Below are 56,822 nucleotides of genomic sequence, written 5' to 3' on the forward strand. Positions count from 1 at the left end.
CAGCTACAACAACTACCAGACACCGGTACAGCGCGAAGCGCTGGCTGGATAAACCTAAACCGGTGTCCAGTTTTACTTGACCACTTCAGAGCAGCCTGCGCTGAGGTTCGAATCCGGCGCTCTTCCTGTGGGGGCGAATTCATTCGCCAAGCAGGACGCAGTCCTGCCGTAGGTTGGTCCGAGGAACGAGGCCCAACGCCTGCGGACGCTCCTTCCGTTGGGCTTCGCTTCGCTCTGCACCAACCTACGGGAAGTTCGTGCTGAACTCGGCCGCCCTCACCCCAGCCCTCTCCCAGAGGGAGAGGGAGCAGCCTGCGCGGAGGTTCGAATCCAGCGCTCTTCCTGTGGGGGCGAATTCATTCGCCATGCAGGACGCAGTCCTGCCGTAGGTTGGTCCGAGGAACGAGGCCCAACGCTTGGGGGCACTCGGCGATACCCACGGCAAGGTTGTTCTGGCGGAAAGACCTTGCAGATATTCCGTATTATGGTATACCAATATCCAGCAAGCCACCGAGCAGGTCAGAAGGCCTCTGGCGGCGTCACCCCACCGCAGCGGCCGCTCCGTGGCCACGCAGAAAAAGGTTCGAGGTAAGCGACATGAAATTCTCTTTGTTCGTGCACATGGAGCGCTACGACGAGCAGATCAGCCACCGCCAGCTGTTCGATGATCTGACCGAGCTGACGCTGATGGCCGAGGCCGGCGGATTCAGCACCGTGTGGATCGGCGAGCACCATGCGATGGAGTACACCATCTCGCCGAGCCCCATGCCGCTGCTCTCCTACCTCGCCGCCCGCACCAGCACCATTCGCCTCGGCGCCGGTACCATCATCGCGCCCTTCTGGCACCCCATCCGCGTCGCCGGTGAATGCGCGCTGCTGGACGTGATCAGCAACGGCCGCATGGAAGTGGGCCTGGCCCGTGGCGCCTACCAGTACGAGTTCGACCGCATGGCCGGCGGCATGCCCGCCACCAGCGGCGGCCAGGCGCTGCGCGAGATGGTTCCGGTGGTGAAGGCGCTGTGGCAGGGCGATGTCGCCCACGACGGTGAAATCTGGAAATTCCCCACGTCCACCTCCTCGCCGCGTCCGATCCAGAAGCCGACCCCGCCGATCTGGATCGCTGCCCGCGACCCGGACTCCCACAACTTCGCCGTGGCCAACGGCTGCAACGTGATGGTCACCCCGCTGATGAAGGGTGACGAGGAAGTGGTGGACCTGAAGAACAAGTTCGAGGCCGCGCTGGCCAACAACCCGGACGTGCCGCGCCCGCAACTCATGGTGCTGCGTCACACCCATGTGCACAGCGCAGACGACCCGGAAGGCTGGAAAGTCGGCGCCAAGGCCATCTCGCGCTTCTATCGCACCTTCGATGCCTGGTTCGGCAACAAGGAAACCCCGGTCAACGGTATCCTCCAGCCCAGCCCGGAAGAGAAGTTCAAGGACCGCCCGGAATTCGAGTTGGAGAACATCCACAAGAACACCATGATCGGTACCCCGGAAGAAGTGATCGCACGTATTCGCCACTACCAGGAACTGGGCGTTGACGAGTTCAGCTTCTGGGCAGATAACAGCCTGTCCCACGCCGAGAAGAAGAAGTCCCTGGAGCTCTTCATCAAGCACGTGGTGCCGGCGTTCCGCTGACAGATGCCGCAAGCGGCCGGATCGGGCGATCCGGCCGCCTTTCACCAACCCACAGGTGGTCGAACGCCATGTACAAGACTGGCATCACCCTCTGCTCCCGCAACCCACTGCCCGGGGCCGCCATGGCCTACCTGCGCGGCAAGTGGACGCCCGCCCATCTCTTCCTCAAACGCCTGCGCTCCTCCGTCACTGCCAAGCAGAACGGCTTCTGGCAGATAGTCCGCTAAGCAACTCTCAACGCTGAAATTCGCCCGCGTCCGACGCTTCGCCGCTCGACCGAGGTGCCCGTGCACCTGGCCGATGCTGCCTGTCGCCGCGCATTCATGGCCGAACAACAACAAGAGTTGCGCATGAACACAGACAGAGCTTTCCTCGTCATCGACATGCAGCAGGAGGATGGTTTCCCCCTGCATGGCTTCGATCGGGTTATCCACAACAGCGCCCGCCTGCTGGACGCGTCCCGACATGCCGGCATCCCCATCCTCTACACCCGCCACATCAACGCGGCGGACGGCAGCGACCTGCCGCCCGGCGAGCCGCTGGACGCCGTCGGACGCCCGCTCAGCTACTGCGCCGGCACGCCCCAGGTGGAGATCATCGAGCACCTGGCGCCCCGCCCCGGTGATTGGGTGATCGACAAGCCGCGCTACAGCGCCTTCCACCGCACCGACCTCGACCGGAAGTTGCGCCAGTTGGGCGTAAGCCGACTGGTGGTGAGCGGCGTGCTCACCGACGCCTGTGTGCTGGCCACGGTGCTGGACGCCTTCGCCCTGGGCTACGGCGTCGACCTCATCGCCGACGCCTGCACCAGCACCACGGAAGCCGCCCACAACGCCGCCCTGCTGATCCTCGCCAACTGGGTCTACGCGATCGAGCTCTTCTCCACCGCGCAGTACCTCAAGGCCCTGGAAGGTGCGCCCTGCCAGTCCTGCCGCCCGACCGAGCCGGACCAGTTCGCCCATAGTCCCGAGCAGTTCATCGCCACCATCGCCCGTCTTCAATCCGCTCTGGGCCTGTCCCAGCGCGAGCAGGAGTGATCGCCATGCACGTCGAGAAAAGAAGCATCGATTTCATCCCCGAAAGCGAGCGCCATGGCAAGCCAGGCTCACTGTTCTACATCTGGTTCGGCGCCAACATGAACATCACCACCATCGCCTCCGGCGTGCTGCCGGTAGTGATAGGCCTGAACCTGTTCTGGAGCGCCGTGGCAATCATCCTCGGCTCGCTGATCGGTGCCATCTTCATGGCCTCGCACTCGGCCCAGGGACCGAAGCTGGGCATCCCGCAGATGATCCAGAGCCGCGCCCAGTTCGGCGTGATCGGCGCCGTGTTGCCGCTGCTGTTCGTGATGCTCATCTACCTGGGCTTCTTCGTCAGCAATACCTTGCTGGCGGCCCAGGCCATCGAGTCGGTGAGCCCGCTGGGCGGCGACGCCAACATCTATCTGATCGGGGCACTGTGCTTCGTGGTGGCACTCTATGGTTATCGCCTGATCCATCGGTTGCAGAAGTTGCTGTCGCTGCTCTCGGTGCTGGTGTTCCTGGTCGCCACCGCGCTGGCCCTGGGCCTGCCGGTGCCTGAAGGGCAGTGGTCACCGGTGGGGTTCTCGCTGGCCAAGTTCATGGTGGCGGTAAGCATCGCGGTCACCTGGCAGCTCTCCTATGCCCCCTACGTCGCCGACTACTCGCGCTACCTGCCGAGCAACACGCCGATGTCGCGGGTGTTCTGGTTCAGCTATGCCGGCACCGTGGCCGGCGGCGCCTGGATGATGATCCTTGGAGCGATGCTCAGCGTGGCCATCGGCGGATTCTCCGACAATGTCGGCAGCCATCTGGCCCTCATGTTCAGTAGTGCCGCCTTGCCGCTGTTCGCCTTCATTCTCTACGGCCAGGTGGCGATCAACGTGTTCAACCTCTATGGCGCCTTCATGTCCACGGTCACGGTGATCGAACCCTTCGCCCGCCTGCGGGTGACGCCACGGGTGCGGGGTCTGTTCATGCTGGCCATCAGCATGATCGCCACCGCGCTGTGCACTATCAGCCAGGAAAACTTCATCAGCTATTTCCTGAACTTCATCTTCTTCATGAGCTACTTCCTCATCCCGTGGACCGCCATCAACCTGGTGGACTACTACTGCCTGAGGAAAGGCGACTACTGCGTGCCGGACATCTTCGACCTGGACGGCCGCTACGGCCGGGTCAACCTGGTGGCCTGCGGCAGCTTCGTGCTGGCGATCCTGCTGGAGATTCCGTTCATGAACACCACCCTTTATGTCGGCCCCATTGCCAACGCGCTGGACGGTGTCGATCTGGCCTGGGTGGTAGGGCTGGTGGTGCCGGCGCTCACCTACTACTGGGCGATGCGGCGCAGCCTCGCGCGCGATCTCCAGCTTTTGTAACCCGATTCATTCGGAGGCAGGCCGTAGGTTGGTCCGAGGAACGAGGCCCAATGCCCGGGGAAACTCCGTCCGTTGGGCTTCGCGTAGCTCAGACGCAACCTACAAAGGCTATCTTCCTTCTGTGGATGAACTCATTCGCCAGTCAGAGCGCAGGGCCAGTCGTAGGTTGGTCCGAGGAACGAGGCCCAACGTCCCATCCGTTGGGCTTCGCGTAGCTGAGCCACAACCTACAAAGCCCACACCGGCACATCCACATGGAATCTCGTATTACGGTATTCCATGTTTTCCCGTATCCTTCGCGCCCCTCTTCTCCCTCGCAACAGGCGGCTTTCCTGGCCCGCAGCCAATCCCGCACGACCTTCCGTCGCCAAGGCCTTCCCTCCCCCGGCGGCTGACTCTTGCATATTCAATATTATGGTATACCATCAGACAGCAAGAGACTTCCCAAACCAGGAGAGCCCAATGAGCTTCGAAATTCGCAAGATCGTCAGCTACGTGGAAGAGACCTTCATCGAAGGCGGCAAGGCCACCGACAAACCGGTGACCATGGTGGGCCTGGCAGTGGTGATGAAGAACCCGTGGCTCGGCCGTGGCTTCGTCGAAGACCTCAAGCCCGAAATCCGGGCCAACTGCTCCGATCTGGGCGCCATGATGGTCGAGCGTCTGACCGCCGCCATCGGCGGTGCCGCGAAGATCGAGGCCTATGGCAAGGCCGCTGTGGTCGGTGCCGACGGCGAGATCGAGCACGCGTCCGCGGTTATCCACACCCTGCGCTTCGGCAACCACTACCGCCAGGCAGTGAACGCCAAGAGCTACCTGAGCTTCACCAACAAGCGCGGCGGCCCGGGCACCTCGATCCAGATCCCGATGATGCACAAGGACGACGAGGGCCTGCGCTCCCACTACATCACCCTTGAAATGCAGATCGAAGATGCACCGCGCGCCGACGAAATCATCGTCGTGCTGGGCGCTGCAGATGGTGGCCGCCTGCACCCGCGCATCGGCAACCGCTACATCGATCTGGAAGAGCTGGCCGCCGAGCAGGCCCAGTAATCCCAAGGCCCGTGCAGGAGCGATCCATGATTCGGCTTACCGCTGAACGCACACCGGCCGGCACCAGTTATCTGGCGACCGGCCAAGGCCACCCCGTGGTACTGATCCACGGGGTCGGCCTGAACAAGGAAATGTGGGGCGGCCAGATCGTCGGCCTGGCCCCGCAGTTCCAGGTCATCGCCTACGACATGCTCGGCCACGGCGCCAGCCCGCGTCCGGAACCGGGCACCGGGCTGGTGGGTTATGCCGAGCAACTGCGGGAACTGCTGGAGCACCTGAAGCTGGAGCGGGCCACGGTCATCGGCTTCTCCATGGGTGGACTGGTGGCGCGGGCATTCGCCCTGCACCACCCGCAGCAGATTGAAGGACTGGTGATCCTCAACAGCGTGTTCAACCGCAGCGCCGAACAGCGCGCCGGGGTGATCGAACGCACTCGCCAGGCCGCCGAACACGGCCCGGATGCCAACGCCGAAGCCGCCCTGTCGCGCTGGTTCAGCCGCGAGTACCAGGCAGCCAACCCGGCGCAGATCGCCGCCATTCGCCAGACCCTTGCCAGCAACGATCCGCAGGGCTATCTGACTACCTATGAGCTGTTCGCCACCCAGGACATGTATCGGGTCGATGACCTCGGCAACATCAAGGTGCCGACCCTGGTCGCCACCGGCGAACTGGACCCGGGCTCGACGCCCGAGATGGCCCGGCAACTGGCTGAGCGCATTCCCGGTGCCCAGGTGGCGGTGCTCGAAGAGCAACGGCACATGATGCCGGTGGAGTCGCCGCGTCTGGTCAACCAGATGCTGCTGGATTTCCTCCAGCAGGCGCAGACCTTACAGAACCAAGCAAAGGGGATCGTCGCATGACGCTCGCACGCTTCCAGATGTGCATCGACGGCCAGTGGGTCGATGCGCTGTCCGGCAAGACCTTCGAAAGCCTCAACCCGGCGCTCGCCGCGCCCTGGGCGGAACTGCCCGATGCCGACGAGGCCGATGTCGAGCGTGCCGTACAGGCGGCCCAGAAGGCTTTCGAAAACCCGGCCTGGCGCGGCCTTTCCGCCACCGCGCGGGGCAAACTGCTGCGCCGCCTGGGTGACCTGATCGCCGAGAACAAGGAACACCTGGCCCAGCTGGAAAGCCGCGACAACGGCAAGCTGATCCGCGAAACCCGCGGCCAGGTCGGCTACCTGCCGGAATTCTTCCACTACACCGCCGGCCTCGCGGACAAGCTGGAAGGCGGCACCCTGCCGCTGGATAAGCCCGAGCTGTTCGCCTACACCGTGCACGAGCCGCTGGGCGTGGTCGCCGGGATCATCCCGTGGAACAGCCCGCTCTACCTGACCGCGATCAAGCTGGCGCCGGCCCTGGCGGCCGGCAACACCATCGTCCTCAAGCCTTCCGAGCATGCCTCGGCGACCATCCTCGAGCTGGCGCGCCTGGCCCTTGAAGCCGGCATCCCGGCGGGCGTGGTCAACGTGGTTACCGGTTTCGGACCGAGCACCGGCGCGGCACTGACCCGTCATCCGCTGGTGCGCAAGATCGCCTTCACCGGCGGCGCCGCCACCGCGCGTCACGTGGTACGCAGTAGCGCGGAGAACTTCGCCAAGCTGTCGCTGGAACTGGGCGGCAAGTCGCCCAACATCATCTTCGCCGATGCCGACCTGGACAGCGCCATCAACGGCGCCGTGGCCGGCATCTACGCCGCCTCCGGGCAGAGCTGCGTGGCCGGCTCGCGCCTGCTGGTGCAGGACGAGATCTACGACGAGTTCGTCAAACGCCTGGTGGCCCGCGCCCAGCGCATCCGCATCGGCAACCCGCAGGACGAGAGCAGCGAGATGGGCCCCATGGCCACCGCGCAGCAACTCGCCGTGGTCGAAGGCCTGGTGGCCGACGCCCTCGCCGAAGGTGCTCGCCTGCGCATGGGCGGCAAGCGTCCGGCAATCGACGAGCAGGGCTGGTACTACGAGCCGACGCTGTTCGAGTGCGACAGCAACTCGATGAAGATCATGCAGGAAGAAGTCTTCGGCCCGGTGGCTTCGGTCATCCGCTTCAAGGACGAAGCAGAAGCCCTGGCCATCGCCAACGACTCCCAGTTCGGCCTCGCCGCCGGCATCTGGACCCGCGACCTGGGCCGTGCCCACCGCATGGCCCGTGACGTTCGCTCCGGGATCATCTGGGTCAATACCTACCGCGCGGTTTCGGCCATGGCGCCCATCGGCGGTTTCCACAACAGCGGCTATGGCCGTGAGAGCGGCATCGATTCGGTGCTGGCCTACACCGAGCTGAAAACGGTGTGGATCAACCTCTCGCAGGCCCCCATGCCCGACCCCTTCGTGATGCGCTGAGAGGGCACCACCATGATCGAACCCGGCATCTACAAAGAAGTGATGGGCTCCTTCCCCTCCGGCGTCACGGTGGTCACCACCCTGGACGCCGAAGGGGACATCGTCGGCATCACCGCCAGCGCCTTCAGTGCCCTGTCCATCGACCCGGCCCTGGTGCTGTTCTGCCCCAACTACGCCTCGGACACTTACCCGATCCTGCGCGACAGCAAGCAGTTCGCCATCCACCTGCTCTGCGCCGACCAGCAGGCCGAAGCCTACGCCTTCGCCAAGAAGGGCAAGGACAAGGCAAAGGGCATCGACTGGCGCCTGAGTGAGCTGGGCAACCCGCTGCTCTCCAAGGCCACCGCGATCATCGAGTGCGAGCTGTGGCGCGAATACGACGGCGGGGACCACGCGATCATCGTCGGGGCGGTGAGGAATCTGATCCTGCCCACTGACGAAGTCACGCCGATGCTCTACCACAAGGGCAAGCTCGGCGCCCTGCCGGAGATTTCCTGAGTCACCTTCAGGGCCGCTGCTCGCCACTCTCGACAGCGGCCCTTTTTTATTGCCGTACCTGTAGGAGCAAGTTTGTTCGCGAACCTGTCCCAGGAGCCTTCGCTGGCCAGCCAGCTCCTACAGAAGAGAAGGAGAACCCCATGAGCAACGAGAAATACGAAAAGGGCCTGGAAATCCGCACCCAGGTGCTGGGCGAGGCCTACGTGAACAAGTCGATCCAGAATGCCGACGACTTCACCCGCCCGCTGCAGGAGCTGGTCACCGAGTACTGCTGGGGCCACGTCTGGGGCCGGGACGGCTTATCGCTGAAAGAACGCAGCATGATAAACTTGGCGATGATTTCGGCGCTCAACCGCCCCCACGAGCTGAAACTGCATGTTCGCGGTGCCCTGCGTAACGGCCTGTCCCGCGAGCAGATCCGCGAAATCCTCCTGCAAGTCGGCATCTACTGCGGTGTGCCGGCGGCAGTCGACAGCTTCCGCATCGCTCGCGAAGCCTTCGCCGAGGCCGACGCAGAGGCACAGGGTTGACCGCCGGCACCACCCGATGATGGAGCACCCTGTGGTGCTCCTTCGTCTTTCCTACGGACAGCCATAACCAGAGCGGACCACATGAAACGCTTGCCCCTCGACGACAGCTTCAAGGTCAACCGCAATCCCGTCACCCTGCGCGAGATCGTCCTCGACAAGCTGCGGGGCGCCATCCTGAACTTCCAGCTGCTGCCCGGCGACCGCCTGGTGGAGCGCGACCTCTGCGACCGCCTGGGCGTCAGCCGCACTTCGGTACGCGAGGCTCTGCGCCACCTGGAGTCGGAAGGCCTGGTGGAGTTCGCCGATGCCAAGGGTCCGCGCGTGGCCATCATCACCCTCGAAGACGCCTGCGATATCTACGAGCTGCGCTGCGTGCTCGAAGGCCTGATCGTCCAGCTCTTCACCCTCAACGCCAAGGCCAAGGACATCCGCGCCCTGGAGAAGGCCCTGGCGGAGAACCGCGAGGCCCTCGAGGAAGGCGAGCTGCAGCAGGTACTGGAATCGGTCCAGGGCTTCTACGACGTGCTGCTGGAAGGTTCCGGCAACCACATCGCCGCCACCCAACTGCGCCAGTTGCAGGCGCGCATCAGCTACCTGCGCGCCACGTCCGTGTCCCAGGAGAACCGCCGCGGCGCCAGCAACAAGGAAATGGAACGCATCGTCGAAGCCATCAAGAGCGGCGACCCGCTGGCCGCCCACCAGGCTTCGGTGGACCACGTCCGCGCCGCCGCCAAGGTGGCCCTGGACTACCTCAAGTCCAAGCAGGACGAACCGGGCAAGGTGCGCGACATCGCCAGCCCGATCGCCCTCAAAGAGCCGCGCATAGGGCGCTGACACCATGCCCGCCCCGCGTTTCTGCCCCCAGTGCGGCTCAGGCGAACTGAGCCGCCGGCAACCCGACGGGGACACCCATTCGCGCCTGATCTGCGGCGGCTGCGGCTACATCCACTACGAAAACCCGAAGGTCATCGCCGGCTGCATCATCGAGCAGGACGGCAAGTACCTGCTCTGCCAGCGCGCCATCCCGCCGCGCCCCGGCACCTGGACGCTCCCCGCGGGCTTCATGGAAAATGGCGAGACCACCGAGGAAGCGGCTCTGCGCGAGGTCTGGGAAGAGAGCGGCGTGCGCGCCGAGATCGTCTCGCCCTACTCCATCTTCAGCGTGCCGAAGATCAGCGAGGTCTACATCATCTTCCGCGCCATCGCCCTGGACGTGACCGGCCAGCACGGCCCGGAAACCATGGACTACCGCTTCTTCGCCCCCGAAGAGATTCCCTGGGACGCCATCTACTACCCCGCCATCCGGCAGATTCTCGAGCGCTACATCGAAGAACGCGCGGCGGGTGTGTATGGCATCTACATGGGTAATGACGATACCGGGAAGATTCACTTCATCCGCTGAAACCACATGTGATACGGCTGTGGGAGCGAATTCATTCGCGATTTCCGTAGCTGGCGGCCCTGCGGGCCGCTTCGCGACTGAAGTCGCTCCCACATCAGGTCGGGCACCAACCTACGGCTCCACCCCCTCCACAATGATCACCTCCGCCTTCGCCACGCCCTGGCGATATCCACAGGCCTCCTGGTATTCCGCCGAGTGGTAGCAGGCCAACGCCTGCTCGTAGGAAGTGAACTCGATCACCACGCTACGCTGGGGAGTAGTGCGGCCTTCCATCGCCTGTGAACGGCCGCCACGGGCCAGCAGCCTGCCCCCGTATCGAGCGAACACCGCAGGGGCGCGACGGGTGTACTCGCTATAGCGTTCCGGGTCCGTCACATCGACGTGGGCGATCCAGTAAGCCTTCATGCTGACCTCTGCTGTTCCGGTTAAATTGGTATTATGGTATACCAGAAACCTTTCCCCTTGATCCAGTCAGGTGTCGCGCCATGCCGTTCAATCGCATCGAAGAAATCATCGAAGACTTCCGCCAGGGCAAGATGGTCCTGCTGGTGGACGACGAGGACCGCGAGAACGAGGGCGACCTGCTGCTGGCAGCGGAAATGTGCACCCCCGCCGCAATCAACTTCATGGCTAGAGAAGCCCGTGGACTGATCTGCCTGACCCTGACCGACGAGCACTGCGAGCGCCTCGGCCTGGAACAAATGGTGCCAGCCAACGGCAGCGCCTTCGCCACCGCGTTCACCGTCTCCATCGAAGCCGCCACGGGCGTGACCACCGGCATCTCCGCCGCCGATCGCGCCCACACCGTACTTACCGCCGTGGCCCCCGAGGTTCAGCCCGACGACCTGGTACAACCCGGTCACATCTTCCCCCTGCGCGCTCGCGAAGGCGGCGTGCTGACCCGCGCCGGACACACCGAAGCCGGCTGCGACCTGGCGCGCCTGGCGGGTTTCACCCCGGCCGCGGTCATAGTCGAGGTGATGAATGACGACGGCAGCATGGCGCGCCGCCCAGACCTGGAAGCCTTCGCCGAGAAGCACGACATCAAGATCGGCACCATCGCCGACCTGATCCACTACCGCCTCAGTACCGAACACACCGTCACCCGCATCGGCGAGCGCGACCTGCCCACCGTGCATGGCACCTTCCGCCTGGTCACCTACGAAGACCGCATCGAAGGCGGCGTGCACATGGCCATGGTGATGGGGGATATCCGTCGCGATGAACCCACCCTGGTGCGGGTCCACGTGATCGACCCTCTGCGCGACTTGGTCGGCGCCGAATACACCGGGCCGAAGAACTGGACGCTCTGGGCCGCCCTGGAGAAAGTGGCCGAAGCCGGCCGTGGCGTTGTGGTGGTACTGGCCAACAACGAATCTTCCCAGGCCCTGCTGGAACGCGTGCCGCAACTCACCCAGCCACGCCGCCAGTTCAGCCGCTCGCAATCGCGTATCTACTCCGAAGTCGGCACCGGCGCGCAGATCCTCCAGGACCTGGGCGTGGGCAAACTGCGCCACCTCGGCGCACCGCTGAAATATGCGGGCCTGACCGGCTACGACCTGGAAGTGGTGGAGACTTTGCCGTTCGAGGGGTGACTCACGGCCCCTTCCATGGCGGAATCCTGTAGGGGCGATTTCAATCGCCAAGCAGGCCGAAGGGCTGCCACTCGTAGCCAGCTCCGCGCCAGCCAAACCACCCTCACCCCCAGCCCCTCTCCCTGAAGAGGAGAGGGGTGACTCAAGCCACTCCCTCGGCGCAATCCTGTGGGGGCGATTTCAATCGCCAAGCAGGCAGAAGGACTGCCACTTGTAGCCAGCTCCGCGCCAGCCAAACCACCCTCACCCCCGGCCCCTCTCCCTGAAGAGGAGAGGGGTGACTCACCCTTCACCCACGGCGCAATCCTGTAGGAGCGACTTCAGTCGCGATGCAGGCCGCAGGCCTGCCACGTAGGATCAGCCCCGTAAAAGCCCCCGCCCCTGCCCCACCACTCGTCACCCACAACCCAACGCTCACCCCCAAATGGCGATAACCGGCAACGCCGAGGACTTGCAGAAAGTTTGGAATACCATAATATGACATTCCGTAGGCCGAGATAATTTTCCGGGAACTGCCTCCCATCCCGGCCGCCCTTGAAGCCCCAGCCACTGGGGTCCCTGCTCCTGATAAGCGGGTAGAAAGCGAAGCCCGCTTGCGTACAAACACAACAATGAGGGCAAGCAAGATGGTGTTCAAAAAACGTGCAACCGCGGTATTCGCCGCAGCATTCCTGGCCGCGACCAGCACCGCTGCCCTCGCCGCCGAAAACCTCAGCTTCGTGAGCTGGGGCGGCACGACCCAGGATGCGCAGAAACAGGCCTGGGCCGAGCCCTTCAGCGAAGCCAGCGGCATTCGCGTCGTGCAGGACGGCCCTACCGACTACGGCAAGCTCAAGGCCATGGTCGAAAGCGGCAACGTGCAGTGGGACGTGGTAGACGTCGAGGCCGACTTCGCCCTGCGTGCCGCCGCCGAAGGCCTGCTCGAACCCCTGGACTTCGGCGTGATCCAGCGCGACAAGATCGACCCGCGCTTCGTTTCCGACCACGGTGTCGGCTCCTTCTTCTTCTCCTTCGTGCTCGGCTACAACCAGGGCAAGGTCGGCGGCAAGACCCCGCAGGACTGGACCTCGCTGTTCGACACCGCCAACTACCCGGGCAAGCGCGCTCTCTACAAATGGCCGAGCCCCGGCGTGCTGGAACTGGCGCTGCTGGCGGACGGCGTCCCGGCCGACAAGCTCTACCCGCTGGACCTGGACCGCGCCTTCAAGAAGCTCGACACCATCAAGAATGACATCGTCTGGTGGGGCGGCGGCGCCCAGTCCCAGCAACTGCTGGCCTCCGGCGAAGCCACCCTCGGCCAGTTCTGGAACGGCCGCATCTATGCCCTGCAGCAGGACGGCGCGCCGGTCGGCGTGAGCTGGAAGCAGAACCTGGTCATGGCCGATTTCCTGGTCATCCCCAAGGGCGCCAAGAACAAGGACGCGGCCATGAAGTTCCTGGCCAACGCCAGCAGCGCCAAGGGCCAGGCCGAGTTCGCCAACCTCACCGCCTATGCCCCGGTGAACGTCGACAGCGTCGGCCAGCTCAAGGAAGACCTCGCCCCCAACCTGCCCACTGCCTACGCTAAGGATCAGATCACCCTCGACTATGCGTACTGGGCCAAGAACGGCCCGGCAATCGCCGCGCGGTGGAACGAATGGCTGGTCAAGTGAAGATGGCTGCCATTCAGCCCGACTCGCCGGCCAAGACCCGTGAAGGCGCAGCCCGCGCCTCCACGGGTACTGACTCCAAGGCTGCGTCGATGAACCAAGTCAACGAGACCACCCTGCGCTGGCGCGGCGCCCGCAACCTGATCCCCGCGCTGCTGTTCCTCGGCCTGTTCTTTCTCGCTCCGCTGATCGGCCTGCTGCTGCGCGGCGTGCTCGAACCCACGCCGGGTCTGGGCAACTACGAGCAGCTGTTCGCCAACTCGGCCTATGCCCGCGTGCTGTTCAACACCTTCGCGGTGGGCGGCCTGGTGACCCTGATCAGCCTGCTGCTGGGCTTCCCGCTGGCCTGGGTGATCACCCTGGTGCCACGTGGCTGGGGCCGCTGGCTGCTGAACATCGTGCTGCTGTCGATGTGGACCAGCCTGCTGGCACGCACTTACTCCTGGCTCGTTCTGCTGCAAGCCTCGGGCGTGATCAACAAGATGCTGATGGCGCTGGGCATCATCGACCAGCCGCTGGAGATGGTGCACAACCTCACCGGCGTGGTGATCGGCATGAGCTACATCATGATCCCGTTCATCGTGCTGCCGCTGCAGGCCACCATGTCGGCCATCGACCCGATGGTGCTGCAGGCCGGCTCGATCTGCGGCGCCAGCCCCTGGACCAACTTCACCAAGGTGTTCCTGCCGCTGTGCCGTCCGGGCCTGTTCTCCGGTGGCCTGATGGTCTTCGTCATGTCCCTCGGTTACTACGTCACCCCAGCCCTGCTGGGCGGCGCGCAGAACATGATGCTGCCGGAATTCATCGTCCAGCAGGTGCAGTCGTTCCTCAACTGGGGCCTGGCCAGTGCCGCCGCCGCGTTGCTGATCGCCATCACCCTGGTCCTGTTCTACCTCTACCTGAAGCTGCAACCGGAATCGCCGGTGGCTTCGAGCACTGCGAGGTAAGCCATGCTGCTGTCACCCAATGCCATGGGCCTGCGCCTGCGCGTCGGCCTGTACCTCACGACGGGCGTGATCGCGGCCTTCCTGCTGCTGCCGATCCTGTTCATCGTGCTGCTGTCCTTCGGCTCCTCCCAGTGGCTGGTGTTCCCGCCGCCGGGCTGGACGCTGAAGTGGTACGGACAGTTCTTCTCCAACGCCGAGTGGATGGAGTCGGCCCTGGCGAGCCTCAAGGTCGCCGTGCTGACCACCCTCTGCTCCGTGGCCCTGGGCCTGCCCACCGCCTTCGCCCTGGTGCGCGGCAAGTTCCCCGGCCGCGAGTTCCTCTACGGCCTGTTCACCCTGCCGATGATCGTGCCGCTGGTGATCATCGCCGTGGCCGTGTACGCGCTGTTCCTCAAGCTGGGCTACACCGGGACGCTGTTTTCCTTCGTGGTCAGCCACGTGATCGTCGCCCTGCCCTTCACCATCATCTCGATCATCAACTCGCTGAAGCTGTTCGATCAGTCCATCGAAGATGCCGCGGTGATCTGCGGTGCCTCGCGGCTGCAGGCGGTGTTCAAGGTGACCTTCCCGGCGATCCGCCCCGGCATGATGGCCGGCGCGCTGTTCGCCTTCCTGGTCTCCTGGGATGAAGTGGTGCTGAGCGTGATGATGGCCAGCCCGACCCTGCAGACCCTGCCCGTGAAAATGTGGACCACCCTGCGCCAGGACCTGACCCCGGTGATCGCCGTCGCCTCGACGCTGCTGATCGGCCTGTCCGTACTGGTAATGGTGATCGCCGCCGTGCTGCGCCGGCGCAACCCTGCAAGCGCCTGAGCGCCGAGGTAAGAAAATGAGTGCCGTGATCCAAGACACCCGCGAAAACAAGACCCTGGTCAGCCTGCGCAATCTGAACAAGCACTACGGCGACTTCGCCGCCGTGGACAACATTTCCCTGGATATCCAGGACGGCGAGTTCCTCACCTTCCTCGGCTCCAGCGGCTCGGGCAAGAGCACCACCCTGTCGATGTTGGCCGGCTTCGAGACGCCCAGCTCCGGCGAAATCCTGGTGGACGGCAAATCCCTGGTGAACGTGCCGCCGCACAAGCGCGACATCGGCATGGTGTTCCAGCGTTACTCGCTGTTCCCGCACCTCAACGTGCGCGACAACATCGGCTTCCCGCTGGACATCCGCAAGCAGGCCGCCGGCGAACGCGAGCGGCGCGTCGAGGCCATGCTCAAGCTGGTGCAACTGGACAAGTTCGCCCAGCGCCGCCCGGCCCAGCTCTCTGGTGGCCAGCAGCAGCGCGTGGCGATCGCCCGTGCCCTGGTGTACGAGCCGCGCATCCTGCTGATGGACGAACCCCTGGGCGCCCTGGACAAGAAACTGCGTGAAGACTTGCAGGACGAGCTGCGCCACCTGCACCGCCGCCTCGGCATCACCATCGTCTACGTGACCCACGACCAGGAAGAAGCCATGCGCCTGTCCCAGCGCATCGCCATCTTCAGCCACGGCAAGATCGTCGGCCTGGGCAGCGGCTACGACCTCTACCAGAGCCCGCCGAACGCGTTCGTGGCGTCCTTCCTCGGCAACTCCAACTTCCTCAAGGTGAAAGCCCAGGGCAATGCAGGTGCCAGCTTCGAGGGCCAGAGCCTGGCCATCCGCCCCACCGCCGGCCTGCATGACGGCCAGGACCTGATCCTGATGGTGCGCCCGGAAAAAGCCCTGGTCCTGACCCCGGAACAGGCCGCCCGCGAACCCCTGGCCGCCGGCTGGAACCAGATCCAGGCCAAGGTCGCGGAAACCGTATTCCTCGGTGAAAGCCTGACCTGCAGCGTCGTCACTGCGGGCGGCACCAGCCTGACCCTGAAGGAGCTTTCCGGCACCACCGCACCGCTGCAACCCGGCGCGCCGGTCATGCTGCGCTGGGCCGCGGCCGATGCCTGTGTCTACACGGAGTGGAACGAAAGCGACCTGGTCAAGGGCGCCGGAGCACATTGAGGCGTTGATCCTTTGCTCGACGCATGACCGCTGCGCTGACTTGTAGGAGCGAGCTTGCTCGCGAACAGACCGAGCTCGATCTTTTTCGCGAGCAAGAACTCGGCGTCCCCCTCGCTCCTACAACAAGTCCGCGGCGGTCGCAGGCAGAACCGGTCTAGTCCTGCTCGACCCTCTTGTCGGCCTCATCCAGTTCGTAACCCGGATGAAATCCAGGAGCGACGGTTGGATTTGCCCCGGATTTCATCCGGGCTACCGACTGATCCTGTGGGAGCGAATTCATTCGCGATGTTGGTTCAGGGCAGGCCTTCGGCCTGCTTCGCGAATGAATTCGCTCCTACACAAGCCCTATTCCTGTTCTGCCTCCTTGTTGACCTCCTCCGGGCTACCGACGCGTAGGAGCCAGTGCCTCATGACCACGTCCTCGGGCGATTTTTCCGGCCATGCCAAAATTCCGGCAGCGGCCAAAACAAACGCCAAGTGATCCAGCACAACCACCCTTACATACTCTGAAACCCCCATTCTTGGGGCCTCAACCGCTTATGCCAGCCTTTTGACCACTCGCCAAATGCGACTCGCTTAGCGCATTGACACACCTTGTTACAAAGAAAAGGATTACCCACGAGGCCAACGTGCCACTACAGCCTCGCACCTGATGTCGCGTGCCGATTCGCTGCCGAACGCCAGTCAGCAGCGTCGTCGACCTCCGCCCCCTCCCGTGCCCATTCGGTGGCTCGATTCTCTCTCTGGTGTGTTCCTCTCTCTTCGATAGCGAGGTGGGTATGTCTGCCCGGAATACGCGTGCGATCTCGAAGGCCCTGAACAGGGTTCCGAAGATCTTCAAATCCTCAGGCTTCTTCATCGGTGCACTGATGGCGCTGGATCTCTACGCCGCGGTTGCCGTTCCCCTGGACCTGTTCGGGCCGCCACCAGCGGACGACCCCTCGCACTTCACCGGCCCACCGAAAAATTCCCAGGCGGCGCTGGAATCGCTTGAATCCGCCGCCCCGGCGAACTCGGGATCCATCGAACTGCCCAACGGCGTGATCGGCGACCGCGACTCGACCCGCGTCGACAACGTGCTGCCGCCGGCGCAGCAGACCTCGTTCAACTACCCCACCAATGGCAAGCCAAGCCCACTGTTCGGCGCCCAGCCCTTCAGCCAGCAGATGATGCTGTTCGAAGTCTTCGGCCTGGAGAAACTCGACCCCACCTCGCCGCCGCAATCGGTCCCGTTCCCCGAGCCGAGCATCGGCTCCGCCCCCGAACAGGACCCGAGCGACGCCTCGCGCAGCGGCCCGTCCGGTGCGGACCTCGACGCGTTCCTCGGCCAGCCGGGCCTGTCGCCTTTCCCGGCGCAATACGCCGACACCCTGGACCGCAACCCCTGGAGCCCACTGATCGAGGACTTCCTGCACCGGCAGATTGCCGGTTCGGCTGAAGGCCGCCCTCCAGGCATGGGCTGGTCGCACCAGCGCTGGAACGAGTTCTACCCGCAAGTTGAAATCAAGACGGCCCAGGCCGGCGCCCGCACCAACGGAGGTGTCCGTGACCAGTATCAGCGCCATGCCTACAACGAAGGCGAGTTCGGCCCCGGCGGGCTCTACTACAACACCGCCGGCCTGTCCTACACCAACGGCACCACCCGTGGCATCCAGCCGCGCTTCCACCCCAACATGCCCGTGCAGGACCACAACGCCCTGTGGACCTTCGATGGCACCTTCCCGCCCAAGCTGATGATGGTCCGCTATGGCCAGCCGGTGCTGTTCCGCCACTACAACGCGCTGCCCATCGACCCGGCAGCCAACCGTGGTTTCGGCCTGCACACCATCAGCACCCATGAGCACAACGGCCACACGCCAGCGGAGAGCGACGGCTACGCCAACGCCTTCTTCTTCCCCGGTCAGTTCTACGACTACCGCTGGCCGATCCAGCTGGCCGGCTACGACACCATCAACACCACCGCCAGCGACCCGCGCGCAGCCTTCCCCTGCGATGACGGCGAGACCCTCTGGGTGAACGACGCCCATCCCGGCATGAAGACCTGCCAGAACGGCAAGATCCAGATTCGCGGCGACTGGCGCGAAACCATGAGCACCCACTGGTTCCACGACCACATGCTCGATTTCACCGCGCAGAACGTCTACAAGGGCAACGCCGCGATGATGAACTACTACAGCGCGGTGGACCGGGGTAACGAGGCCTTCGATGATGGCGTCAACCTGCGCCTCCCCAGCGGCACGTCCGAGTCCTGGGGCAACCGCGACTACGACGTGAACCTGCTGGTCGCCGACAAGGCCTGGGATCAGCAGGGTCAGCTCTGGTTCAACCCCTTCAACACCGACGGATTCCTCGGCGACCAGGTGCTGGTCAACTGGCAGTACAAACCCTGGTTCGACGTGCGCGCCCGCAGCTACCGCTTCCGCATCCTCAACGGTTCGGTCTCGCGTTACGTCAAGCTGGCCCTGGTGCGCGAAATCAAGGGCACCAGCGGCGAGTTCCAGGGGCCCAAGGGCTCGGGTGTGTCCTATGCGCGGGTGCCGTTCCACATGATCGCCAACGACGGCAACATCATGGAACACGCCGTGCCCTTCGACGGCACCCTGGATCTGGACCACGACGGCAACCTCAAGGACCACTTCGGCGTCCTGCCCATCCAGGGCATCGCCGAGCGCTACGACATCGTCGTCAACTTTGCGAAGAACGGCGTCAAGGCCGGGGACAAGCTGTACTTCGTCAACGTCCTCGAACATGAGACCGGCAAGGGCGCGAAGCAGGAAATCGCCCTCGCCGACATCCTCTCCGAGAAGTACAAGGCGGTGATCAAGCAGACCAGCAACGGCCCCGCCTGGGACAAGGGTGATCCGGGGGTGGGCAAGTTCCTCGAACTGCGCGTGCAGGCCTACGGCGGCCAGGACCTGGCCATGAACCCGGCCGACTACGAGCCGGCCAAGCCGGGCAAGGCCGAAGGCAAGGTGATGATTCCGCTGACCCTCCACGCGGACAACGCCAACGATCGCCAACTGCTGAGCCAGGCGCGTCACCGCAGCTTCGAGTTCGGCCGTTCCAACGGCACCGACGAAACCCCCTGGACCATCAAGACCGACGGTGGCCAGGGCTACAACATGGATCCGCGACGCATCTCCGCCGCCCCGCGACTGGCCAACGGCCCGACGCCAGCCGGCTACAGCGGCGCAGGTACCCTGGAAATCTGGAAGATCAAGAACGGTGGCGGCGGCTGGTCGCACCCGATCCACGTGCACTTCGAGGAAGGCATCATTCTCAGCCGTGGCGGCCTGCCTCCGCCGGAATGGGAAAAGTGGGCGCGCAAGGACGTCTATCGCATTGGCGAAGACAGCGAGACCCAGCAGGTGGTGGAAATGGCCGTGCACTTCCGCGAGTTCGCCGGAACCTACATGGAGCACTGTCACAACACCCAGCATGAGGACAACTCCATGCTGCTGCGCTGGGACATCGAGCACCCCGGCCAGGTCCAGTTGATGCCCACGCCACTGCCCAGTTGGGACGGCGTGAGCTACGTGGACTCGGTCGCCCTGCCGACCTTCCGCACCGGTGACGGCAACGGCCAGACCAGCCGCTGACCCTGAGCGGGGCGGAGCCAGCTCGGCTCCGCCCCAGGGAGAGAGCCTATGCGTATTCCAGGTTTCCACTGGCTGGCCCTCGCCCTGCTGGCGCTGGCCACGACCTGTGCCGGCCTCTGGCTGGCACCGACGAGCCAGACGGCATCATCCGCCCCCTGGGGCCGCGACTACTTCCCCAATACCGAGCTGATCGACCAGGACGGCGAGCACCTGCGCTTCTTCGACGACCTGATCGAGGGCAAGGTGGTCGCGATCAACTTCATCTTCACCAGCTGCGGCGACACCTGCCCACTGGAAACCGCGCGCCTGCGCCAGGTGCAGAAACTGCTGGGCGACCAGGTCGGACGCGACATCCACTTCTACTCCATCAGCATCGACCCCATCCACGACACGCCGGAAGTGCTCAAGGCCTATGCGACCAGATTCCAGGCCGCACCAGGCTGGCAATTCCTCACCGGCGACTACGACGAGATCACCCGGTTGCGGGAAAAGCTCGGCCTGCTGGTACCGGGCGACGATCCCGGCAACCTCAAACAGCACAACCTCAGCCTGGTGGTGGGCAACCAGGCGACCGGCGAATGGATGAAGGTCTCGCCCTTCGAGAACCCCTACATCCTCGCCGACAAGCTTGGGAACGAATTGCAGAACTGGCGCAATAGCAACGCCGGCGCCCGCAGCTATGCCGACGCGCCGATCATTCGGCCGCCGTCCAGTGGCGAGCAACTGTTCCGCACCCGTTGCAGCGCCTGTCACACCCTTGGCCCGCAGGACGGCGAGCTGGGCGCCCTGCGCGGCGTCGGCCCGGACCTGCTCGGCGTAACCCACCAGCGCGACCCGAAATGGCTGACCCGCTGGCTCAAGGAGCCCGACCGCATGCTCGCCGAGAAAGACCCGCTGGCCGTCGACCTCTTCCGCCAATACAACCAGGTGGCCATGCCCAACCTGCAACTGGGCGAGCAGGACATCCAGGCGCTGATGCAGTACATGGATGATGAGACCTTGAGGCAGCAAGCCAAGCGTTAAGAAGCCCCTCTCCCTGAAGGGTGAGGGGTGACTCTTGGCTCACCCATGGTGCAAACCTGTAGGAGCGACTTCAGTCGCGAAGACTCACCGACGGCGCCTTGGCTTTGTTGGAATGCATATCCCTGTAGGGGCGAATTCATTCGCCAAGGGCAACGCAGTTGCCCCCTGCAACCTCGTTGGGCAGCCCTTCGGCCTGCTTGGCGATTGAAATCGCCCCTACAGGAAAAGCGGACCGCACCCCGCACCCATTCCACGGCGGGCACTCATACCTTGTGGGGGCGAATTCATTCGCTATGGGCAACACCGTTGCCCACTGTCATCCCGCCAGGCAGCCTTTCAGCCTGCTCAGCGATTGAAATCGCCCCCACAGGAAAAGCGAACCGAGCCCCGCATCCATACCACAGCAGGCACCCATACCTTGTAGGGGCGAATTCATTCGCCAAGGGCAACGCAGTTGCCCCATGCAGTCCCGCCAGGCTCATCTCCTCCACCAGGAAGTCGATGAAGGTTCGGGTGTTCTGTGGCAGGCGCCTGCCAGCCGCCATCACCGCTACCAGGCGGCCTGGCAACCCTGGCCATCTTGCCAGTCCACTCCTCAGTCATGAGATGCTGATGGTCCGTTTCGTCACCGCACATGAAGGCCTCGCATGCAGTTCACTCACTTGTCCGTCGCCCGCAAACTCAAGTTCTACCAGTTGGTGGTCTTCGATCAGGTTTTGCAGAGCGGTTCGTTGCTGCGTGCGGCGCAAGCGCTGAACCTCACCCAGCCGGCGGTCACCAAGATCATCCATGAGCTGGAGTTCTACTTCGATGCTCCCTTGCTGGTGCGAAGCAACCGCGGCGTCAGCGCTACGCCCCTGGGGGAACTGGTGGTGCGGCGGGCGAAGTCGCTGCTGGCGGAGCTACGCTCGCTGACCGACGAGGTCAACGCTTACCAGGAAGGCACTTCGGGCCAGGTGATGGTCGGCACCCTGATTTCCGCATCGAGCTCCCTGCTGCCGCGGGCACTGCAACTGCTCAAGCAACGCGCGCCGAAGGTGCTGGTGTCGCTGCGAGTGGGCCAGATGGACCAGCTATTCCCAGCGCTGGCGGTGGGCGAGGTGGACCTGGTAGTGGGTCGCGTCCCCGATGACTGGCGCTGGCACCATGAGTCCTCGATGCTGGAGATGAAGGTGCTGTACGGCGAGCAACTGGCGATCGTGGCGGGAGCCCGTCACCCGCTGGTCAGCACGGCGCCGATCCGCCTCGAGGCCCTGTTCGACTTCCCCTGGGTGTTGCCCACGCGGGACTCGCTGCTGCGCAGGACTGTCGACCTGCTGTTCGACGAAGCCGGCCTGGAACCTCCGACCAACGTGGTGGAATCCCTGTCGATCCTGACCAATATCAGCCTCATGCAGGACCAACAGACCGTGGCCGTCATGCCGCTGGAGGCAGCCCGCCAGTTCACCGGGGCCGGACTGCTGGGCACCCTTGACCTCGGCAGCCGCCTGCAATTCGGCGACATCGGCTACTTCCGCTCTGCAACCCGCGAACTCGGGCCGGCGGCGAGGCTGTTCCAGGAATGCTTGGATCAGGCCGGACAGGAGCAGCATGGCACGCAGATGAATTGAATCCAGCCATTCCAGATAGCAATACCAGAGACCAATCCTTTTATTATTCGCTTATACGGCGAATCCCTAGACTCCTCCGAAAATCCAATAATCGGAGGTTGTCGTGTCCACTCCCCCATCCCTGCTACGCCACTTCGTGAACGGCGAGTTCGTCGCCACCTCCAGGACCTTCGACAATGTGTCGCCCATCGACGGCCGCCTGCTCGGCCAGGTCTGCGAGGCTGATGCCGCCTTGGTGGACCAGGCGGTCGCGGCCGCCAAGGCCGCGCAGCAGGGGCCCTGGGCCGGCTACAGCGCCACCCAGCGGGCCGACCTGCTGCTGCGCGTCGCCGAGGGTATCGAGCGTCGCTTCGAGGACTTCGTCGCCGCCGAAGTCGCCGACACAGGACGTCCCGTGCAGCAGGCCAGGACCCTGGACATCGCCCGGGGCGTCCATAACTTCCGCACCTTCGCAGAGCTGATCCGGCAAGCCGGCGGCGAGTATTACGAGATGCGCACGGCCGACGGCAGCGATGTCTTCAGCTACACCGTGCGCAAGCCCCATGGCGTGGTGGCGATCATCTCGCCCTGGAACCTGCCGATGTTGCTGCTCACCTGGAAAGTGGCGCCCGCCCTTGCCTGCGGCAACTCGGTGGTGGTCAAGCCCTCGGAAGACTCGCCCTCCTCTGCCACGCTGCTGGCGGAGGTGATGCAGGAAGCCGGCGTTCCAGCGGGCGTGTTCAACCTGGTGCATGGCTTCGGGCCGAACTCCGCCGGCGAATTCCTGACCCGCCACCCGGATGTGGATGCCATCACCTTTACCGGCGAATCCCGCACCGGCGCCACCATCATGAAGGCTGCCGCCGAGGGCGTGCGCGAGGTGTCCTTCGAACTGGGCGGAAAGAACGCCGCCGTGGTCTTCGCTGACTGCGACTTCGATGCCGCCGTCGCCGGGGTGCTGCGTTCGAGCTTCACCAACTCCGGCCAGGTCTGCCTGTGCTCGGAACGGGTTTATGTAGAGCGGCCGATCTTCGAACGCTTCGTCGCCGCACTGAAAGCCGGCGCCGAGAATCTGAAGATCGGCTACCCCGACGAACCGGGCGTCGACATGGGTTCGCTGATTTCCCACAAGCACCGCGACAAGGTGCTCGGCTACTTCGAACTGGCCCGTGGCGAAGGGGCGACCCTGGTCACCGGCGGCGACGTCCCGCGCTTCGGCGACGAGCGCGACAACGGCGCCTACGTGCGACCGACCATCTGGACCGGATTGTCCGACGATGCGCGTTGCATGCGCGAGGAAGTCTTCGGCCCGGTCTGCCACGTCGCCCCCTTCGACCGCGACGACGAAGTCGTCGCACGGGTCAACGATTCTGCCTACGGCCTCGCCGCCGCGGTCTGGACCCGCGATCTCAAGCGCGCCCACAAGGTGTCCCGGCGCCTGCATGTCGGCATGGTCTGGGTGAACACCTGGTTCCTGCGCGACCTGCGCACGCCCTTCGGCGGCGCTCGCCTGTCCGGGCTCGGCCGAGAGGGAGGGCGCCATTCCCTGGATTTCTATTCCGAAACCACCACCGTCTGCGTCAACGCCTGACCGGGAGCCCTCCATGCATGCAGCACTCATCGAAGCGGCCAGCCGCCTGCGCCAGGCGGAACGCAGTGGCCAGGCTTGCGCCCCGGTTCGCGATCTGATCGCGCGCGCCCTGGAAGAGCATCCAGGGCAGGATCCCGTCGCCCTGGCCTACGCGGTCCAGCGCTACAACACCCAGGCGGCCATCGAAGCCGGCCTGCGCCCGGTGGGCCGCAAGATCGGCCTGACCTCCCACGCCGTGCAGAAGCAACTGGGCGTCGACCAGCCGGACTTTGGCCTGCTGTTCGCCGACCGGGCGCGTGGCGACGGCCAGCCCATCGCCTGGGCGGACACCCACCAGCCCAAGGTCGAGGCGGAAATAGCCCTGGTCCTGGAGCACGACCTGCCCCACGAACGCCACACCGTCGCCGACCTGATCCGCGCCACGGCCTTCGCCCTGCCAGCCATCGAGGTGGTCGGCAGCCGCATCGCCAACTGGGACATTCGCCTCGTCGACACCATCGCCGACAACGCCTCTGCCGGACTGTTCGTGCTCGGCACCCGCCCGGTGCGGCTGTCCGAGCTGGATCTGGTTCGCTGCGGCATGAGCATGACCCTGCGCGGCGAGCCGGTGTCCGTCGGCGCCGGCGCCGCCTGTCTGGACAACCCGCTCAACGCCGCCATTTGGCTGGCCGACACCATGGTCCGCCTGGGCGACCCCCTGCGGGCTGGCGACATTGTCCTCACCGGAGCCCTGGGCCCGATGGTCACCGCGCAACCGGGCGACGTGTTCACTGCCCATATCCAGGGCCTGGGCAGCGTCAGCGCCGCCTTCGCCCGACAGGACTGACAGGACTGACAGGAGTTCCCATGCGCAAGAAACGCAAAGTCGCCATCGTCGGCTCCGGCAACATCGGTACCGACCTGATGATCAAGGTGCTGCGCAACGCGCAACACCTGGAAATGGGCGCCATGGTCGGCATCGACCCGGCGTCCGACGGCCTGGCCCGCGCAGCACGGCTGGGCGTGGCCACTACCCATGAAGGCGTGGAAGGCCTGACCCGCCTGCCGATCTTCTCCGAGATCGACTTCGTCTTCGATGCCACCTCGGCCTCGGCTCATGTGAAGAACGACGCATTCCTGCGGGGCCACAAGCCCGATCTTCGCGTGATCGATCTGACCCCGGCCGCGATCGGTCCCTACTGTGTGCCGGTGGTTAACCTGGAGCAGCACCTGCAGGCGCTGAACGTCAACATGGTCACCTGCGGCGGCCAGGCCACCATCCCGATGGTGGCGGCGGTTTCAAGGGTGGCGAAGGTGCACTACGCCGAGATCATCGCCTCGATCGCCAGCAAGTCCGCCGGACCCGGCACCCGCGCCAATATCGACGAGTTCACCGAGACCACCAGCAAGGCCATCGAGGTAATCGGCGGTGCGGCCAAGGGCAAGGCGATCATCATCATGAACCCGGCTGAGCCGCCGCTGATGATGCGTGACACCGTGTTCGTGCTCTCGGAGGCAGCCAACCAGGCCAAGGTAGAGGCCAGCATCGAAGAGATGGCTGCTGCGGTACAGGGCTATGTGCCCGGTTACCGCCTCAAGCAGCGGGTGCAGTTCGATGAGGTACGCGACCTGAACATCCCCGGCCTCGGCCGCTTCAGCGGGCTGAAGACCTCCATCTTTCTGGAGGTGGAAGGCGCCGCCCACTACCTGCCGAGCTACGCCGGCAACCTCGACATCATGACCTCCGCCGCGCTGGCCACCGCAGAGCGCATGGCGCAAGCAATGGGGGCCTCGGCATGAGCAAGAAACTCTATATCTCCGACGTAACCCTGCGCGACGGCAGCCACGCGATCCGCCACCAGTACTCCATCCCGCAAGTGCAGGCCATCGCCCGCGCCCTGGATGAGGCAAAGGTCGACGCCATCGAAGTCACCCACGGCGACGGCCTGCAAGGCTCCAGCTTCAACTACGGCTTTGGTGCCCACAGCGACCTGGAGTGGATCGAGGCCGCTGCCGAGGTGATCCAACACGCCCGCCTGACCGTGCTGCTGCTGCCGGGCATCGGCACGGTCCATGACCTGAAGGCCGCCTATGACGCTGGTGCGCGCTCAGTGCGGGTGGCGACCCACTGCACCGAGGCGGACGTGTCGAAGCAACACATCGAATACGCCCGCAGCCTCGGCATGGACACCGTGGGCTTCCTGATGATGAGCCACATGATCCCCGCCGAGCAGTTGGCCGCCCAAGGCAAATTGATGGAAAGCTACGGCGCCCAGTGCATCTACATGGCCGACTCTGGCGGCGCGATGAGCATGCAGGACATTCGTGACCGCATGCGCGCCTTCAAGGCGGTGCTCAAGCCCGAAACCCAGACCGGCATGCACGCCCACCACAACCTCAGCCTCGGCGTGGCCAACTCCATCGTCGCCGTAGAAGAGGGCTGCGACCGCATTGACGCCAGCCTGGCCGGCATGGGCGCGGGCGCCGGCAACGCGCCGCTGGAAGTGTTCATCGCCGCCGCTGAACGCCTGGGCTGGAACCACGGCACCGACCTCTACCGGCTGATGGACGCCGCCGACGACCTGGTGCGGCCGCTGCAGGACCGCCCGGTGCGGGTCGACCGCGAAACCCTCGGGCTCGGCTATGCCGGCGTGTATTCGAGCTTCCTGCGTCACGCCGAAGTGGCAGCGGCCAAGTACGGCCTGAAGACCCTCGACATCCTCGTCGAACTGGGCAAACGCCGGATGGTCGGTGGCCAGGAAGACATGATCGTCGACGTCGCCCTGGACCTGCTGGCCCGCGAACAGGAGAGCCGCCCATGAGCACCGATATCTCCCGCATCGCCGCCGCCCTCGACCAGGCCGCGCGCCGCGCCGAACCCCTGCCGCAATTCAGCGCCACGTCACCCTTCTCGCTGGACGAGGCCTACCGGATCCAGCGCGCCTCCATGCAGCGCCGCTACAACGATGGTGAACAGTCCATCGGCATCAAGCTGGGCTTCACCAGCCGCGCCAAGATGATCCAGATGGGTGTGGACAGCCTGATCTGGGGCTGGCTCACCGACACCATGCTGGAAGAGGACGGCGGCCTGGTGGACCTGTCGCGCTACATTCACCCTCGCGTCGAACCCGAGGTCTGCTTCCTGACTCGTCGGGACATCGACCGCCCGCTGACTCTGCTGGAAGCGGCCGACTACATCGAAGCGGTGGCCCCAGCGCTGGAAATCATCGATTCGCGCTACCAGGCCTTCAAGTTCAGCCTGGAAGATGTCGTGGCCGACAACTGTTCCTCCTCCGGTCTCACCGTCGGCCCCTGGTCCCGTGACTTCGCCGGGCTGGCCAACGCCGGAGTGGTCATGCGCCTGGACGGTCGCCCGGTCCAGACCGGCTCCACCGCCGCCATCCTCGGCCAGCCCCTGCGCAGCCTGGTGCAGGCATCGCACCTGCTGCACGACGCCGAATGCGTGCTGCCGGCAGGCAGCCTGGTGATGGCCGGAGCCGCCACCGCAGCGGAAGCCCTGTACCCCGGCGCCTATGTCAGCGTCGAGATCCTCGGCTTTGGAGAAAGCAGCTTCAGCGTGCGCCCCTGACCTCTCGACGAGCACACAAGGAATCCCTCATGACCGACAACCGCTCCACCGTCGTCCCCGGCAAGGCCAAGCCTCGTGGCCGCTTCCCCCACATCAAGCGCGCGGGCGACTTGCTCTTCGTCTCCGGTACCAGCTCGCGCCGTCCGGACAACAGCTTCGCAGGCGTCGAAGTGGATGCCTTGGGCACCACCAACCTGGATATCCGCGCCCAGACCCGGGCCGTGATCGAGAACATCCGCGACATCCTCGCCAGTGAAGGTGCGAGCCTGGATGACCTGGTGGAAATCAACAGCTTCCTGGTCGATATGAATGACTTCGGTGGCTACAACGAGGTGTATGCCGAGTACTTCGACGAATCCGGCCCGACTCGGACCACCGTCGCCGTACACCAGCTTCCGCACCCGCACCTGCGCATCGAGATCAAGGCTATCGCCTACTCCCCCCGCAACCACTGAGCACAGAACAATGCACAAGAACCACTTCAGTCCCCCACTCAATTTCAATCGCTGGATCGAGGAAAACGCCCACTTGCTGAAACCGCCGGTGGGCAATCAGCAGATCTGGCAAGACAGCGATTTCATGGTCACGGTGGTCGGTGGGCCGAACCAGCGCACCGACTTCCACGACGACCCGGTGGAAGAGTTCTTCTACCAGTTCAAGGGCAACGCCTACCTGAACATCTGGGACCGCGGCCGCTACGACCGCGTGGAGCTGAAGGAAGGCGACATCTACCTGATGGCGCCCCATGTGATCCATTCCCCCCAGCGCCCCGAGCCCGGCAGCCTGTGCCTGGTGATCGAGCGCCAGCGCCCGGTCGGCCTGCATGACGCCTTGCAATGGTCCTGCGCCCGCTGCGGCACCCTGATCAAGCGCTACGAGATGCAGCTGCAAAGCATCGTCAACGACCTTCCCCCCGTCTACGAACAGTTCTACGCCACCTCCGAGGAAGAGCGTCGCTGCAGCCAATGCGGTGATATCCACCCCGGCCGCGACTGGCAGACCTGGCACCGGACCCTGAACGAGCTCCACCCCGTATGAAGATCGATATCCACTCCCACTTCTTTCCCCTGATCAGCCAGGCCGAAGCCGCGCGGCTGTGCCCGGAGCGGGCCCCCTGGCTGCAGGCCGAGGGCCGTACGGGGCAGATCATGGTCGGCGACAAGCCGTTCCGGCCGGTGCACGACGTGCTCTGGGACCCGCAACGGCGCCTGGAGCACCTGGACGAGCAAGGCCTGGATATCCAGATCATGTGCGCAACGCCGGTGATGTTCGGCTACGACCAGCCCATCGACCGCGCCCTGCCCTGGGCGCAGCTGATGAACGACCGCGCCGTGGAGATGGCCGCCCACGCACCAGAGCGCCTCAAGGTGCTAGCCCAGGTGCCCCTGCAGGACATCGACGCGGCCTGCCGCGAGGCAAGCCGCGCCATGACCTGCGGGCATGTCGGCGTGCAGATCGGCAACCACGTGGGCAATCACGACCTGGACCATGACGGGCTGGTGACTTTTTTCCACCACTGCGCCACCGAGGGCATACCGCTGCTGGTGCACCCCTGGGACATGATGGGCCGCGAACGCATGAAGCGCTGGATGCTGCCCTGGCTGGTGGCGATGCCGGCGGAGACCCAGTTGGGCATCCTCTCGCTGATCCTCTCCGGAGCCTTCGAGCGTTTGCCCGAGTCCCTGCGGCTGTGCTTCGCCCACGGCGGCGGCGGTTTCGCCTTCCTGCTGGGGCGAGTCGACAACGCCTGGCGCCATCGCGACATCGTCCGCGAGGACTGCCCGAACCTGCCCTCCAGCTACGTGAAGCGTTTCTTCGTCGACTCCGCGGTGTTCGACCCCCGCGCCCTGCAACTGCTGGTGGATGTAATGGGGCCCGACCGGGTGATGCTGGGGTCCGACTCGCCCTTCCCCCTGGGGGAACAGCGCATCGGCGCAGGTGTGCTGGAGCATCCGAGCCTCTCCGACGACGACAAGGCCCGCATCGTCGCCGGCAACGCCCGGGCGTTCTTTGGCCTCTGAGCGAATCTCGCCAGCCATCTTCTGCCTCAACCGCCTTCCCGTCTTGGAGGCGGTTTTTTGTGTGAGGGGGTTGAGGATTGGCTCATTGCCGAGTGGGCGTCGAGCCTCTGTTTCGCCTTCCCGGGCGCCTCACTTTTCCAATCGTTGAAAAGTAAGCAAAAGACTTGCCCCTGAATCCGGCCCGGCTCCTCGATTCCTCTCGGCCTCCTGACGGGGCGGTTTGGCTGCCCCACCGAAAGTGCTGGCTTTCAGATCACATGTGCGCATCAGGCTGCGCGCCCCGCCTGGCACGAGTCACCCCTCTTCCGTTGGGAGAGGGCTGGGGTGAGGGGCGCCGGAATGGCAGGGAGTCGATCTGGTTCCGCAGGGTGGATAACGCTCTTTTTATCCACCATCGGCGTCATGCCGAACGACGATTGGTGGACCGGAAAAGCGTGGTCCACCCTACGCAGGCCTGTCTCTTTCTCTTTCTCTGGCTCCGGTCCGGCGTCAGATCCGGAAACTCCCCACCAACTGCTGCAGGCGCGCGGCCTGCTGGTCCAGGTCGGCACAGGCGCGCAGGGTCGCCTGGAGGTTTTCCACGCCTTCCTGGTTGAGGGTGTTGATCTCGGTGATGTCCATGTTCAGCGAGTCGACCACGGCGGTCTGTTCCTCGGTGGCGGTGGCCACCGACTGGTTCATGCCGTCGATCTCGCCGATGCGATGGGTCACGCTGCCCAGGCGCTCGCCGGCCTGGTTGGCGATCTCCACGCTCTGCTCGCTGTAGCGCTGGCTCTCGGTCATGGTGGTGACCGCCTCGCGGGCGCCGACCTGCAGTTCCTCGATCATCTGCTGGATTTCCTGGGCCGACTTCTGGGTGCGATGGGCCAGGTTGCGCACCTCGTCGGCCACCACGGCGAAACCACGACCGGCTTCCCCGGCGCGGGCGGCTTCGATGGCGGCGTTGAGCGCCAGCAGGTTGGTCTGTTCGGAGATGCCTTTGATCACTTCGAGGATCTGGCCGATGTTCACCGTCTTGCTGTTCAGCGTCTCGATGTTGCCGCAGGAGGCACGAATCTTTCCGGACAGCTCGTTCATCGCGGAGATGGTGCGTTCCACCACCTGGCGGCCATCCTCGGCCAGGGTGCGCGCGGAGGACGCCTGGTTCGAGGCGTCGGCGGCGTTGCGGGCGATTTCCTGGGCCGCGGCGCCGAGCTCGTTGATCGCGGCGGCGACGCTGTTGGTGCGGTTGGCCTGCTCGTCGGAGTTGCTCATGGACGAGTTGGAGGCGTTGAGCACCAGCTTGGCCACCTGATTGACCTGATTCGTAGCCGAAGACACTTCACGGATCGAACCGTGGATACGTTCTACGAAGCGGTTGAAGGCGCTGGCCAGTTCGCCGAACTCATCCTGGGTGTGGATCGCCAGGCGGCGAGTCAGGTCGCCTTCACCCTGGGCGATGTCCTGCATGGCGCGACCCATGATGTGCAGGGGTTGCATCAGTACGCGGATCAGCATGCCGAGCAGGATCATGATGATCACCACGGCGATCACGGTGGCGATGATGGCCGACGCGCGGAACTCACTGAGCATGCTGTAGGCCTTGTCCTTGTCCACCGAGACGCCGATGTACCAGTTCACCGAGGGCAGACCTTTAACCGGGGCGAAGGTGAGGATGCGCGTGGTGCCGTCCACTTCGACTTCGCTGAAGCCGGTGCTGATGGCGGGCGTGTTCTGCGGATAGATGTCCCGCAGGCTCTTCATCACCAGGTCCTTGTTCGGATGCACCAGGACCTTGCCGTCGGCGCTGACCAGGAAGGCGTAGCCCATGCCATCGAAGTCCAGCGCGCTGATGATGGTGGTCAGGGTGTCCAGACCAAGGTCGCCACCGACGACACCCTGCAACTGGCCCTGGCGAATCAGCGGCACGGCGACCGTGACCATCAACTGGCTCTGGGTGGCGTCCAGATAGGGCTCGGTGATGACCGTTGCACCAGCATCCCGGGCAGCGTGGTACCAGGGGCGCGTACGGGGGTCGTAGCCGTCGGGAGCCGGGTCCTCCGTGGCCATCTGGAAGCTGCCGTCGGCGCGGCCGAAGTAGGCGTAGACGAAGCTGTCACGCACGGTCTGCAGGGTGAGGACGTTGCGCGCATCCTCCTCCACGCCCTGTTGCAACAGGCTCTGCGCGACCAGTTCGATGGACGACAGCCGCCCTCCGAGCCAGTGCTCTACGCTGTTGGCGGCCAGGCGCCCGGCGTCCTTCACACGGCTTTCGAGGGCACGGCCCAGGGCCGGCTCCAGGCGAGCGTCGTTATGGAGGGTGAAGAAGGAAAAGCTGACGACCACCAGCAAGGAGGTCGCCAGGAGCAATTTTCTGCCAAAACCAAGGGAGCGGATCATGGGAGGGTTCCGGTGGCGGGGCTGGATCGCCCCACCGGCAGCCCAGCCCGGGAAGAGAAGGTGTCCCCAAGCGAACTCGGGGATACCGGGTTCAGAACTTGATGCGTACGCCCAGTTGCATGCCTTGCGGGTTCTCGTCCGGCAGCGGGTTTTCCAGGCTCCAACTGATCGGGTAGCGGATCTCGCTGTCGCGCTTGTGATGGATGTAGGCGTAGACGCCGTAGAGGTCGATGTTCTTGTCGTAGTTGTAGATGTAGCCAAGGCTGATGGCCGCGGCATCGCTCAGTGCCTCGTCCTTGCGGTCGTCCTTGTAGATGAAGCTGGCGGTGGCATTGTGCTTGTTGCCGAAGTTGTGCCGCATGCCCAGTTGCAGGTCGCTGCCATTGGACTCGAAGTCCACCCAGGGGGCGTAGGCGTAATAGCCCACGTAGCGGTGGTAGACCGCAGAGAGTTCGGTCCGCCCCATGCTGTACACCGCCGTCAGGTAGGCGTCGGTGGACTGTTCCATGGTGTACTGGTCCCACAGGTTGCGCTGGTACTTGCGGTCCACGGCCGCCGAGAAATACCAGGGGCTGTCGGTCCAGCGATCCACGGCGATGCTGATGACCTGCCCATCGCGACTGCCATCGTCCTCGCCATCGGTAACCATGCCGCGAAACTCGTAACCCTCGATTCGCGGGCTGATGTACATCAGCGAGCCGTCTTCGCGCCACGGCGCGTAGAACACCATGACGTTGCTGATCAGGCTGTAGTCGTTGTTGTACAGCGGGTCGGCGTAGCCATAGGCGTTGGCGGACGGGGTGTCCTGGCGGCCGGCGCTGAGGGTGCCCCAGCGTTTGGAAATGATTTGGGCATAGGCTTCGCGCTTGCCGATGTCGTCATCCGAATGCGGGTTGTACTGCGCCTGATAGACCCAGTTCAGCGACAGGTCGTCGGTGAGCGCTTCCTGCATATGCAGTTGCAGGCGGTTGGCGCTCAAGCCCCCTCCGTTGACGCGCTCCTCGGTGAACCCGCCGGATTCGGCCACCTCGTAGTTGACGTCGATGATCCCGGAAAGCTCGATAACGTCGATGCCCGTGGTGTTCGCGATTTCCGCGATGTCCGCGCAGGCGTATCCGCTCACCAGTGGGAGGGCGAGTAAAAGTTTGCGCATTTGCTGCTCCAGTTGAACGAGGCAGGGCTCGCGACAGCACGGCCCGTGTCTGTCGCGGCCGGATTTCTTATTGGGTTTTATTGTTCGTGTTGGCTGGGATCAGTCCCGCGAGGGCCAGGGCTGCTTCGGCGGCTCGAAGCTCGGTTCGCCGAGCAGCGGGGTCGAGAGCGCGTAGAAGCCGTGGTTGGTGAAGAGCCAGATCAGGTTGCGGTCGTACTCGGTGTAGGTGCCATGGGTAAGGTTGCCCATGGCGTAGCTGGCCACGTTCTTGGTGTCGTACGGCGGCACGAAGTAGGCACCGATGGTCGGCTCGTCCGGGTTGCGCACGTCGAACACTTGCACGCCGGCGTTGTAGTAGGCGTAGGGCAGGATGCCGTCGCGGGAGACGCCGGGTTGGGTGTAGTAGCCGGTCCGCTTCGGTCCGAAGCTGCCCTTGCGCTGGCAGTAATCGGCGAATCCAGCCTCGGCCGGCGGTGTCGGACGCGGCAGGGCGTGCTTGATGGCCGGCTTGGCCGGGTCGCTCACATCGACTGCATAGATCTTCTTCTCCGCCTCATAGCAGTCCTCGGTCAACGGGTAGCCGCTGAAGTAGATCAGCCCGGTCTTCTCCACCTGGGACACGTCGATGTTGTCGCCCTCGGTGCCCGCCACGCTGACCGGGAACTCGAGGTGGCCCACCACCTTCATGTTCGCCGAGTCGGTGATGTCCACCACATAGAGCCCCATGCCGCCCATGGCGGCGTAGCCGTACTTGCCGCCCTGCTCTACCGGCTTGGGAATAAACAGCGACATGCGCGCGCCCATCCAGGAGGCCCGGTTACCGGCCCGGGCGTTGGCCTTGAACACTGCCTCGTGCTCCGGGTCGCCGACGATCTGGCCGGGCACGGTGAGCACGTCCAGCAGCTTGGGATCGCTCGGATCAGACATGTCCCAGGACTGGTAGCCGGCGTTGTAGAGGTCGTTGGGGTACTCGGTCAGGCCGTACTTGTTGCTGGGCGCGGCTGCCACGTACATGACGTCACCGCCGAAGTAGGCCGGGATGTCGCGCACGCCGGAGCCCTCCTGCTCACCAATGGGCGCATCGGGGTGCTCGATGTCGGTGGTGCGGGTGGCGAGCAGCTTCCAGTCCGCCGGCAGCGGGCCGTTCATCTCGTAGACCTTGAAGCCCTTGAGGTGCTTGGACTTGCGGATCGCTTCGACCTTGTCCGGCTCACGGTACTTGTCCGACAGCACGCCGAAGCGGCGCACCTCGAAGGCCTGCACCATCACGTACTTGCCCAGTTTCTTGTTCCACTGGATGGAGGCGGCGCCGAACATGTCGTCCGCCGCATAGGGATTTTCTTCCTCGCCAGGGCCATTCGGGCCCCAGGTCGCACCCTTGCTGTGAACGACCGTCACCGCCTTGGGATTGGTGATGTCGAAGATCTTCAGGTTGCGGCGCACATACTGATAGAGGTAGCGCTTGCCGTCGAAGTCGACGATGTTCTGCCAGGTGTGGAAGGGCTCGACCGCGATCGGGTAGTAGGCCTCCACCTTCATGTTCTTGATGTAGCTCTGGGTGTCCCAGTGATCCAGTTGCCCATCGAACGGCTTGCCCTCGTGGGAGAAGGGCGTGGCCACCGGTGGGATGAACTTGCCGGTCGCCTTGTCCATACCATAGCTGCCCGGCGCGGGCGCCGGCGGCGTGCGATCGGGGGACAACGAGGTCTGGCGCTTGACGATGGGGTCGACGATGTTGATCGGGCCATGCTCCTCGGCCTGCAGGCTGGAACTGGCCAGCAGGCCGAGCACCAAAGACAGCGCCAGCCGGCTGCGGGCGAATGGGTGGACCGGTTTAACAGAGAGCGGCATTGTTTTCATTATTTACTCCGTTTGGTTATGCCCATCGGGCAGTCTTTGCGTTTCATCACGACGGGAGTCCGTTCCCTCAACGTCCTTGCTTGCATCCATCGCCCCGCCCGTGCCTCCCGCCACGGGCTAGAAAATCTCCAGGGGGTAATCGGTGACGAGCCGGAAATCATCGAGATCCCCCGGCCCTTGTGCGGCATCCGCCCGGTGCCAGGCCTGGCGCAGGCGGATGCTGAGCCCGCGGGCAGGGCCGGAGGCCACCACGTAGCGGAACTCCAGGTTGGTTTCCCGGTGCGCGTCGTCGCTGCCGTAGCGCCCGGCGTAGGGGCTACCGGCCGGCGCCTGGCTACCATCGATGCGGCTGCCCTCGACGTAGCGTGCCATCAGCGAGGCGCCGGGCCAGCCCAGGCCGTCGAGCGCGTAGTCGTAGCGAAGCTGCCAGGAGCGCTCGTGGGGGCCATTGAAATCGGAGAACTGGGCGGAGTTGGGCAGCCAGATGGAGGCGCCCTGGTCCCGCCCGTTGCGGCCGTTGCGGTCCTGGTCGCCCACGCCGAGGTAGTCGAAAGGGGTATCGCCCCGGACCTGTTGCAGCCCCAGCGTGAAACGATGGCTGGCCATGCGCAGGAACGCCGATGCGCCCATGGTCAGGTTGTCGATCTCACCGGCAAGCGCCCTGCCTTGGTCCGTGCTCCGGTAGAGGGTCAGGTTCACCCCCGCCGCCTGGTCCCCCGCCAGGGGGAAGCGCGCATCCAGGTTTGCGTAGCCCTGGTACCAGAGATCGTCGAATCGGGCGCCGTAGAGCGCCAGGGCCACCTCGGGCCGCCACTGCCAGCGGCCGCCCAGGTAGTCCGCACGGGGCGTGGTGACACCGGCCATGACTGCCCAGAGATCGCCATCGGCGTTGGTGGAGACCGGGCTGGTGGCCGAGTAGAAGTGCCCCGCTTCCAGCAGCAGGTCGTCCCGCTCCTGGCTGCGCAGGGACAGGCCAGTGGCCGTCTGCGGCACAATGCGGAAGTGGCTGACACCGAACACTGGCGTATCCGGCCGCTGCTCGCCTAGTTTGAGCTCGGTCCGCGATACCCGCAGCTTCAGCGCCGCACCAGCCTTGGCGTACTCGTGGGCCGGCTCGCCGTCGTCGCGCACCGGCAGGTTGCCGGTGCCGGTCTTGCCGCCCGAGGCGTCCAATCGCAGCCCCTGGTAGGCGAAGGCATCCAGCCCTACGCCGAGGACGCCAGGCGTGTAGCCCGAGCGGAAGTCCAGGTTGAGACCCTGGGTCCAGTCGCGGGCGTCCGGGCGTCCACCGGTCTTGTCGCGATTGAAGTAGGCGTTGCGCAACAGCAGGCTGAGTCGACTCGCCTGGACGACATCGTCCCACCCCTGGGCTGCCGTCTCGGTGGACGACAGGGCCAGCAGGCCGGGAATCACGAGCACGACAGTTCGGAAGCCTCGCATGGTGCTCCTCGCAGTTCCGGGTTGGTGGGTTCCAGCGGGCAAGCCGCTCCCGCTCCGGGCGCCGATGCGCCCGGGGACATGGGGGGTCAGGGAATGGGTGACCTGATCGAACGATCAGGTCGGGGTCGACTCAGTGCCGAATAGGCAACGGCTTGGGGGCATCGCCCTCGACGACCGGAGAGCGCCTGAAGCGCAGGGCGTAGATCAGTCCCATCAGCATCAGGAACGGCACGCCACAGGTCAGGGTGAGGGCAAATTCCTCGGTGAACAGCGTGGTCAGCATCACCGCCAGCATCAGCAACAGGCCGGCGAGGCTGGTCCAGGGATAGCCCCAGAGACGGAACTCCAGCGTGGCCGCGTCCTGGCGACGGCGGAAGAACAGGTGGGTGAGGAAGATGCCCGCCCAGGTGAACATGGCGCCGAACATGGCGATGGACATCATCAACGTGAAGGCGTTCTCCGGGTAGGCGATGTACAGCAGCGTACCGAGGCCGATGCCCAGGGACGACAGCAGCAGCGCCGGCAGCGGCACACCCCTGGCGCTCACACGGCCGAACAGCGCCGGGGCCTGACCCGCCCGCGCGAGGCTGAACATCAGGCGCGAGGTGATGTAGAGCTGGCTGTTCATCGCCGACAGCGCCGCGATCAGGATCACCGCGTTGAACACCGCGCCGGCAAAGGGCACGCCGGTGGCGTTCATGACGGTGACGAAGGGACTCTGGCCACCGTTGTTCTGACCCCAGGGCAGGATCGCCAGGACCAGCGCGAGCGTCAGCAGGTAGAACACCACCAACCGCACCACGGTGATGCGGAAGGCGCGGGTGACCGCACGCTTGGGGTCCTTGGCCTCCCCCGCCGCCACGGCGATCATCTCGATGCTGAGGTAGCTGAAGAACGCCACGATCACCGCCACCCAGGTGCCCCAGTAGCCGTTGGGGAAGAAGCCGCGGTCATTGGTGTAATTGGCGAAGCCGATGCCGGAATCGGCTGGCGCGCCGTAAATCACCCAGGCCCCCAACAGGATGAAGGCGACAATGGCGCAGAGCTTGAGCAGCGAGAACAGGTACTCGATTGCGCCGAACACCTTTACGCTGAGGACGTTCGCCAGCACCAGCGCCGCCGAGAAGGAGGCCATCCAGTAGCCGCCCGGCACATCCGGGAACCAGTACTTCATGTACATGGCCGCCGCGGTGATCTCGGTGCCCACCGCGAAGACGATGGAAGCCCAGTAGGCATAGCGGATCAGGAAACCGAACCAGGGCGCCACATAAAACTCGGCGAAGGAGCCGAAGGAACCCGAGGTGGGATGGCGGACGGTCATTTCCGCCAGGCACCCCATCAGCAGGAGGGCGATCACGGCGCCAATGGCATAACTCACCAGCACGCTGGGCCCGGCGAAACCGATGGCGAAGCCGCTGCCCAGGAACAATCCGGTGCCGATGGCGCCACCGATGGCGATCATGGACAACTGGCTACTGCTGAGGCTTTGCTTCAGGCCCTGCTCACGCTGGACCAGGTTGTCGAAAGAGCTTGTTGTTCTTGTCATGTTCGAATGCTCCGGTCTTGAAGGGGTATCAGGTCACCGACTTCCTGGCGATGAACTCCGGCCGATGCCATTCACCGCTCTCAAGGACATCGCGCAACGCCTGGACGCCGTCCCAGACGTCCACATAGCGGGTGTACAGCGGAGTGAAGCCGAAGCGCAGGATGTCCGGCGCGCGGAAGTCCCCGATCACACCCCGGGCGATCAGGGCCTGCATCACCGGGTAGGCATCGGCATGGGCCAGCGACACCTGGCTGCCCCGCTGGGCGGCATCGCGCGGCGAGCGCAGTTCGATGCCGAGTCCCGCCAACTGCTCGTCGCACAGCCGGATGAACAGGTCACAGAGCGCCACGCTCTTCTTGCGCAGGACCTGCATGTCGACGCCGTCGAACACCTCCAGCGCCGCCTCGAGGGCCAGTACGCCCAACTGCGGCGCGGTGCCCACTAGCATGCGGTCGATTGTCGGGTGCGCCTCGTAGTCATGGACGAAGGCAAAGGGACGGGCGTGGCCGTGCCAGCCGGTGAGCGGCTGGTCCACGAGAGGAATATGGCGTTCCGCGACGAAGACGAAGGCCGGGGCGCCGGGGCCGCCGTTCAGGTACTTGTAGCCGCAACCAACCGCGAAGTCGGCGGCGCAGCCGTTCAGGTCGACGGGCATGGCGCCGGCGGAGTGGCACAGGTCCCAGACCACCAGGGCGCCCACCTCATGGGCACGAGCCGTGATGGCGGCCATGTCGTAGCGGCGGCCGGATTTGTAGTTCACATGGGTCAGGGAAAGGATCGCCACTTCGTCGGTCAGCGCCGCCAGCACCTCGTCGGGATCGACGCAACGCAACTCGCAGCCGGTCAGCTCGGCGACGCCGGAGGCTACATAGACGTCAGTCGGGAAATTGCCCTTCTCCCCCAGGATCACCTTGCGGCCAGGGCGCATCCGGGTCGCAGCCACCAGCACCTTGAACAGATTGATGGACGTCGAGTCGGCGACTATCACCTCGTTGGCCTGTGCACCGATGAGCCGGGCGATCTTGCCACCGGTACGCTGGGGTGCCGGGTACCAGTCCGCATCGTTCCAGGAACGGATCAGCCCCCTGGCCCACTCCTCCCTGAGGATACGGTCCATGCGCCCGGGAATATGCGCGGGCATGGCGCCCAGCGAATTGCCGTCGAGGTAGATCTCGCCGTCCGGTAGGTCGAAGCGGGCGCGACGGTCCCCGAGGGGATCGTCGCGATCGAGGCGCTGGAAATCATCGCGGCTCAGCGGCATGGACAACGACATAGGTGCTCCTTGGGTAATTGTTGTTCGGTGAGTCACCGGATCGCCGGCGGCGCCCATTGATGGTGGAACGCTGCGTCCGATTGACCCTTTGAAACTGGGGTGATGCTATCCCGAGTCGCAATTGCCCAAAAAATAGAAATGAGCGACGCGGGTATTCCCGGTGGTAATACCCCGCCCCGCGCCCCGTTGCGCGTCCCGCTGATCCAGGTCAGCAGGCCACCCGCTCATTCGCTCTGCTCATCTCCTCCACCAGGAAATCGATGAAGGCTCGGGTCTTTTGCGGCATGCGGCGGGACGAGGGGTAGACGGCGTTGATGCTGATGGGCGGCGCCTGCCATTTGCACAGCACCGCCACCAGCCGGCCGGCGGCCAGGGCGTCGTCGACGATGAAGCTCGGTAACAGGGCGATGCCCATGCCAGCCTCGGCCACCTGGGCGAGGAAGTCGCCGTTGTTGGCCTGGAGCGGACCGTGTAACTGCACGCGCCGGGTCTCTTCGCCGTTGCTCAACGCCAGGCTGACACCGCTCTGCAGGTAGCCGTAGCCAAGGAACGCATGATTGGCGAGGTCCTCCGGCGACTGCGGTATCCCGGCCTTCTCCAGGTACTCAGGCGAAGCCACCAGCAGTCGCGGCGCCGGGGCGATGGTGCGCGCCACCATGGACGAGTCCGCCAGGCTGGCGATGCGGATGGTCACGTCGAAGCCGCCGCGCACCGGGTCCACCTGCTGGTCGCTGAGCACCAGCTGCAGTTCGATCTGCGGGTGCCGCTCATGGAACAGCGGGATCAGCGGCCCCAGCTTGCGTAGGCCGAAGGACATGGGCGCGTTCACCCGCAGTACCCCGCGCAACTGCCCTACCCCGTCCCGCGCCCGCTGCTCGGCCTCGTCCAGGGCAGCCAGCAGGTCCCGCGCCGACTCGAAGTACTCCGTCCCGGCTTCCGTCAGGTGCAGGCTGCGCGTCGTGCGCACCAGCAGTTGCACGCCGATGGCTTCCTCCAGCGCCTGCACCTGCTTGCTCACCGTGGAGCGTGGCAGGTCAAGCGCCCGTGCCGCTGCGGCAAAACCATTGCTGCGGACGGTTTCGATAAAGGCGCGCATGCACTCGACCCTGTCCATCAATGTCTCCAAACCAGAATCAATGAAGTTCAATTATGCCTAATTGTTTCTCTCAATGGGCGAGCACAAAATTCATCCCAAGTCGGAACCAAACAGCCTCCAGCGCGGAGGCACCGGCCAGGAAGAAAACCAAAAACCAACTGCTCCAAGGAGAAATGCCATGTCCATCCGCGAACTGCTGAACCCGACCAACTCCGCCCTGATCCTGATCGACCACCAGCCGCAAATGTCCTTCGGCGTGCAGTCCATCGACCGCCAACAACTGAAGAACAACACCGTGGCCCTGGCCAAGAGCGCCAAGATCTTCAACGTTCCAACCATCCTCACCAGCGTCGAAACCGAAAGCTTCAGCGGCTACATCTGGCCGGAACTGCTCGGTGTGTTCCCCGACCAGCACCCCATCGAACGCACCTCGATGAACTCCTGGGAAGACGAGAAATTCGTTGCCGCCGTGAAAGCCACCGGCCGCAAGAAACTGATCATGGCCGCCCTGTGGACCGAAGTCTGCCTGACCTTCCCCGCGCTGGAAGCCATCGAAGCCGGCTACGAGGTCTACATCGTCACCGACGCTTCCGGCGGCACCTCCCAGGAAGCTCATGACATGTCGGTGCAACGCATGATCCAGGCCGGCGCCATTCCGGTGACCTGGCAGCAGGTCCTGCTCGAGTACCAGCGCGACTGGTCGAAGCGCGAAAGCTACGACGCCGTGATGGACCTGGTGCGCGAGCACAGCGGCGCCTACGGCATGGGCGTGGACTATGCCTACACCCTGGTGCACAAGGCGCCCCAGCGTCAGGTGAAGTAAGCAGCAAGGCCGGAGGCGACCAGCGCCTCCGGCCTTCTTCCACGCCTTGCACGGAGCACCTCGCCATGACCACCGACGATATCGTCACCCTGCTGATCCGCCACCGGGTCCGCGAGGGCCGGGAACAGGAATACGAAGGCTGGCTGCGCCGCATCATCGGCATCGCCAAGGGTTACCCCGGTCACCTCGGCATCGATGTGGTGCGGGATCGCAAGGATGGCATGCACCTGTTTACCTGCGTCCTGCGCTTCGCCAGCACTACCCAGCTCCAGGCCTGGCTGGACTCCACCGAGCGCCGCCTGCTGATCGAGGAAGTCAGCCACCTGCTGGCCGATGGCGACCAGGTGGAAATCAATCCCGAGCGGGAATTCTGGTTCACCCCAATGCCGGCCGACGTGCCGCAGCCGCCCCGCTGGAAACAGGCCTGCATTACTTTCCTGGTAATCCTGCCGCTGGCGCTGCTGGTACCACTGCTCTGGCAGCCACTGTTCAAGCTGCAACCCTGGCTCGGGGGTTATGTGGCGAGCAACGTGGTGATCACCGCCAGCATCGTGCTGCTGGTTGTCTATCTTTTCATGCCGCCGGTGACACGTTTTTTCGCCGGTTGGCTGAACCAACCCTAAGTCCAAGGAGGGTTCCATGAGCGAAGACCCAACCAACAACAGCCGCCGCCAGTTCCTCGCCGCCAGCACTGTGCTTGGCGCCGCTGGCGCACTCTGGTCCGCACTGCCCTTCGCCGGCGCCGCAGGCGTCGCCCATGCCACCTCAGGGGGTTCCATGTCCGCTGACCTGATCCTGTTCAACGGCCGCCTGCACACGGTCGACCGCGAGAAACCCAACGCCAGCGCCGTGGCCATCAAGGACGGCCGCTTCCTCGCCGTCGGCACCGATGCCGAAGCCATGGCCCTGCGCGGCGACGCCACCCAGGTCATCGACCTCAAGCAACGCACGGTCATTCCCGGCCTCAACGACTCGCACCTGCACCTGATCCGTGGCGGTCTCAACTACAACCTCGAATTGCGCTGGGAAGGCGTGCCATCCCTGGCCGATGCCCTGCGCATGCTGAAAGACCAGGCCGATCGCACCCCCAGCCCGCAGTGGGTGCGGGTGGTCGGTGGCTGGAACGAATTCCAGTTCGCCGAAAAGCGCATGCCGACCCTGGAGGAAATCAACCGCGCGGCGCCGGACACCCCGGTGTTTATCCTTCATCTGTATGACCGCGCGCTGCTCAACCGCGCCGCGCTGAAGGCAGTCGGCTACACCAAGGACACCCCCAACCCGCCCGGCGGTGAAATCCAGCGCGACGGCAACGGCAACCCCACCGGCATGCTCATCGCCCGGCCCAACGCCACCATCCTCTACGCCACCCTGGCCAAGGGCCCGAAGCTGCCGTTGGAGTACCAGGTCAACTCCACCCGCCAGTTCATGCGCGAGCTCAATCGCCTCGGTCTGACCAGCGCCATCGACGCCGGCGGCGGCTACCAGAACTACCCGGACGACTACCAGGTGATTCAGGAACTGGCCAACAACGGCCAACTGAGCGTGCGCATCGCCTACAACCTGTTCACCCAGAAACCCAAGGAAGAGCTCACAGACTTCAAGAACTGGAGCAAGGTGGTGAAGCCGGGTGACGGCACCGACTTCCTGCGCCACAACGGCGCCGGCGAGATGCTGGTGTTCTCCGCCGCCGACTTCGAGGACTTCCTCGAACCGCGCCCGGACCTCGCGCCAAGCATGGAGCAGGAGCTGGAGCCGGTGGTGCGCCACCTGGTGGAGCAGCGCTGGCCGTTCCGCCTGCACGCCACCTACGACGAATCGATCTCGCGCATGCTCGACGTGTTCGAGAAGGTCAACCGCGACATCCCGTTCAACGGCCTGCCCTGGTTCTTCGACCACGCCGAAACCATCTCGCCGAAAAACATCGAGCGGGTCCGCGCCCTCGGCGGCGGCATCGCCATCCAGGACCGCATGGCCTTCCAGGGTGAGTACTTCGTCGACCGCTACGGCGCCAAGGCCGCCGAAAAGACCCCACCGATCCAGCGCATGCTCGCCGAAGGCGTGCCGGTGGGCGCTGGCACCGATGCCACCCGCGTGTCCAGCTACAACCCCTGGACTTCGCTGTACTGGCTGGTCAGCGGCAAGACCGTCGGCGGCCTGGAGCTTTATCCCCAGGGCCTCAGTCGCGACACCGCGCTGCAGCTGTTCACCCATGGCAGCGCCTGGTTCTCCAGTGAGCAGGGCAAGAAGGGGCAGATCAAGGTGGGCCAGTTGGCCGACCTGGCAGCCCTGTCGGCGGACTTCTTCAGCGTCGAGGAAGAAGCAATCAAGTGGATCGAGTCGGTGCTGACCGTAGTCGATGGCAAGGTGGTTTACGCCGCCGGCGAGTTCGACAAGCTCGGCCCGCCGCAAGTGCCGGTGCTGCCGGAGTGGTCGCCGGTGGCGAAGGTGCCTGGGCACTGGAAGCCCGCCGCCCCGCTCGCCGCCCAGGTGCACCAGTGTGTCGGCGCCTGCACCGTGCACGCCCACAGCCACGAACGGGCGCGCCAGTCGAGCGTGCCGGTGAGTGACTTCCAGGGCTTCTGGGGGGCACTGGGCTGTTCCTGCTTTGCCTTTTGACCCCGGCCCCTGTGGGAGTGATTTCAATCACGAAAGCAGGCCGCAGGCCTGCCCCTTGATCGCGAATGAATTCGCTCCCACACCTGTAGGGGCGAATTTATTCGCCAAGGGCAACGCAGTTGCCCCCCTGCAATCCCGTTGGGCAGACCTTCGGCCTGCTTGGCGATTGAAATCGCCCCTACAGGTAATGCAAACCGCGCCCCGCACCTATCCCACGGCAGGCCCCCATACCTTGCAGGGGGCGAATTCATTCGCTAAAGGGCAACACCGTTGCCCCCTGCAATTCCATTGAGCAGCCCCCACAGGAAAAGCGAATCTCGCCCCGCACATATCCCGCAGTGAGCACCCATACCTTGTAGGGGCGAATTCATTCGCCAAGGGCAACGCAGTTGCCCCGGCCATTCCGCAGGGCAGACCCGCGGCTGGGGGCAGCTCACATCATCCCGCTTTCCTTGAACTCCTCCGCCAGGAAGTCGATCAAGGTCCGTACCGAGGGCAACAGGCCGCGCCGAGAGGGGAAAACGGCATGCACGATGCCGGTTCTCGGTGCCCAGCCAGGCGTTACCTGTACCAATCGGCCGCTGGCCAGTTCATCCCGCACCACCACCCACGGAATATGCACCACCCCTACCCCGGCTTCGGCTGCCTGACGCAGCATCAGCAAATCGTCGGTAACCAGTCGGGGATGATGGCGTACGGCAGCGCTGGCGCCGTCGGGGCCATCCAGGTGCCAGATGTACTCGCGTAACGGCGCACCCCAGTGCAGGCTTGGCAGGCTCGCCAGGTCCGCGGGCACCAGGGGTTGCGGAATGTTCTCCAGCAGTCTTGGGCTGGCCACCAGCCACTGTGTGCTGTTGGCCAGCACCTTCATCACCAGATCGGTGCTTTCCAGCGGCGGGAAGCGCACCCGCAGGGCGATGTCGATGCCTTCCTGGATGAGGTCCACCTGGCGGTTGGTGCTGTCGATGTGCAGCTGCACCAGCGGGTACTTCACCATGAACTGGCTCAGCATCGGCCCTACCCAGAAATCCAGCAGCGCGGTGGGGCAACTGATCCGCACCACGCCCTGGGGTTCGGAGCGATTGCGCTCGATCACCTCGGCGGCGCCCTCCGCCTCCACCATCATGGCCACGCAATGGCGGTAATACTCCTGGCCGATCTCGGTGACCGAGAAATGCCGCGTCGAGCGCTGGATCAGCCGCACGCCCAGCCGCTCTTCGAGGTTGGCGATGCGTCGGCTGAGCTTGGACTTGGGCATGTCCAGCGCCCGCCCAGCCGGGGCAAAGCCGCCGTGCTCCACCACCTGGGCGAAGTAGTAGAGGTCGTTGAGGTCTTCCACCAGCGTTCTCCAAATAGGACTCTGAAGCCAATTTATCCCGACTACCGGACCCAGTGTTGCAGTTTCAATATGTGCCCCATGCACTTCAGGAGGCACACCATGAAAAAGATCCGCGGTATCTACACCAGCCCCAGGCCCCATTGGGTGGGCGACGGTTTCCCGGTTCGCACGCTGTTTTCCTACGACAGCCTGGGCAAACACATCAGCCCGTTCCTGCTGCTGGACTACGCCGGCCCCGCCGAATTCGCCCCTGCCGAACGTCCACGCGGCGTCGGCCAGCATCCGCACCGGGGTTTCGAGACCGTGACCATCGTCTACCAGGGCGAACTGGAGCACCGGGACTCCACCGGTGCCGGCGGGCTGATCGGACCCGGTGACGTGCAATGGATGACCGCGGCCTCGGGCATCCTCCATGAGGAGTTCCACTCCGAAGCCTTCACCCGCAGTGGCGGCACCCTGGAAATGGTCCAGCTCTGGGTCAACCTGCCGGCCCGCGACAAGCTGGCGGAGCCCGGCTACCAGACCATCTTGGATGCCGACATTCCCCACCTGCCCTTACCGGACGCTGCCGGCAGCCTGCGCCTGATCGCTGGCGAGTTTGCCGGCAAGCGCGGTCCGGCACGCACCTTCACGGAGATGGACGTGTGGGACATCCGCCTGAACCGTGAGAAGCCGGTCAGCCTAAGCCTCCGACCCGGCCGCAACACCGCCCTGGTGGTACTGCGCGGCACCTTGCTGGTGAACGGCGAGGAACTGGTGCGCGAAGGGCAGTTGGCACTGTTCGAACCCGCCGGCGAAGAACTGTTGCTGGAGGCCAATGACCAGGCCCTGGTGCTGCTGCTTTCCGGCGACCCCATCGACGAGCCGGTCGTCGGTTACGGCCCCTTCGTGATGAACAGCGAAGCCGAGATACGCCAGGCGATCCAGGACTTCCAGAGCGGCCACTTCGGCCACATGGACGACTGACGGTCACACGCCGGGCCGGGCGCCTGCCTAGTCTGGTCAATCCCCCACGACGGATTCGTGGGCCGGCGGGCAACCGCTTCGGCCAGGACGGCCATCACCCTGAGAAAGAGGTAAGACGCCATGAGCAACTTCGCCCAGATCGCCAACTTCAACGGCCAGATCCCGAGGATCGACCCCGATGACGCCGCGATGCTGCTGATCGATCACCAGAGCGGGCTGTTCCAGACGGTCAAGGACATGCCCATGACCGAGCTGCGCTCCAACGCCATCACCCTGGCCAAGGTCGCCACCCTTGCGAAGATGCCGGTGATCACCACGGCCTCCGTGCCCCAGGGGCCCAACGGTCCGTTGATTCCGGAAATCCACGAGGCCGCGCCCCACGCCCGATACGTGGCGCGCAAGGGCGAGATCAACGCCTGGGACAACCCCGAGTTCGTGGCGGCGGTGGAAGCCACCGGCCGCAAGACCCTGATCATCGCCGGCACCATCACCAGCGTGTGCATGGCCTTCCCCAGCATCAGCGCGGTCAACGCCGGCTATCGGGTCTTCGCTGTCATCGACGCGTCAGGCACCTACTCCAAGATGGCCCAGGAAATCACCCTGGCGCGCGTCGTCCAGGCCGGCGTGGTGCCCATGGACACCGCCGCCGTCTGCTCCGAGGTGCAGCGCACCTGGAACCGCCCCGACGCCGCCGAGTGGGCCGCCGCCTATAGTCATGTATTCCCGCACTACCAACTGCTGATCGAGAGCTACGGAAAAGCCCAGCAGGTGGCCAGGGACAACGAAGTGCTGGATTCGCAACGCTGAAAAATTCCTGCGCCTGCCCCACAAGGGCGGACGCTCAACCAAGCGAGGAAAATGCCATGTCTTTCCAATACAAGCGTCTGGACAAGAACAACGCCGCCGTGCTGCTGGTCGACCACCAGACCGGCCTGCTCTCCCTGGTACGGGACATCGACCCGGACAAATTCAAGAACAACGTGCTGGCCCTGGGTGACCTGGCCAAGTACTTCAAGCTGCCGACCATCCTCACCACCAGCTTCGAGACCGGCCCCAACGGCCCGCTGGTGCCCGAGCTGAAAGAGCAGTTCCCCGACGCCCCCTACATCGCCCGTCCCGGCAACATCAACGCCTGGGACAACGAGGACTTCGTCAAGGCGGTGAAAGCCACCGGCAAGAAGCAGCTGATCATCGCGGGCGTGGTGACCGAGGTCTGCGTGGCCTTCCCGGCACTGTCGGCCCTTGAAGAAGGTTTTGACGTATTCGTCGTTGCCGACGCGTCCGGCACTTTCAACGAAGTCACCCGTGACGCCGCCTGGCGCCGCATGGAAGCTGCCGGTGCGCAGTTGATGACCTGGTTCGGCGTGGCCTGCGAGCTGCACCGCGACTGGCGCAACGACATCGAAGGCCTGGGTACCCTGTTCTCCAACCACATCCCCGACTACCGCAATCTGATCACCAGCTACACCACGCTCACGAAGTGAACCACCGGGAACCGCGTCGTATTGGCGCGGTTCCTGCCCCAGTCCACCTCTCTGATCTAAGATGTCGCCCCCTTCAAGCAGCATGACTGAGGAGTGACCCATGCCCCATGACGGCAGCCTGCTGCAGGCAGCGGTGGTGTTCCTGTTCGCCGCCGTAATCACCGTCCCCCTGGCCAAGCGCTTGCAGCTTGGCGCTGTACTGGGCTACCTGCTGGCGGGGGTGCTGATCGGCCCTTCCGTACTAGGCCTGGTCAACGATCCCCAAAGCGTCGCCCACGTGTCCGAACTCGGCGTGGTGCTGTTGCTCTTCATCATCGGCCTGGAGCTCTCGCCCCGCCGTCTCTGGGTGATGCGCCGCTCGGTGTTCGGTGCAGGCCTCGCCCAGGTCCTGCTCACCGCCCTGGTCATTGGCCTGGTGGCCTGGCTGGTGTTCGCCAAGAGCCTGAACACCGCAGCCGTCCTGGGTTTCGGCCTGGCACTCTCGTCCACCGCCTTCGGCCTGCAGATACTCGCCGAGCGCAAGGAACTGACCAGCCCCCACGGCCGCCTGGCCTTCGCCATCCTGCTGTTCCAGGACATCGCCGCCATCCCGTTGATTGCCCTGCTGCCGCTGCTCAGCGGTGCTGGCGAGTTCGACACGGAAGGCGTCGACCTGCATGACGTGTTGCTGGCAGTGGCCAGCATCGGTGCAGTGATCATCGGTGGCCGCTACCTGCTGCGGCCGATATTCCGCGCCGTGCTGAAAGCCGGGCTGAAAGAGGTTTCCACCGCCACCTCGCTGCTGGTGGTGGTCGGCACCGCCTGGCTGATGGAGTTGGCGGGCGTTTCCATGGCCCTTGGCGCCTTCATCGCCGGCCTGCTGCTGGCGGACTCCGAATACCGCCATGAACTGGAAGCGCAGATCGAGCCCTTCAAGGGCCTGCTGCTGGGCCTGTTCTTCATGAGCGTGGGCATGAGCGCCGACCTCAGCCTGCTGCTGAACGAGCCGTTCGCGGTCATGGTGCTGACCGTTCTGCTGCTGATGGCGAAACTGCCGCTGCTCTATCTGGTGGGCCGCTTCGCCGGTGGACTGGAGCGCGCCCATGCGTTGCGCTTGGGCATCGTCCTGGCTGCAGGTGGCGAGTTCGCCTTCGTGGTGTTCAAGGTGGCTTTCGAGCAGGGCATGCTCGACGCCCGCCTGCACGGCCTGCTGGTGCTCAGCATCACTCTGTCCATGGCCGTGACGCCGCTGCTGGTGCTGGGCCTGTTCCGCCGCCTGGTCGTTGCGCCGGAAGCGGTGGAGGTGCCGGCCGAGTACCAGCGCATCGACAGCGACGCGCCCCGCGTGGTGGTTGCCGGCATGGGCCGCATGGGCCAGATCATCGCCCGCGTGCTGCGCGCCCAGCAGGTTCCTTTCGTTGCCCTGGATACCGCAGTGGACATGATCGAATACGGGCGCAGCCTGGGCCGCATGCCCATCTACTACGGCGACCCGTTGCGGGCGGAAATCCTCCGTGCAGCCAAGGTGGACAAGGCCGAGTTCCTCATCATCGCCACCGATGATCCGGACACGAACCTGAAGATCACCGAACTGGTCAAGCGCCTCTACCCGCACGTCAAGGTGATCGCCCGCGCGCGCAACCGCCAGCATGTCCACCGCCTGCTCGACCTGGGCGCCGTGCCCGTGCGCGAAACCTTCCATTCCGCCCTGGAAATGAGCCGCCAGGCCCTGCTTGGCCTGGGTCTCGACGAAGAGCGAGCCAGCGCCCGCATTCGCCGTTTCCAGCGCCACGACGAGGAAGTCCTGGCCGCCCAGCACAACGTCTATGACGACGACGCCGCCGTGGTCCAGACCGCCCGTGAAGCCCGTACGGAGCTGGAACACCTGTTCGACGCCGACCTGATCGAGGACAAGGCGGTGAAATAGCCGCCGGCGGCGTGGCCCGGTCGCCGGCGAACGGATCAGCTTTACTCAAGGCAGATTCAAGAGGGGGCCCCTGATGAACCGGAACGACCTGCGTCGTGTGGACCTGAACCTGCTGGTGGTCTTCGAGACCCTGATGTACGAGAAGAACCTGACTCGCGCATCAGAGAAACTCTTCCTCGGCCAGCCTGCGGTCAGCGCGGCGCTGGCCCGTTTGCGCGACCTCTTCGACGACCCGCTGCTGGTCCGCAACGGCCGTGTCTTCGAACCCACCAAACGGGCACTGGAAATACTCGACGAACTGCAACCGGCGCTGGACTCGATCTCCAGTGCCGTCAGCCGGGCGAAGGAGTTCAACCCCTCCACCTATCGCAATACCTTCCGGATCGGCCTGTCGGACGATGTCGAGTTCGGCCTGTTCCCTCCCCTGATCCACCAGCTCCGTGAGGAAGCGCCCGACAGCATAGTGGTGGTGCGTCGGGTCAACTTCCTGCTCATGTCGGCGATGCTCGCTTCCGGGGAAATCTCGGTCGGCGTCAGCTACACCACGGAGCTGCCGGCCAATGCCAAGCGCAAACGGCTGCGCAATCTGCGCTGCAAGATCCTGCGCGGCGACGACCGTCCCGGCACACTCACCCTGGATGACTACTGCTCGCGCCCCCACGCGCTGGTGTCGTTCTCGGGCGACCTGACCGGGAACATCGACAACGACCTGGCGCGAGTTGGCCGCAGCCGACGCGTGGTGCTGGCGGTGCCGCAGTTCAGCGGACTGCGCTCGATCCTGGCCGGCACCGAAATGCTCGCCACCGTCCCGGACTATGCGGCAAATGCGCTGATCGAAGGATGCGGATTGCGCGCCGATGAGCCGCCCTTCCCCATCTTCACCTCCGAACTCTCCATGGTCTGGAGCAGCGGCACCGACAACGATCCCGCCGAACGCTGGCTGCGCGAACTGATCGTGCAGCACATGGCCGCGCCGGCGATGCCCGATCAGCCCGCCGCGTAGAGGGGCTGGGTTTCGCGCAGGAATACCGGGAGATCGGTGATTGGCGGCCGCGCGGGAATCTCGAAGTACATCTGGATCACGCTGCCACGGTGGTAGGACGCATGGTTAACCACGTGCATCAGCATGGCACCCGCAGTCATCACGCCGGGGTCCCCGGAACAAAAGACGAACTCCACGGGCGTGTTCAGCGATTCATTGGTCTGCGCGGCGCTCCATGAGACGAACCAGTCATTCATCGCGGCCTGTGCGGCGCGAAGGTCGTCGAACTCGGGATAGGGAACTTCCAGCCGTGTCTTGTAGGGGTGCGGCCGGCGTTCCAGGTGGGCACGCCAGATGCAATCGATGACGTGGATATGGTTCAGGGTGCCGAGGATGCTTTTGCACAGGGTCACGCGTTCCTTGCAGACCTCGCCGGGCGGTAACCCCGCCAGATCCTCGAAGAGCCGTTCATCGACCCACTGCTTGTAGTGGGCGAGCATCCTCGCCGTGGAGGCGTTGATCATCGGATGTCCTCCTGCTCGGAGTAGGGCCAATGGCAGGTGCGGCGGGAACGACGACCATCGGCGGCAGAAGGAGTGTAGGCCCGGCGGCAGTGCGCGGAATTCATTGGCCGACGGCTGGAAATGCCTACAGGGCCTCGGCCCGCTCCTGGTCCGGAACCTGCGCATTGCGCCGCCGCACGTACTCGGCGAACGCCTCCGGCGGCAGCGGTCGGCTGAACAGGTAGCCCTGGAACTGCCGGCAACCATTGCCGATGAGGAACCGCTGCTGCGCTTCGGTTTCCACGCCTTCGGCGATCACCGCCAGCCCCATGCTGCGTCCCAGGGCGATCACGGTGCGCACGATGGTTTCGCTGCTGGCATCGCTCAGCACGTCGCAGATGAAGGAACGGTCGATCTTCAGCTTGCTCAAGGGCAGGCGCTTGAGGTGGCTCAGGGACGAGAAGCCGGTGCCGAAGTCATCCAGGGAGAAACGCACCCCCTGCTCCACCAGCGCGGTCATCTTCTGCGTCAGGTCTTCCAGGTCCTGCACCACCAGGGTTTCGGTCAACTCCAGCTCCAGGCGCCGCGCCTCGATGTCGTGTTCCGCGATCAGCGCCAACACCTCGGCCACGAAGGTCGACTGGCGAAACTGGTTCTGGCTGATATTCACCGCCAGGCCCAGTTCGTGGAAATCCGGATCATCCTTCCACGCGCGCAGCTGCGCGCAGGTCTGGCGCAACACCCATTGGCCGATGGGCAGCATCAGGCCGTTCTTCTCGGCGTGGTCGATGAATTCGCCCGGCGCTACCAGTCCGCGTTGCGGATGGCGCCAGCGGATCAGCACCTCAGCCGCCACCACCCGATCCTTGGAGTCCAGTTGCGGCTGGTAATGCAGGACGAACTGCTCCTCGCGCAGGGCGGTGCGCAGGTCACGGTCGAGCTCCGAGCGCTCCACCGCATCCGTCTGCAGGATGTGCAACAGCATGAAGAACATCGCCATGGACGCCACGCCCTGGACCCAGGAACCGACCACCCGCACCTCGTCCGGCAGGCTGTAACCGGTGATCGGGCTCCAGGAAGAAGATGCCAGCCAGGTGAACAGCGCCAGGCACACAAAGGTGACGCCGTAGCGCAGCCGCCGGGGTTCGTCGCGAAAGGCCATGAGCGCCGCCAGGGCCAGGGGCAGGAAGTACAGGTGGGACGCCCGTGGCGCCGCCGCCGTCGGCACGTCCAGCAGCAGGGAGGAAATCAGGATGACGACGATCAGCACCCCGAACAGCAACAGGTTGGCCGCGCGCGTCCGGTTGCGCAGGGTCAGGGCGAACACGCCCAGACCGCAGACGATCAGGGCCATATCCATCGGGACGATGCCCCACTCTCCCCGCACAACGAAGTAACCGCCCCAGAACAGCCCCATGAGCACCATGAGCCCGCTCGCCAGCAAACGCATGCGCCGCTCTCGGCGCTGGCCGACCAGGGCGAGGTCAGGCGACTGCCACAGCAGTTGGACGCGCTTGAAGAACGCGGAGATGGGGGTCATGGAAAATCCCTTTGCCGACCCTATTCATTCTTGAGGGTGATTGCGTGATTGCAAATTGGCATTGGATTGAAGGACGACACACGGGGGCCAGCGGTCAAGTCCGAGTCCCAGCCGCCCGACTTTCTCCCGGGGAATACCGGCCGTCGCCTGTACCTCCGTTCTCGAATCGGTTTGCAGATGCAGTTGGTCAGACCCTCAACTCGGGCACTTCCGATGTTCTCGCATGCGATTTATAGTCCAGGCATTCGAGAAACCGGCATTTGTCCAACGAGGAAGCAGATGAAATCCACCAGCAGCCTGACCCCGGCGAAACCGGCCCCGCTCTCAGACTTCCTGTGCTTCGCGGTCTATTCCGCGAACCTGGCCTTCGGCAAGGCGTACAAGCCGATTCTCGAGCAGCTCGGGCTGACCTATACGCAGTTCATCGCCATCGTCGCGCTATGGGACGAAGACAATCAGACCGTGGGCAGTCTCGGTGAAAAGCTCTTCCTGGAATCGAACACGCTCACGCCGATGCTGAAGAAGCTCGAGGGGATGGGCCTGGTCCAGCGTCAGCGCGATCCCGAGGACGAGCGCCAGGTGCGCGTCAGCCTGACGAAAGCTGGCAAGGACCTTCGCGAGCAAAGCGCGGAAACCGCACTCAACGGTGCAACGGGCCTGGACTCCGATGAATTCGTGCGCATGCAACAGGCGGTCGTGGCACTGCGCGACAACCTCATCAAATCGTCCGGCAACCGCAAGTGAGTGGCGCGCTTGCGTAGGTTGGGTAGGTTGCGGCTGAGCGATGCGAAGCCCAACGAATGCCGTCGATGCTGTGGTGGGATTGATGCGCTAACAGACCTTCCGAGCCTCTGCGCCAGCCTGAGGCAACCCTCACCCCCCGGCCCCTCTCCCAGAGGTAGAGGGGTGACTCGCGCCGGCGAGGCACAAGCAATCCTGAAGCCACCAGTAGCCTGGCATTGAGCCGCTGCACTGAGGCAGCGGCTCCGCCCCGTCACGGTGCGCCGAACATCATGGTCCAGTAGATGCCATTCTCGCTGCGGGTTTGCGCAGCGTAGGCCGCCCCGACTTGGGTGAAACGGGGATTCATCAGATTGGCGCAATGGCCAGGGCTCGCCAGCCAGCTGTCCATGGCCGCACGTGGTGAACCCTGCCCGGCAGCGATGTTCTCGCCGACTTGTTTTCCCCGATAGCCCGCCGCCCGCGCCCGGTCGAATGGCGAATCGCCATTGGGATCGTTGTGGGAGAAATAGTCGCGTTCGGCCATCGAGCGGCTGTGCCGCTGGGCGGCACTGCCGAGGGCGGAGCTCCAGGCGAGAGGGCGCGCTGCGGCGAAGCGCTTACCACCGCACAGTCGCGGTTTGGCCCGCGCCGCGTTGACCTGCGCCAGCAACGCCTGGCCCGCCGAGCGGGTATCCCCAAGCTGGGCGCTGACCATGGGTCGGGCCAGTACCAGGCGCCACTGGTTGCCGCTGCGGCTGATGCCGACATCGGTCACCTTCGGGTCCATCAGGTCCTCGCAGTAGTCATCGCGAAGCATGTCGAAGGCCAGGCCGGCATTGCGCGCCCCGGACAAGCGGATGCTCCGCACCTCACCGGCCTGGTAGCCCGCATCGCGCAGCCCCCGGCGCAGCTCACCCGAGTACCCGATCGGCAGGGCCAGGTTCGATTTAAGAGTCAGGGCTGGTGCCGCGCGGACGCTGCTCCACCCGCAGCGTTGGTTGTGGGTCCGGTAGTCGTTGATCTCTGCCAGCAGTTGACGCTCATCGCCCGCCTGGGCGACGTGGGTGAACAGGGACAGCAGGGCCAGTGGCAAGGATGGAAGCAGACGAAGGGATCGATAGATTGGGCGCATGAATGGCGTGCAGGCGAGTCGTTGTGATTCGGGCTGCCGTATGACTGCGCCGCCCGACGCAGGTTCGGGAGGCGGTGGAAAAAATCAGTAGCCTATCCGACCAGGGCTAAAGCTGCGCCACATGCCCCTCGGCGCGGCGATGAGCCTTCAGATGCGGTAGCACCGCCGACAGCAGCGGCTCCTTGAAGGCCTCCTGGAAGCGGTGCGCCAGACCCGGAATCAGCTTCAGCTCCGAACCCTTGATATGGGCTGCCACATGTACGCCGTGCATGACCGGCAGCAGCGGATCGGCCGTGCCGTGTACCACCAGCGTGGGCACCTGCAGGCGATTGAGCATGTCGACCCGACTGGGCTCGGCGAGAATCGCCAGCATCTGCCGCTGCACGCCTTCGGGATTGAAGGAACGGTCATAAGCGCGGGCGGCCTGCTCCAGCAACTGCCCGCGATCATCGCTGATATCGGGACTGCCCAGTGCACCCAGCAGGTCGGCCTGTTGCTCGATGGCTACTTCGCGGCTCGGTGCCTCGCGTCGGGCAAGCAGTTCGAGCAGCGCGGGACTGGGCGCTGGCAAGCCCTGGGCGCCGGAGCTGGTCATGATCAGGGTCAGGCTGAGCACCCGCTGCGGAGCGAGGTCGGCCAGGTGCTGGGCAATCATCCCGCCCATGCTGGCACCCAGTACATGGGCCTGTTGAATGTGCAGGGCGTCCAGCAGGTGCAGGGAATCGCGGGCCATGTCGCGCAGGCCGTACGGCGCTGAAACCGGCAAGCCAAGGCGATAGCGCACCACTTCGTAAGGCAGGTTCGTCGAAGGCGCGGGGCCGATCCAGGCTGACAAGCCGACATCGCGATTGTCGAAGCGAATCACCCGGAAACCGCTTTCGCAAAGGCGCTGCACCACCTCGTCCGGCCAGTGAATCAGCTGTCCACCCAGGCCCATGATCAACAGCAGCGCCGGGTCCCGCTCACGCCCTACGCTCTGGTACGCCAGACGCACCTCGCCCAGGTCGACGGTCTCCGTCGGCACGGTGACATCGCAGCGAGCGTTGGCGATAGCAAAGGAAGGCAGCCCGCAGACAAGCGCGGCGAGCAGGATCAGCACACGCATGATGGAAATCCAGAACGCAAAACCCCAGTTGAACGCGATTCTGATGAATTCCTGTCGTTCGCTCTGCCACAGAACCGTGACAATTTCATGACGAGCGCCGAACGGTCGTTGCCCTGCCGGGAAGGCAAGTGAATTTCAGCCCGGAGGGAGCTTCAGGATGGCTTGTACCTTCCCGGCGCGAGTCACCCCTCGCCCTCTGGGAGAGGGGCGGGGGGTGAGGGTTGCGTCAGCGGGCACGGATTTTTTTTGATGAACAGAGCAGCTCGCGCCCTACCCCTCAGACTCCCACCTGACGCACCGGGGCGTGGCTGCGCTGGGCACTTTCCCAGTTGGCCGCCAGCCCCACCGGCACATCCTCGGCCGTCAGCGTACGGCGGCCGCGCACCAGGTCCGAGGCGCGCTCGGCGAGCATGATGGTGGGCGCGTTGAGGTTGCCATTGGGCTCGGTGGGGAAGACCGACGAATCGATCACCCGCAGGCCCTGGATGCCCCGCACGCGCAGCTCGGAATCCACCACGGCCATGTCGTCCTCACCCATGCGGCAGGAACCGCAGGGGTGCATGGTGCTTTCCATGCTGGCACGCACGAAGGCGTCGATTTCTTCGTCCGTCTGCACGTTCGGGCCGGGTGCCAGCTCGACGCCACGGTAACGGTCCATGGCTGGCTGACCGATGATCTCGCGGGTCAGGCGCACGCAGCGACGGAAGCCCTCGCGGTCCTCTTCGCTTTCCAGGTAGTTGAAGCGGATTTCCGGGTGCTGGTACGGGTCGGCCGACAGGGCGCGGACGTGGCCACGGCTCTTCGGTTTGTTGGGGCCGGTGAGGATCATGAAGCCATGGCCCTTGAACGGCTTGTCACCGTCGTAGCGCATTGCCGCCGGCAGGAAGTGGAACTGGATGTCCGGCCAGCGCAGCCCTTGCTCGGAGCGAATGAAGCCGCCGGCCTCGAAGTGGTTGCTGGCGCCCAGGCCATCCTTGAACAGCAGCCAGCGCAGTCCGATCAGCGCCTTGCCCAGCAAGCCCATCTTGCCGTTGAGGGTGATCGGCTCCTTGCAGGCGTACTGGATGTAGATCTCCGAGTGGTCCTGGAGGTTTTCGCCGACGCCCGGCAGATCGTGGCGAACTTCGATCCCTGCCTTCTTCAGCACCTCCTGCGGGCCGATGCCGGAACGCTGCAGCAAGTGCGGCGAACCGATCGGGCCCGAAGACACCAGCACCTCGCGGTTGCAATACACGGTATGGGTCTGGCCACCCTGGTCGTATTCCACACCCACCGTCCGCTTGCCATCCAGCAGGATGCGCCGGGTCATGGCGTGGGTGACCACGGTCAGGTTGGGGCGCTCCATGGCCGGACGCAGGTAGGCGTTGGCGGTGGACCAGCGCACGCCATCCTTCACGGTCATGTGCATGGCGCCGAAGCCTTCCTGCATGTAGCCGTTGCAGTCTTCGGTCTTGATGTAGCCGGCCTCGGCACCCGCCTCCACCCAGGCGCCGTACAGGGGGTTCTGCATATTGTTGCCGTTGTTGGTGGACAGCG

50 protein-coding genes (1 of these 50 running past the window's edge) are annotated in these 56,822 nt (G+C 64.7%); 36 read left to right on the plus strand and 14 right to left on the minus strand.

The window, feature by feature from the left end; translation table 11 throughout:
- The first annotated feature begins 597 nt into the window (after positions 1-597).
- From MnOB_RS23645 to MnOB_RS23690, 11 genes are all read left to right on the plus strand, one after another.
- Positions 598-1,641: an LLM class flavin-dependent oxidoreductase gene (locus tag MnOB_RS23645; RefSeq protein WP_077526809.1), complete on the plus strand. Its 1,044-nt coding sequence runs from the start codon at positions 598-600 to the stop codon at positions 1,639-1,641.
- 68 nt (positions 1,642-1,709) lie between these two features.
- Positions 1,710-1,868 (plus strand): hypothetical protein, encoded by a 159-nt coding sequence (locus MnOB_RS29090; protein ID WP_199824586.1) that lies wholly within the window; start codon positions 1,710-1,712, stop codon positions 1,866-1,868.
- 123 nt (positions 1,869-1,991) lie between these two features.
- Positions 1,992-2,678, plus strand: coding sequence for a cysteine hydrolase family protein (locus tag MnOB_RS23650; protein WP_077526929.1), 687 nt, complete (start codon positions 1,992-1,994; stop codon positions 2,676-2,678).
- Positions 2,679-2,683: 5 nt separating this feature from the next.
- Positions 2,684-4,039, plus strand: a complete 1,356-nt coding sequence (locus MnOB_RS23655) for a purine-cytosine permease family protein (RefSeq protein ID WP_077526811.1) — start codon at positions 2,684-2,686, stop codon at positions 4,037-4,039.
- A 462-nt stretch (positions 4,040-4,501) separates the two neighbouring features.
- Positions 4,502-5,092 (plus strand): amino acid synthesis family protein, encoded by a 591-nt coding sequence (locus MnOB_RS23660; RefSeq protein WP_077526813.1) that lies wholly within the window; start codon positions 4,502-4,504, stop codon positions 5,090-5,092.
- 26 nt (positions 5,093-5,118) lie between these two features.
- Complete coding sequence (locus MnOB_RS23665) at positions 5,119-5,952, plus strand: alpha/beta fold hydrolase (protein WP_077526815.1); 834 nt, start codon at positions 5,119-5,121, stop codon at positions 5,950-5,952.
- Positions 5,949-7,430, plus strand: a complete 1,482-nt coding sequence (locus tag MnOB_RS23670) for an aldehyde dehydrogenase (protein ID WP_077526817.1) — start codon at positions 5,949-5,951, stop codon at positions 7,428-7,430. The genes MnOB_RS23665 and MnOB_RS23670 overlap by 4 nt, the downstream gene beginning before the upstream one ends.
- A 12-nt stretch (positions 7,431-7,442) precedes the next feature.
- Positions 7,443-7,928: a flavin reductase family protein gene (locus tag MnOB_RS23675; protein WP_077526819.1), complete on the plus strand. Its 486-nt coding sequence runs from the start codon at positions 7,443-7,445 to the stop codon at positions 7,926-7,928.
- Between the two features lie 140 nt (positions 7,929-8,068).
- Positions 8,069-8,458 carry a carboxymuconolactone decarboxylase family protein gene (locus tag MnOB_RS23680; RefSeq protein ID WP_028628079.1) on the plus strand — a complete coding sequence of 130 codons (390 nt, stop codon included), beginning with the start codon at positions 8,069-8,071 and terminating at the stop codon, positions 8,456-8,458.
- 81 nt (positions 8,459-8,539) lie between these two features.
- Positions 8,540-9,292 (plus strand): GntR family transcriptional regulator, encoded by a 753-nt coding sequence (locus tag MnOB_RS23685; RefSeq protein WP_077526821.1) that lies wholly within the window; start codon positions 8,540-8,542, stop codon positions 9,290-9,292.
- Between the two features lie 4 nt (positions 9,293-9,296).
- On the plus strand, positions 9,297-9,860 hold the full coding sequence (locus MnOB_RS23690; RefSeq protein ID WP_077526823.1) for an NUDIX hydrolase: 564 nt from the start codon (positions 9,297-9,299) through the stop codon (positions 9,858-9,860).
- Positions 9,861-9,971: 111 nt separating this feature from the next.
- Here MnOB_RS23690 and MnOB_RS23695 read toward each other — a convergent pair whose 3' ends face one another.
- Positions 9,972-10,265 (minus strand): DUF1330 domain-containing protein, encoded by a 294-nt coding sequence (locus MnOB_RS23695; RefSeq protein WP_077526825.1) that lies wholly within the window; start codon positions 10,263-10,265, stop codon positions 9,972-9,974.
- Positions 10,266-10,345: 80 nt separating this feature from the next.
- Between MnOB_RS23695 and ribBA the strand changes: the two genes are divergently transcribed.
- The 16 genes from ribBA (at position 10,346) to MnOB_RS23780 (ending at position 29,420) form a co-directional block, all read left to right on the plus strand.
- Positions 10,346-11,455: a bifunctional 3,4-dihydroxy-2-butanone-4-phosphate synthase/GTP cyclohydrolase II gene (ribBA, locus tag MnOB_RS23700; protein WP_077526826.1), complete on the plus strand. Its 1,110-nt coding sequence runs from the start codon at positions 10,346-10,348 to the stop codon at positions 11,453-11,455.
- A gap of 626 nt (positions 11,456-12,081) precedes the next feature.
- Positions 12,082-13,107, plus strand: coding sequence for a polyamine ABC transporter substrate-binding protein (locus MnOB_RS23705; RefSeq protein WP_077526828.1), 1,026 nt, complete (start codon positions 12,082-12,084; stop codon positions 13,105-13,107).
- Positions 13,104-14,051: an ABC transporter permease gene (locus MnOB_RS23710; protein WP_077526931.1), complete on the plus strand. Its 948-nt coding sequence runs from the start codon at positions 13,104-13,106 to the stop codon at positions 14,049-14,051. Before MnOB_RS23705 ends, MnOB_RS23710 begins: the two co-directional genes overlap by 4 nt.
- A gap of 3 nt (positions 14,052-14,054) precedes the next feature.
- The gene (locus MnOB_RS23715; RefSeq protein WP_077526830.1) at positions 14,055-14,864 is read left to right on the plus strand and encodes an ABC transporter permease; all 810 of its coding nucleotides are present in this window, start codon (positions 14,055-14,057) and stop codon (positions 14,862-14,864) included.
- A gap of 16 nt (positions 14,865-14,880) precedes the next feature.
- Entirely contained in the window at positions 14,881-16,029 is a 1,149-nt protein-coding gene (locus tag MnOB_RS23720; protein ID WP_077526832.1) for an ABC transporter ATP-binding protein, read from the plus strand.
- A gap of 869 nt (positions 16,030-16,898) precedes the next feature.
- A complete protein-coding gene (locus MnOB_RS23725; protein ID WP_107504122.1) occupies positions 16,899-19,628 on the plus strand; it encodes a multicopper oxidase domain-containing protein in 2,730 nt (909 codons plus the stop codon).
- 48 nt (positions 19,629-19,676) lie between these two features.
- Complete coding sequence (locus MnOB_RS23730) at positions 19,677-20,651, plus strand: SCO family protein (protein ID WP_077526834.1); 975 nt, start codon at positions 19,677-19,679, stop codon at positions 20,649-20,651.
- Between the two features lie 647 nt (positions 20,652-21,298).
- Positions 21,299-22,261 carry a LysR substrate-binding domain-containing protein gene (locus tag MnOB_RS23740; protein WP_077526838.1) on the plus strand — a complete coding sequence of 321 codons (963 nt, stop codon included), beginning with the start codon at positions 21,299-21,301 and terminating at the stop codon, positions 22,259-22,261.
- Positions 22,262-22,364: 103 nt separating this feature from the next.
- Positions 22,365-23,831, plus strand: coding sequence for a 2-hydroxymuconic semialdehyde dehydrogenase (locus MnOB_RS23745; RefSeq protein ID WP_077526840.1), 1,467 nt, complete (start codon positions 22,365-22,367; stop codon positions 23,829-23,831).
- Positions 23,832-23,844: 13 nt separating this feature from the next.
- Positions 23,845-24,657 carry a fumarylacetoacetate hydrolase family protein gene (locus MnOB_RS23750; RefSeq protein ID WP_077526841.1) on the plus strand — a complete coding sequence of 271 codons (813 nt, stop codon included), beginning with the start codon at positions 23,845-23,847 and terminating at the stop codon, positions 24,655-24,657.
- A 20-nt stretch (positions 24,658-24,677) separates the two neighbouring features.
- On the plus strand, positions 24,678-25,610 hold the full coding sequence (locus MnOB_RS23755; RefSeq protein WP_077526842.1) for an acetaldehyde dehydrogenase (acetylating): 933 nt from the start codon (positions 24,678-24,680) through the stop codon (positions 25,608-25,610).
- A complete protein-coding gene (dmpG, locus tag MnOB_RS23760) occupies positions 25,607-26,632 on the plus strand; it encodes a 4-hydroxy-2-oxovalerate aldolase (RefSeq protein ID WP_077526844.1) in 1,026 nt (341 codons plus the stop codon). The genes MnOB_RS23755 and dmpG overlap by 4 nt, the downstream gene beginning before the upstream one ends.
- Positions 26,629-27,399, plus strand: a complete 771-nt coding sequence (locus MnOB_RS23765; protein WP_077526846.1) for a 2-keto-4-pentenoate hydratase — start codon at positions 26,629-26,631, stop codon at positions 27,397-27,399. Before dmpG ends, MnOB_RS23765 begins: the two co-directional genes overlap by 4 nt.
- A gap of 29 nt (positions 27,400-27,428) precedes the next feature.
- On the plus strand, positions 27,429-27,854 hold the full coding sequence (locus MnOB_RS23770; RefSeq protein WP_077526847.1) for a RidA family protein: 426 nt from the start codon (positions 27,429-27,431) through the stop codon (positions 27,852-27,854).
- A gap of 10 nt (positions 27,855-27,864) precedes the next feature.
- Positions 27,865-28,437, plus strand: a complete 573-nt coding sequence (locus MnOB_RS23775; RefSeq protein ID WP_077526849.1) for a 3-hydroxyanthranilate 3,4-dioxygenase — start codon at positions 27,865-27,867, stop codon at positions 28,435-28,437.
- Positions 28,434-29,420, plus strand: a complete 987-nt coding sequence (locus tag MnOB_RS23780; protein ID WP_077526851.1) for an amidohydrolase family protein — start codon at positions 28,434-28,436, stop codon at positions 29,418-29,420. The genes MnOB_RS23775 and MnOB_RS23780 overlap by 4 nt, the downstream gene beginning before the upstream one ends.
- 489 nt (positions 29,421-29,909) lie before the next feature.
- Here the strand turns inward: MnOB_RS23780 and MnOB_RS29845 are convergent, their stop codons facing one another.
- The 7 genes from MnOB_RS29845 to MnOB_RS23815 form a co-directional block, all read right to left on the minus strand.
- Positions 29,910-31,799, minus strand: a complete 1,890-nt coding sequence (locus MnOB_RS29845) for a methyl-accepting chemotaxis protein (protein WP_077526853.1) — start codon at positions 31,797-31,799, stop codon at positions 29,910-29,912.
- Between the two features lie 91 nt (positions 31,800-31,890).
- Positions 31,891-32,952 carry a porin gene (locus MnOB_RS23790; protein ID WP_077526855.1) on the minus strand — a complete coding sequence of 354 codons (1,062 nt, stop codon included), beginning with the start codon at positions 32,950-32,952 and terminating at the stop codon, positions 31,891-31,893.
- 99 nt (positions 32,953-33,051) lie between these two features.
- A complete protein-coding gene (locus MnOB_RS23795; RefSeq protein WP_199824587.1) occupies positions 33,052-34,812 on the minus strand; it encodes an LVIVD repeat-containing protein in 1,761 nt (586 codons plus the stop codon).
- 117 nt (positions 34,813-34,929) lie between these two features.
- A complete protein-coding gene (locus MnOB_RS23800) occupies positions 34,930-36,252 on the minus strand; it encodes an OprD family porin (RefSeq protein ID WP_077526857.1) in 1,323 nt (440 codons plus the stop codon).
- Between the two features lie 130 nt (positions 36,253-36,382).
- On the minus strand, positions 36,383-37,798 hold the full coding sequence (locus MnOB_RS23805) for an amino acid permease (protein ID WP_077526859.1): 1,416 nt from the start codon (positions 37,796-37,798) through the stop codon (positions 36,383-36,385).
- Positions 37,799-37,826: 28 nt separating this feature from the next.
- On the minus strand, positions 37,827-39,071 hold the full coding sequence (gene kynU, locus MnOB_RS23810) for a kynureninase (protein ID WP_077526860.1): 1,245 nt from the start codon (positions 39,069-39,071) through the stop codon (positions 37,827-37,829).
- A gap of 208 nt (positions 39,072-39,279) precedes the next feature.
- Positions 39,280-40,185 (minus strand): LysR family transcriptional regulator, encoded by a 906-nt coding sequence (locus MnOB_RS23815; RefSeq protein WP_077526862.1) that lies wholly within the window; start codon positions 40,183-40,185, stop codon positions 39,280-39,282.
- A gap of 160 nt (positions 40,186-40,345) precedes the next feature.
- Between MnOB_RS23815 and MnOB_RS23820 the strand changes: the two genes are divergently transcribed.
- The 3 genes from MnOB_RS23820 to MnOB_RS23830 all read left to right on the plus strand — a co-directional run bounded on the left by MnOB_RS23820 (position 40,346) and on the right by MnOB_RS23830 (position 43,606).
- A complete protein-coding gene (locus MnOB_RS23820; protein WP_077526864.1) occupies positions 40,346-40,990 on the plus strand; it encodes a hydrolase in 645 nt (214 codons plus the stop codon).
- A 65-nt stretch (positions 40,991-41,055) separates the two neighbouring features.
- Positions 41,056-41,613: an antibiotic biosynthesis monooxygenase gene (locus MnOB_RS23825; RefSeq protein WP_077526866.1), complete on the plus strand. Its 558-nt coding sequence runs from the start codon at positions 41,056-41,058 to the stop codon at positions 41,611-41,613.
- A 16-nt stretch (positions 41,614-41,629) separates the two neighbouring features.
- Positions 41,630-43,606, plus strand: coding sequence for an amidohydrolase (locus MnOB_RS23830; protein ID WP_077526867.1), 1,977 nt, complete (start codon positions 41,630-41,632; stop codon positions 43,604-43,606).
- Positions 43,607-44,039: 433 nt separating this feature from the next.
- Here MnOB_RS23830 and MnOB_RS23835 read toward each other — a convergent pair whose 3' ends face one another.
- Positions 44,040-44,948 carry a LysR family transcriptional regulator gene (locus tag MnOB_RS23835; protein WP_077526936.1) on the minus strand — a complete coding sequence of 303 codons (909 nt, stop codon included), beginning with the start codon at positions 44,946-44,948 and terminating at the stop codon, positions 44,040-44,042.
- Between the two features lie 96 nt (positions 44,949-45,044).
- Here MnOB_RS23835 and MnOB_RS23840 point away from each other — a divergent pair, with 96 nt between their 5' ends.
- The 5 genes from MnOB_RS23840 (at position 45,045) to MnOB_RS23860 (ending at position 50,304) form a co-directional block, all read left to right on the plus strand.
- Positions 45,045-45,911 carry a pirin family protein gene (locus MnOB_RS23840; RefSeq protein WP_077526869.1) on the plus strand — a complete coding sequence of 289 codons (867 nt, stop codon included), beginning with the start codon at positions 45,045-45,047 and terminating at the stop codon, positions 45,909-45,911.
- Positions 45,912-46,031: 120 nt separating this feature from the next.
- On the plus strand, positions 46,032-46,718 hold the full coding sequence (locus MnOB_RS23845) for a hydrolase (protein WP_077526871.1): 687 nt from the start codon (positions 46,032-46,034) through the stop codon (positions 46,716-46,718).
- Between the two features lie 56 nt (positions 46,719-46,774).
- A complete protein-coding gene (gene ycaC / locus MnOB_RS23850) occupies positions 46,775-47,395 on the plus strand; it encodes an isochorismate family cysteine hydrolase YcaC (RefSeq protein WP_077526873.1) in 621 nt (206 codons plus the stop codon).
- A 100-nt stretch (positions 47,396-47,495) separates the two neighbouring features.
- On the plus strand, positions 47,496-49,301 hold the full coding sequence (locus MnOB_RS23855; protein ID WP_077526875.1) for a monovalent cation:proton antiporter-2 (CPA2) family protein: 1,806 nt from the start codon (positions 47,496-47,498) through the stop codon (positions 49,299-49,301).
- A 73-nt stretch (positions 49,302-49,374) separates the two neighbouring features.
- Entirely contained in the window at positions 49,375-50,304 is a 930-nt protein-coding gene (locus MnOB_RS23860; RefSeq protein ID WP_077526877.1) for a LysR family transcriptional regulator, read from the plus strand.
- Here MnOB_RS23860 and MnOB_RS23865 read toward each other — a convergent pair.
- Together MnOB_RS23865 and MnOB_RS23870 are read right to left on the minus strand one after the other, a co-directional pair.
- On the minus strand, positions 50,289-50,807 hold the full coding sequence (locus tag MnOB_RS23865; RefSeq protein ID WP_077526879.1) for a DinB family protein: 519 nt from the start codon (positions 50,805-50,807) through the stop codon (positions 50,289-50,291). The two genes, MnOB_RS23860 and MnOB_RS23865, sit on opposite strands and share 16 nt — an antisense overlap.
- Before the next feature lie 124 nt (positions 50,808-50,931).
- Positions 50,932-52,326 carry a putative bifunctional diguanylate cyclase/phosphodiesterase gene (locus MnOB_RS23870; RefSeq protein WP_077526881.1) on the minus strand — a complete coding sequence of 465 codons (1,395 nt, stop codon included), beginning with the start codon at positions 52,324-52,326 and terminating at the stop codon, positions 50,932-50,934.
- A gap of 279 nt (positions 52,327-52,605) precedes the next feature.
- On the opposite strand from MnOB_RS23870, the gene MnOB_RS23875 reads away from it, so the two are divergent.
- On the plus strand, positions 52,606-53,070 hold the full coding sequence (locus MnOB_RS23875) for a MarR family winged helix-turn-helix transcriptional regulator (protein ID WP_077526883.1): 465 nt from the start codon (positions 52,606-52,608) through the stop codon (positions 53,068-53,070).
- Positions 53,071-53,320: 250 nt separating this feature from the next.
- Here the strand turns inward: MnOB_RS23875 and MnOB_RS23880 are convergent, their stop codons facing one another.
- The 3 genes from MnOB_RS23880 to betA form a co-directional block, all read right to left on the minus strand.
- Positions 53,321-54,181: a CAP domain-containing protein gene (locus MnOB_RS23880; RefSeq protein ID WP_077526885.1), complete on the minus strand. Its 861-nt coding sequence runs from the start codon at positions 54,179-54,181 to the stop codon at positions 53,321-53,323.
- A 106-nt stretch (positions 54,182-54,287) separates the two neighbouring features.
- Positions 54,288-55,286, minus strand: a complete 999-nt coding sequence (locus MnOB_RS23885) for an alpha/beta fold hydrolase (protein WP_077526887.1) — start codon at positions 55,284-55,286, stop codon at positions 54,288-54,290.
- A gap of 277 nt (positions 55,287-55,563) precedes the next feature.
- Positions 55,564-56,822, minus strand: the 3' portion of a protein-coding gene (betA, locus tag MnOB_RS23890; protein ID WP_077526889.1) for a choline dehydrogenase. The gene runs 427 nt beyond the window's last position; only the last 1,259 of its 1,686 coding nucleotides appear in the window; the start codon falls outside the window, past its right edge; it ends in the stop codon at positions 55,564-55,566.

This window comes from Metapseudomonas resinovorans (assembly GCF_002003485.1).
Lineage (GTDB): Bacteria > Pseudomonadota > Gammaproteobacteria > Pseudomonadales > Pseudomonadaceae > Metapseudomonas > Metapseudomonas resinovorans_D.

What these genes read in the sequence shown, in the direction of transcription:
- MnOB_RS23800 (WP_077526857.1), bottom strand. Translation starts at nt 36,252, where the DNA reads ATGCGAGGCTTCCGAACTGTCGTGCTCGTGATTCCCGGCCTGCTGGCC.
- MnOB_RS23825 (WP_077526866.1), top strand. Translation starts at nt 41,056, where the DNA reads ATGACCACCGACGATATCGTCACCCTGCTGATCCGCCACCGGGTCCGC.
- dmpG (WP_077526844.1), top strand. Translation starts at nt 25,607, where the DNA reads ATGAGCAAGAAACTCTATATCTCCGACGTAACCCTGCGCGACGGCAGC.
- MnOB_RS23720 (WP_077526832.1), top strand. Translation starts at nt 14,881, where the DNA reads ATGAGTGCCGTGATCCAAGACACCCGCGAAAACAAGACCCTGGTCAGC.
- MnOB_RS23715 (WP_077526830.1), top strand. Translation starts at nt 14,055, where the DNA reads ATGCTGCTGTCACCCAATGCCATGGGCCTGCGCCTGCGCGTCGGCCTG.
- MnOB_RS23795 (WP_199824587.1), bottom strand. Translation starts at nt 34,812, where the DNA reads ATGAAAACAATGCCGCTCTCTGTTAAACCGGTCCACCCATTCGCCCGC.
- MnOB_RS23845 (WP_077526871.1), top strand. Translation starts at nt 46,032, where the DNA reads ATGAGCAACTTCGCCCAGATCGCCAACTTCAACGGCCAGATCCCGAGG.
- MnOB_RS23740 (WP_077526838.1), top strand. Translation starts at nt 21,299, where the DNA reads ATGCAGTTCACTCACTTGTCCGTCGCCCGCAAACTCAAGTTCTACCAG.
- MnOB_RS23660 (WP_077526813.1), top strand. Translation starts at nt 4,502, where the DNA reads ATGAGCTTCGAAATTCGCAAGATCGTCAGCTACGTGGAAGAGACCTTC.
- MnOB_RS23870 (WP_077526881.1), bottom strand. Translation starts at nt 52,326, where the DNA reads ATGACCCCCATCTCCGCGTTCTTCAAGCGCGTCCAACTGCTGTGGCAG.
- MnOB_RS23885 (WP_077526887.1), bottom strand. Translation starts at nt 55,286, where the DNA reads ATGCGTGTGCTGATCCTGCTCGCCGCGCTTGTCTGCGGGCTGCCTTCC.
- MnOB_RS23805 (WP_077526859.1), bottom strand. Translation starts at nt 37,798, where the DNA reads ATGACAAGAACAACAAGCTCTTTCGACAACCTGGTCCAGCGTGAGCAG.
- MnOB_RS23815 (WP_077526862.1), bottom strand. Translation starts at nt 40,185, where the DNA reads ATGGACAGGGTCGAGTGCATGCGCGCCTTTATCGAAACCGTCCGCAGC.
- MnOB_RS23725 (WP_107504122.1), top strand. Translation starts at nt 16,899, where the DNA reads ATGGCGCTGGATCTCTACGCCGCGGTTGCCGTTCCCCTGGACCTGTTC.
- MnOB_RS23750 (WP_077526841.1), top strand. Translation starts at nt 23,845, where the DNA reads ATGCATGCAGCACTCATCGAAGCGGCCAGCCGCCTGCGCCAGGCGGAA.
- MnOB_RS23770 (WP_077526847.1), top strand. Translation starts at nt 27,429, where the DNA reads ATGACCGACAACCGCTCCACCGTCGTCCCCGGCAAGGCCAAGCCTCGT.
- MnOB_RS23865 (WP_077526879.1), bottom strand. Translation starts at nt 50,807, where the DNA reads ATGATCAACGCCTCCACGGCGAGGATGCTCGCCCACTACAAGCAGTGG.
- MnOB_RS23840 (WP_077526869.1), top strand. Translation starts at nt 45,045, where the DNA reads ATGAAAAAGATCCGCGGTATCTACACCAGCCCCAGGCCCCATTGGGTG.
- MnOB_RS23730 (WP_077526834.1), top strand. Translation starts at nt 19,677, where the DNA reads ATGCGTATTCCAGGTTTCCACTGGCTGGCCCTCGCCCTGCTGGCGCTG.
- MnOB_RS23665 (WP_077526815.1), top strand. Translation starts at nt 5,119, where the DNA reads ATGATTCGGCTTACCGCTGAACGCACACCGGCCGGCACCAGTTATCTG.
- MnOB_RS23705 (WP_077526828.1), top strand. Translation starts at nt 12,082, where the DNA reads ATGGTGTTCAAAAAACGTGCAACCGCGGTATTCGCCGCAGCATTCCTG.
- MnOB_RS29090 (WP_199824586.1), top strand. Translation starts at nt 1,710, where the DNA reads ATGTACAAGACTGGCATCACCCTCTGCTCCCGCAACCCACTGCCCGGG.
- MnOB_RS23820 (WP_077526864.1), top strand. Translation starts at nt 40,346, where the DNA reads ATGTCCATCCGCGAACTGCTGAACCCGACCAACTCCGCCCTGATCCTG.
- MnOB_RS23880 (WP_077526885.1), bottom strand. Translation starts at nt 54,181, where the DNA reads ATGCGCCCAATCTATCGATCCCTTCGTCTGCTTCCATCCTTGCCACTG.
- MnOB_RS23695 (WP_077526825.1), bottom strand. Translation starts at nt 10,265, where the DNA reads ATGAAGGCTTACTGGATCGCCCACGTCGATGTGACGGACCCGGAACGC.
- ribBA (WP_077526826.1), top strand. Translation starts at nt 10,346, where the DNA reads ATGCCGTTCAATCGCATCGAAGAAATCATCGAAGACTTCCGCCAGGGC.
- MnOB_RS23860 (WP_077526877.1), top strand. Translation starts at nt 49,375, where the DNA reads ATGAACCGGAACGACCTGCGTCGTGTGGACCTGAACCTGCTGGTGGTC.
- MnOB_RS23675 (WP_077526819.1), top strand. Translation starts at nt 7,443, where the DNA reads ATGATCGAACCCGGCATCTACAAAGAAGTGATGGGCTCCTTCCCCTCC.
- MnOB_RS23680 (WP_028628079.1), top strand. Translation starts at nt 8,069, where the DNA reads ATGAGCAACGAGAAATACGAAAAGGGCCTGGAAATCCGCACCCAGGTG.
- MnOB_RS23670 (WP_077526817.1), top strand. Translation starts at nt 5,949, where the DNA reads ATGACGCTCGCACGCTTCCAGATGTGCATCGACGGCCAGTGGGTCGAT.
- MnOB_RS23645 (WP_077526809.1), top strand. Translation starts at nt 598, where the DNA reads ATGAAATTCTCTTTGTTCGTGCACATGGAGCGCTACGACGAGCAGATC.
- MnOB_RS23855 (WP_077526875.1), top strand. Translation starts at nt 47,496, where the DNA reads ATGCCCCATGACGGCAGCCTGCTGCAGGCAGCGGTGGTGTTCCTGTTC.
- MnOB_RS23755 (WP_077526842.1), top strand. Translation starts at nt 24,678, where the DNA reads ATGCGCAAGAAACGCAAAGTCGCCATCGTCGGCTCCGGCAACATCGGT.
- MnOB_RS23650 (WP_077526929.1), top strand. Translation starts at nt 1,992, where the DNA reads ATGAACACAGACAGAGCTTTCCTCGTCATCGACATGCAGCAGGAGGAT.
- MnOB_RS23780 (WP_077526851.1), top strand. Translation starts at nt 28,434, where the DNA reads ATGAAGATCGATATCCACTCCCACTTCTTTCCCCTGATCAGCCAGGCC.
- MnOB_RS29845 (WP_077526853.1), bottom strand. Translation starts at nt 31,799, where the DNA reads ATGATCCGCTCCCTTGGTTTTGGCAGAAAATTGCTCCTGGCGACCTCC.
- MnOB_RS23830 (WP_077526867.1), top strand. Translation starts at nt 41,630, where the DNA reads ATGAGCGAAGACCCAACCAACAACAGCCGCCGCCAGTTCCTCGCCGCC.
- MnOB_RS23655 (WP_077526811.1), top strand. Translation starts at nt 2,684, where the DNA reads ATGCACGTCGAGAAAAGAAGCATCGATTTCATCCCCGAAAGCGAGCGC.
- MnOB_RS23685 (WP_077526821.1), top strand. Translation starts at nt 8,540, where the DNA reads ATGAAACGCTTGCCCCTCGACGACAGCTTCAAGGTCAACCGCAATCCC.
- MnOB_RS23690 (WP_077526823.1), top strand. Translation starts at nt 9,297, where the DNA reads ATGCCCGCCCCGCGTTTCTGCCCCCAGTGCGGCTCAGGCGAACTGAGC.
- MnOB_RS23875 (WP_077526883.1), top strand. Translation starts at nt 52,606, where the DNA reads ATGAAATCCACCAGCAGCCTGACCCCGGCGAAACCGGCCCCGCTCTCA.
- MnOB_RS23790 (WP_077526855.1), bottom strand. Translation starts at nt 32,952, where the DNA reads ATGCGCAAACTTTTACTCGCCCTCCCACTGGTGAGCGGATACGCCTGC.
- MnOB_RS23775 (WP_077526849.1), top strand. Translation starts at nt 27,865, where the DNA reads ATGCACAAGAACCACTTCAGTCCCCCACTCAATTTCAATCGCTGGATC.
- MnOB_RS23765 (WP_077526846.1), top strand. Translation starts at nt 26,629, where the DNA reads ATGAGCACCGATATCTCCCGCATCGCCGCCGCCCTCGACCAGGCCGCG.
- kynU (WP_077526860.1), bottom strand. Translation starts at nt 39,071, where the DNA reads ATGTCGTTGTCCATGCCGCTGAGCCGCGATGATTTCCAGCGCCTCGAT.
- ycaC (WP_077526873.1), top strand. Translation starts at nt 46,775, where the DNA reads ATGTCTTTCCAATACAAGCGTCTGGACAAGAACAACGCCGCCGTGCTG.